We start from the raw sequence: 56,690 nt of genomic DNA on the forward strand, positions 1-56,690 counted from the left end.
ACGAGAATCGCGTCACGGCCGTGGGAGCACGTGAGCGCGGCAGCCATCGTCAGCGCGGGCGCGGTATCGCGGCGCGCCGGTTCGACGATGAGCTGCGGGGTGACGCCGCTCTCGCGCAATTGCTCGTCGATGATGAAGCAGTGTTCGCCGCCACAGACCACGATGGGCGATTCGGCTAGTTCCCATTCCTCCGGAAAACCGTCGAGCCGGCGTACCGTCGACTGCAACAGCGTATCGGCACCGACGACGTCGATCAGTTGCTTCGGATAGTGCTCGCGCGACATCGGCCACAATCGCGTGCCCGAGCCACCGGCCAGCACCACGGGGACGATCCGCCGGCACGGCGTGCTTTCGCGCGCGAGCTGGGCGCCGAGCGCGGCAATCGGTCCACGAGCGGACAACCCGGCAACCCCACCGCCATATCGTTGTTCGGGAGTTCTCATGCCATGCTCCCGTTAACCGCCCACGTCGCGGCGGCTTTGCATGCGGAACTCGGTCGGCGAAATCATCATGCGCTTGCGGAAGATCTTCGCGAGCCGATCGCCGTTGCCCATGCCGCTGCGGCGGGCGATCTTGTCGACAGGCAGCTCGGAGTCGATCAGCAAGCTGCAGGTGATCGCCAGACGCGCCTGCAGCAGATAGTCGGACGGCGTCATGCCCAGCTCGAGCTTGAAGCGGCGCAAAAAGTTGCGCTCGCTCATGGCGGCAACCTGCGCGGCATCCGCGATCGAAATCGGCCGTTCGCAGTTGTCCTGGAGCCAACGCGCCGCCGCACGAATCTTGTCGCCCGCACTCGCTGCGCCGGCGTCGCCCAGAATCGGTACGAAGCGGGCGCTGGAGCCCGGCATCAGCCGCTCGGCGACGCTGCGCGCGATGTCGAGGCCCAGGTCGCGCTTGACCATCGTAAGCGCGCCTTTCATCGGCGCGAGCCGGTCGCCTGTGTCCGCGATGGGGGCGTCGCGGCCGGCCTGCTTCAGATAGGAGTTGAACTGATACTCGCTGTCGCGATTGCCGATCCCGGCCGCTTCGAGCAGCAAGTGTCCTTCGTCGATGGAGCGCACATTGGCGGTCTTGACCTGCACGCGGCGCAGCCAACCGATCAGCCGCTCGTCATGCGCCGCGGCCGTCGCACCCCTGCCGCCCGCGACAAAGAGCGCATCGAAGCCGCTGAAGTGACGCGCGTCGAGCCCATCGGTCCACACGCGAACCGACGACGAGCACGTCACGTTGCCGCCGCCCGCGGAGAGGAAGGTCACGTCGTAGACCCACTCGTCGCTGGAGCGTGTACTGACGATCTCATTGGCCATATGGAAGACTTCGGCAACGAGGCCTGTGCCGAGGAGCGAAAAGCCGTCGAACAGAACGATCGCGATACGGCGCGTGGCGGTGTGCGCGGCGCTCGTTTGCGACGCACGCAACCAACCCATCACAGCGGGTTCGATACTCGCGTAAGGCATGGTATTTCCCTCAATATTCGTTGCCTGCATAACGGCGGCCCCTTTTCGGCAATTCGCAGTGCATCATAGACAGCAGGTATCCATTTGGCGGATTACGTGACGTAATCGAACGGCATCTTGGCGGCATTGATGCCGTCCGGTGTCTTCGAAAACCTCTGCCATCTCTGCCATTGCCGAAATACACTCCTACCGTAACCAGACAAATCCGATTAATTTCCGAATCCTCTGCACATCATTTAGCTAAAGAACGCCTGCGCGCCGGCGCAACGCCGCCGACGCCCAAGCCCGCTCCTCGTCGAGCGAACCCGGTCTCCTTATGTGGCTGAATGAACTGCTGGATTCGGCCTCGTTCGAGCCGATGGAACCGCGCGCGGCGACGGTCACGCCTTCGCGGCAATCAGGACTTGCCGGATCTGCTCCGCAATTAGCGAACCAGACCTCGAAGACACTTCCGAACAAACGCACGATAGGAAGATAGTCGGAGTCGCGCCGGGCATCTGTGGCGCAAGCCACATTGGCGCATAACGCCTAATGGCGGAAACGGTCGATTTGGGACGCCACGGTTCTGGTTTTCCTATTTTGTAATACGAAACGATAGGAGTGCTACCGCTTTCATGTTTCATTTATGATTCATTTAATGGCGGCCCGAATATACAACTATTTCAGACATTGACCGCTTTCATTGAGATGTCATAACTTCACTAATTAATCTGCTCAGTAAAGCCGATTGCAGCCGCTTGGCGGAAGGCGACGCGGCTTCCCCCGGGCTTGGCCGCTCGCAGTCGCCCATCGGTCGGGCTTTGCGCGCAGCGCGTTGCGCCGGGGCACGAAAGATGCGAACGGCCCACGCGCGACCGGCAAACCTTGCGCCGTGTGCTGGCAGCCGCAACGAATCGATTCATCTTTGCAACGTCTGCGCACTGTCCGAGACCGCGACCCGACGTTGCCGCAGACGCCAGGCCAAGCACGAATCCGCCACTTGGCGTTGCGCAAATAAGCTAGATGTTTCACTCCCGATAATTACCGAATCGGGGTAGTCTTTCGTCCACCGAATCGCCGGCCAATACGGTTTCGTCAGACGCAAACGTTTGCACATCGCCGTCGCGCCCGATTCTTCATCGCCTGGCGTCACGAGCCGTTCCGGCAAGGCCGCTCTTGCGGTCGAGGGCCCCGCCTAAGCGGGTCGCGCCTCTTCGTGCCGAATCGACACACCGCGTCATTCCCTTGGTTGCGCCGCCTTCTGGCGGCCCCCGTTCATCGCTCTTGCGATGCGGGATGCCTGCGCTCGTCACTTTTTACGGCGCGGCTTTTTTCATACCTTACGAATGAAGACGAAAACAACTGCGCTGTCAAAGCGTGCCCCCCGCCTCCTTCCGTCCCTGCTCACCGAGCGTTCCAGTTTTCCCCCTCCCTACGTCGCCTTGCCGGCCACACTCGCGTGCGCGGTTCTCGCGCTCGCCGCGTGCGGCGGAGGGGGTGGCGGCGGCGCCGGCTCGGGCTCCGCGGGTGCCAATCAAGCGAACACCGCCGCGCCCATCGTCGCGGCGGGCGCTCAGGCGCTGACCTGCGGATCGGTGTCGAGCCCGACCAGCGCGGCGTCCTCGAGCGGCGACGCAATCGAAGCCGACACGCCCGGCAGCGACGGCTCGCGCATGTTCGCAACGGGCAGCCACTTCAAGCTCGCCTTCACCACACGCGCGGCGCAAGCCGATACGCTGAGCTGGCAGATTCGCGACGACTGGAACGTCGTACGCGCGAGCGGCAGCTTTCCCGTGCAAAGCGGCGCGAATACCGTGAACCTCGATTGCTCCTCGACGCTCGCCGGCTATTTCGCCGTCACGGCATCGCTGACGTCGAACGGGGCGCAGTTGCAATCGCGCGGCACACGTCCGGCCGGTATCGCGACGTTCGGTGTGCTGCCCGACTTGTCGGCCACGCTACCCGCCCCCGTCTACGCGCGCGAAGACCAGCACCGGTTCGGCGGCCAGGGCGCGAACTACCTCGTGGCGGGCACCACCTGCTGCAGCGGCGACGGCTATCGGCCGCTCTACACCGACCTCGGTCTCGCGTGGGTCAACGACAATCGCAACTGGTACATGGAAGAACCGAACGGTCCCAACACATTCACGCCGGGTACGGGAACACTCGCACCGTACTTCCGCGGGGGCGACATCATGCGGCTGATCCAGCTCGACGGCATTCCCGCGTGGGCGAGTCCGACAGGCGGGCAGACCGAAGGTTATGCGCCCTCCTCGGAGGCAGCGTTTCAGGATTACGCGAGCCGGGTAGGCACCGATTCCGCGATGATCCACGCGGCCTACTTCCCGAAAGCGGCGAACAACTACTACCAGATCACGTGGGAGCCCGACGGCGGCGGACCGACGCACTGGTCCGACACGGATGCCAACATGATCTCGATGTACCGTGCCGCTTACACGGGCCTGCATTCGACCGATCCGAACGCGATGGTCATGGGCGTCACGGCCGCGCTCGTGCGCACGAACTCGGAATGGCTCGCACGTCTCGCGCCGCTGGGCCTCGCCCAGTATCTCGACGGATTGACGATTCACGGCTACTACGACGTGGGGAATTCGCCGTCGCATCCGCCCGAGCGGCATGCAACCGACCCGAATCCGGCGGATGCGGCCAACGCGCTGCCCGCTTCGATGCGTGAGTTGCGTCACGCGATGGCCCAGTATATGAAGCCCGGCGCCAAACTGTTTTCGACGGAAGCGGGCATCAGCTACGACATGGGGACGTCGTACGGCGCCAACTACCCCACGCAGAATGTGCTCTTCGCTCACGGTGCCGTCGTCGCGCGCACGCACTTGATTCTGCTCGGCGAGGGTGCGGACATGACCTATGTCTTCTATTCGTCCGATACGCCCGATGGGCCCGGCTACGGACTCTTCTTCGATTTGTCCAATGCCAACGGCAGCTACGGCTCGAACGACATCAGCCCCAAGCCGGCCGCGATGGCTGTCGCCGCCATGACGCGCATCGTCGATGGCACCACGACGCTCGGCTATCTCAACGATGTCCCCACCGGCGTCTACGGCTATGCGTTCCAACGTTTGAACGGCGGCAAGATCGTCACCGCCTTGTGGACGCACAACAATGACGTGTGGAGCGCAACGGCGGGCTTCAGTGCCACCTACACCGTGCCCTTCTCGCTGAAGGTCGACGACGACGGCACGTCGGGCAATGTCACCGTGCTCGACGTCATGGGCAACGCCACGTCCATGGCCTATAGCAACGGCCGCATTACGCTGCCGCTCGGCGAGTCGCCCATCTACGTCGTCTCGTCGAACCGCAACGCCATGATGTCCCACGTCACGGTTCCCGCCGGCTACGTGGCGCAGTGACGCGGCGGGCCGCTCCGACGGGAGCGCGGATCGTTCACACGAAATGTTCGCCAGGGCACGGTCCCTGCGCGAACACTGTGCTGAACTCGAGAATCCGCCTTCCAGGAGCGCCTTCGTTTCATGCCCGCAGCCCTCCTCGACCGCGCGGCGCATCGGCGCCCGCGCCTGAGCCGGCTCGCATCGTTCGCGACGCCGGTCCTCCTCTCGCTGGCATGCGCGCTCGCGGCCTGCGAACGCGGCCGCACCGACGCTGCGCAAGCGCAGCCGACGCGCGCCGCGGCCGCCCCGGCCGCCACCGCCAAGGCGATGCCGTTCAGCGTGAGCGGATCGATCGCCTGCGAGCCCGGCGCGAGCACACACGCGGCGCGCGAAAAAGGCGACGCACTCGAAGCCGATACGCCGGGCAGCAACGGCACGCGCACGTTCACCGTGGAGCGGGACTTTACGATTGCGTTCACGACGCACATCGAACACGACGACACCGTCGTCTGGCAAATACACGACGCGCGCAATGCCGTGCGCGCGAGCGGCCGTCTGCACGTAAGCGCCGGTGCGCGCACGACCACGCTGCGCTGCCGTTCGCCGCTGGCCGGCTATTTCGCGGTCTCGGCGCGGCTCGCGGACGCAGGGGCTGCATTGCCGGCCCGTGGCACCCGCCCCGCGGGCATCGCCACATTCGGCGTGCTGCCCGATGTGGCCCGCGTGCTGCCGGCGCCGACCTATTCGCACGAAGATCAGCATCGTTTCGGCGGACAAGGGACCAACTACCTCGCGCCCGGCGAAACCTGCTGCGATGGAGACGGCTATCGGCCGCTCTACCCGACGCTCGGCTTCTCGTGGGCCAACGACAATCGCAACTGGTACATGAAAGAGGAGGAAAAGGCCGATACGTTCAAGCCCGGTACCGAGACGCTCGCGCGCTACTTCAGACAGGGCGACATCATGCGGCTCATCCAGCTCGATGGCATTCCGGGCTGGGCGAGTCCCACCGGCCAGCGCACGCACAGCTATGCGCCGTCGTCCGAGGCCGCCTATCGCAGCTACATGCGCCGGGTCGGCGAGGACTCCGCGGCCATTCGAGCGCGCTACTTTCCGAATCAATCGAATAATTATTATCAAACGACCTGGGAGCCCGACTACGACGGCGGACTGCCCTGGCGCGATACCGATGCGCACTTCGTCGCGCTTTATCGCGCGACCTACGAGTCGATTCATGCGACCGATCCGCACGCCGTCGTCATGGGCACCGCCAACGCATCGGTACGCGAAAACACGCGCTGGCTCAAGCGCCTCGCGCCGTTGGGTCTCGCGCACTACCTCGACGGCCTGGCGATTCACGGTTATTACGATGTCGGCTGCTCGCCGTCGCACCCGCCCGAACGGCTCGCAACCAGTGGGGAGGCCGCCCGCGCGGCGAATGCGCTGCCCGCTTCGATGCGCGAGCTGCGTCGCGCGATGGTTCAGTATCTGAAACCCGGGGCCAAACTTTTCGCGACCGAAACCGGTATCAGTTATGACATCGGTACCGCCTACGGCGCCAACTACCCCACGCAGAACGTGCTCTTCGCCCAGGGCGCCGTCGTCGCGCGCTCGCTCTTGATTCTGCTCGGCGAGGGTGCGGATATGACCTACGTGTTCTATTCGTCGGACACGCCCGACTCGCCGCCCGGCTACGGGCTGTTCTTCGATTTGTCCAACCCGAAAGGCAGCTACGGCTCCAACGACATCAGCCCGAAACCCGCCGCCATGGCCGTCGCGGCCATGACGCGCATCATCGACGGCACGACTACGCTCGGCTATCTCAAGGACGTCCCCTCGGGCGTCTACGGCTATGCGTTCCAACGCTTGAACGGCGGCAAGATCGTCACCGCCTTGTGGACGCACAACAATGCCGTGTGGAGCGCCGCGACCGGCTTCAGTGCGACCTACACCGTGCCGTACTCGCTGAAGGTCGACGATGACGGCACCTCCGGCAATGTCACCGTGCTCGATGTCATGGGCAACGCCGCATCCATGCCCTACAGCAACGGCCGCATCGTGCTGCCACTCAGCGAATCGCCGATCTACGTCGTCTCGTCGAACCGCAACGCCATGATGTCCCACGTCACCGTTCCCGCGGGCTACACCGGGCAATGACCTGGGGCGGCGCGCACCGACGTGCGAACGCGCACCGGCTCGCATATCGCGGCCGGAGCTTCGCCGTGCAGCGCGAAAGTATCGAGGCCATCTGACAACATCTCGCGCTTTTCCGACGCTGCGCGAGGCGCGCCGCGCCGCGCCGCATATGATGCGACGCAGCCAGTCCATTAGCTTTCACCCCGTGCACGATTCTTTTTCCGCGTCGAACCAGGGCGCCGGGAATCCGGGCTGGCTGCCACGAACGCTGCAAGGCGAATGTCCGCGAGCGGCGCCGATGTCGTCGCGACGATATTGCTCTCATGACCAAACGCATCGCTATTCTGATCTTCGACGCGTTTTCACTCGTCGAAGTGAGTTCGGTCGCCGAGGTGTTCCGGCTCGCCGACGAGATCGAACTCGAACGCGAAGTCGCAGCGCAGGAGCACTCAGGCGCGCCGACGGGCCCCGGCACAGGCTCGGCCCCCGGTGCGGGCGCGACGCATGCAGGGCAGCCTCCGCCGCCATCGTCGCGCACCAGTCCGGCACCGCGCGCCGAGCCGCGGGTCCAGGCTCACGTCGAGCCGCAAGGCATGCCCGAAGCACATGAGCCGCCCGAACCCTACGAACTCGTCGTCGTGTCGGACGTCGGCGGCAGTATTGCGAGCAGCGGCGCCATGCGCGTCTGGTCGGAGCGGCTCGAAGACGACGGCGCGCGCGGTTTCGATGTGCTCTTCATCGCCGGCGGCCCGGGCGCCGCTCTCGCGAAAAGCGACGAAGCCTTTCTGCGCCATCTACGTGCGGTGCTCGAGAAGACCCGCATCGTGAAGGCGATCGGCGAAGGATTCGCCATCCTGGCCGCCGCCCATGCCGTGAACGAACATCCGGAAGCGGGATCGCCCGTGCCCAGCGTGCCGCTCGCGATCGGCGCCGCTGCGGGAAGTCCACCGCTGATCGAGCAGCCCGTCGCGCTCGACGATCCCCTCGGCCCGATCGCTGCCGCGCTGTCGATCGTCAAACGCGATCGCGGCGCCGATGCCGCGCGCGAGATCTCCGAACGCTCGGTGCCGGGCGCGTGGCGGCGTCTCGGTGCCGTGCTCGGCGAGCTCGATGAAGGCGGCGCGCGCGAGAAGATCAACGCCGCGGCACGATGGATGCGCGAAAACTACGGCCGCCCCATTTCGGTCGCCAAGGCCGCGCAGGTCGCCGCGATGAGCGAGCGCAGCTTCTTGCGCCGCTTCAAATCGCAAATGGGTCTCACACCGTCGGAATATCTGCTGCGTGCCCGGCTCGACGCCAGTTGTCTGCTGCTGGTTGCAACCGATCTGCCGGTGGACAAGATCGCCCGCCGTTGCGGGGTGAGCAGCGGCGACGGGCTCGCGAAGATTTTCCGCAAGCGGCTCGCGATCTCACCGACCGAATACCGGATCGCCGAGCGCCGGCGCACCAGTCAGCGCAGCTAGGGCCTGTTCACGCTAATTGCAGGCTTGCGCTGGCCACCAGAAGGGCCGAGCGCAAGGAATGGGACGAAGGGAATACTCGACGTATTCACAAGGAGCATGACGCGGCGATCGGCCCTACGAGGCGATCCCGTTCGGCAACTCGCCGAGGCGCCGCACTTCGGGCGACTCGAGCCAGCCCGGCGAGCGCGCGCAATACAGCAACATCGGCAACGCATCTTCGCCCCAAAAGAGCTGGCGATTGAGCCGGAACGTCGGCACGCCGAATACGTCGAGCGCGATCGCATCGTCGAGATTGCGCTGCAGCCGCGACTTCGTCTCCTCGTGTTCGACGAGCCGCTCGCCATGCGGCATGCCGACCGCGCTGCAAAGATCCGCGAAACCGTCGGGCGTCGACGGATCGCGGCCATCGCGCCAAATAAAACGAAACATCGTGCAAACGGTGGGGAGATCGGCACCGATGGCAGCCGCGAGCAGCAGCGCCTTCGTCGAATCGAACGGATGCACCGGCGGCATCTTGAACGGAATGCCGAGCTGTTCGGCACGAAACAGAGCGTGACGATAGGTGAACGCCCGTTTGGGCGGCACTTCGCTCGCCGGTCGCTGCCCCCAGTGGCGATAGAGCGCATGGACCGAAACGGGCACGAGGGCGAACGGCAGGCTGGGCCATTTGTCGTGCTGCTCGAGCAGGAGATACGAGAACGGCGACACGAAGTCGTAGAACCACAGCGGCATGGCCGCATCGATACCGTGCTTCATTGTTGTCTCCCGTTGCACCCTGGACCGCCTCGAGCCGTGCGACGCCGCCGGACTACCCGGCCACGCCGCGCGTACCTTGAATCTTACGCGCGCTGCCTTGCGACGTGCGCGCCCCCTCAGCTCTTTTTCGCGAGCCGCTCCCGGACAAACCCGATGTGCTCTCGCAGCACGTAAAACTGGTCCGCGTAGGCAAGCGGCATCTTGAGCCGGTTGACCGATGCCTCGATTTCGTCGAGGCGGTCGACGAGCGCCGAACGCTCGCTTTCGGACGTGTCGCTGAGCGAAGCGCGCTCGAGCGCGATCAGCGAACCATACCAGCGATAAATGCGCGACTTCACACGCCACGCATAAAGCGACGGCACGAGACGCAGCCCCGGAATCAGCACGACGACGATCGGCACGATCAGCACGATGAGCCGGTCGGCGAGGCTCGCCAACCAGAACGGCATCAGCCGATAGAGAAAACTCTTGCCGGACTTGTAGTAGCGCGCGGCGTCATCGCTGATGGGAAAATCGTGCGCGATCGGCGCCGGAAACTCGCCCGCGCGCTGAAGCAGGTTCGGCCGGCCGTTGACCGCACGCGCAGCCTCGATCAGGAGATCCGATAGCGCCGGGTGCAGCGAATCGCGAGCGATCAGCTCGACCGTTGGCGCGAGCGTGTGGACCGTGCGCGGAGGCTCGTTCTTGCCGAGATCGAACGCGCCCATCGGCAAGACGACATCGGTCAGATAGGGAAAGCGCCGCGTGTACGCATCCGCCTGGGAAAACGAGAAGAGCCGCACGCCTCGCGTGCGCGTGAGCCGGGCCATCACAGGGACTTGCGCCGAATCGCCGGAAAAGAACGCGGCATCGATGCTTCCTTGCGTCAACGCATCGGCCGCTTGTTCGCCGGTAAATGGCAGCAACGTGGTACTGCCGCCCGGCTCGATCCCGTTGGCCTTCAACAGCGTGAGCGCCAAGGCGCGTGCGCCGCTGCCTTCGGGCCCGATCGCCAGGCGCTTGCCGGCGAACGCGGACAGCCTCGTGTACCGGGCGTGTCCGTTGTAGAACACGGCGAGCGGCACGTAGGCGACGCTGCCGAGCGACACGAGCCCTTTCGGCACTGGCCGCGGTACCGCGCCGCCGTCGGGCGCCGAGGCGGCGTCCGATGCAGCCGACGGCGGCGTACCATCCGATGCGGCCAGCGCCAGCGCCAACGTGGAGGCGGATGGCGATACCCCGGGAGCCGGCGCGGCGGACGCAGAGGCCGCGACCGGCTGGGAGGCCGATGAACCCGACGACGCCGACGAAGGCGCCGACGCGCTCGCCGCCGACAGCTCAGGCGGCGGCGCCACGAGTCCGCTTTGCACGAAACCGACATCGACACCCGAGTGCGCGTTGGAAAGCCGCTCCAGGTTCTCCTGCGACCCTTCCGAACTCAGCACGATCAGCTTGATGCCGTTGCGCGCCAGAATGCGCCGATAGCCGATGGCGGCGTTCCAGAACGAGCTGCCCGGCGGGCCCGCGGTGATGGTGAGCGTGGTCGGCGGCGCAGGCTGAATGAGGCGGATGGCACCCCAGATTGCGGCCGCCGACACGAGCAGGATCGGGCCGAACGAGACCGCGAGATCGCGCCAGGAAATGGCTACGAAACGCGCGACGAGGCGCGGCGCGCGGCGTGGGCGGTCGGAAGTCGGTTTCATCGATAGTGGGATCGGACACGTCGGAACAGTGAACTCGCGCCGCCGTGTCTTGGACCGCGGCGCCCGCCGATGGTACAGGATTCGCGCCGTCGCGCATCCCGTTCGCCGCCAGGCCGGGTCCTTTGCTGCAGTGCAACGAAACCGGTTCCATGAGACAATCCCAGCTTTGCGGCGAGCCCCATGGGGAACGACGCCCGGTTCACGGGCGCGCCCCGGCAGCGGCTGTGCCGCATATCCTTGGTTTCCGGTTTTACGTCTTGCCCAGTCCCGCCGCCGAGCCCATGTCCGCCGAGTCCGCCTCCGCATCTGAACCCGCGTTGTCCGATCGCACGGCAACCGCGCGTATCGTCAGCGTCGTTTGTTTCACATTCATCTGCTATTTGACGATCGGGATCCCGCTGCCCGTCTTGCCGGGCTTCGTCAACGGCGACCTCGGCTTCGGCTCGGTCCTGGCCGGCGTGGCCGTCAGCGTCCAATACGCGGCGACACTCGCTTCGCGGCCGCACGCAGGCCGCAGCGCGGACGCACGGGGTGCCCGGCGCACCGTGCTCACCGGCCTTGCCGCGTGCGGTGCGAGCGGCGCGCTGCTGCTCATCGCCAGCATGTTGACCGAGTGGCGTATCGCAAGCCTCGGCGTCCTCTTGCTCTCGCGGCTCGTTCTCGGCTTCGGCGAAAGCTTCGTCGGCACGGGCGCGATTCTCTGGGGCATCGGACGCGTCGGCGCGCATCACAGCGCACGCGTGATTTCGTGGAACGGCGTCGCCACCTACGGCGCCATTGCCGTCGGCGCGCCGGCCGGCGCCGCGCTGGCCCATGCGCTCGGCGGCCCGTGGGCGCTAGGCGCCGTCACCGTCGTCCTCGCGGCGCTCGGCTACGCGTTCGCGCGCCGGGTCGCGCCGGTCCCGCCTGTCCATGGCGAACGGATGTCGTATGCAAGCGTCTTCATGCGCGTCCTGCCCCATGGCCTTGGCCTCGCGCTCGGCACCGCGGGCTTCGGCGCCATCGCGACATTCATCGCGCTCTACTATGCCGCGCGCGGCTGGCAACACCCGGCTCTCGCGCTCAGCGTATTCGGCATGCTGTTCGTCGGCGCCCGCCTCGCATTCGCCAATGCCATCAAAACATATGGCGGGTTGCGCATCGCCATCGCGTCGTTCTCGTTGGAATGCGCCGGCCTGATCCTGCTGTGGCTGGCCGGCACCCCGCATGCCGCGCTGGCCGGTGCGGCGCTGACCGGCTTCGGCTTCGCGCTCGTATTCCCCGCACTCGGCGTCGAGGCCGTGGGGCTCGTGCCACCCGCGAGCCGCGGTGCGGCGCTGTCGGCGTACTCGGTGTTCTTCGACCTCTCGCTCGGCATCATGGGGCCCCTGGCGGGCTATGTCGCAGGCGTTTTCGGGTATGGCTCGGTGTTCCTCATGGCTGCGCTGGCCGCCGCCGCAGCCGCAGTGCTGAGCGCGAGCCTCTACGTACGTTACGTGCGCAACGGCGCCGCCCCGGCGTTTTAGGCCGCGTCGTTCGAATCCGGCGGTTAGCCGCCCCATGTCCGCTCATTGCGCACGTATGTCATACGATGACTGATGACACGTGCCGCGGCTCCGCTCGCCCGCAATCGCACTAGCTCCGCGGGTTTACGAGATTTCTCAGCCGGAACGGTTCGGAACTACACTGCTCGACGTAGTACGACAACATAAGACTCAGCGCGGGCCGCGCGTCCCTTGCCGCTCGCCGACCCTATCCAGGAGGCGTTCCAAATGACAGCAAAAAGCCGTCGTCGTGCATCATCGATTTCCGCCATATCGAACGTCCGCCTCACGCGCCGCGCATTCGTCGGCCTCGGCGGTGCGGCGCTCGCCAGCACGCTCGGACCGCTGAACGCCGTGCGCGCGTTCGCCGCGGCGCCCGGCATTCCCCAGGTCGATCTCATTTGGGGCGAACACGGCGCGGCCGCGAGGATCGCGGCGATGGTGGCGCATGTTTCGAACACGCTCTTTCGTCCGCGCGATTACGACGTGACGGCTTACGGCGCACAGTCCGTGAGCGTCGTGGCGGCCAACTCGCCCTACACGAACGTGGCCAAGTCGCCTGTCAGCCCAGGCTCCGAGAAAACGCCCGCCCCCAATGCGTTCGACTCGCGCCCGGCATTCCTGGCCGCGATCGACGCCTGCCACCGCGAAGGCGGCGGTCGTGTCGTCGTTCCGCCCGGCAATTGGTACTGCGCTGGGCCGATCGTCCTGCAAAGCAACGTCCGCTTTCACCTGAGCGCGAACTGCACGATCTATTTCAGCCCGAACCCTGCCGACTACGCGAAGGACGGTCCCGTGGATTGCGGCGCCAACGGCCGGCTCTACTACAGCCGCTGGCAGGCCGACGACTGCCTGAACTTCGGCGCTCCGGTCTATGCGCGCAATGCGATCAACATCGCGCTGACGGGCGAAGGTCCGAGTTCGGTGCTCAACGGGCAAGCCATGACGCCGTTCTCCGGCAGCGGCAACAACAGCGTCTGCTGGTGGACTTACAAGGGCTCGTCCGGCGCCTACGGAGCAGGCGCATCGGTGCCCAGCCAGGCGTATGCCAACCCGAACAACGCCGATTTGCGTCTCGTCGCGCCCGGCATCTCCGACGCGCTCTATGCGCTGCTGACCTCGCCCAGCACCCCGTGGCAGCAGGACCAGAACTACTTGCCGGCGCTTTCCGAAGCCGGCGTGCCCGTCGAAAAACGCATCTTCGGGCTCGGCCATTATCTGCGTCCGTGCCTGGTGGAATTCATCGACTGCAAGAACGTGCTGATGGAAAACTACCAGACGCAAAACACGCCGTTCTGGCAGCACCATCCCACGGCCTGCATGAACGTCGTATTTCGCGGCGTGACGACCGACAGCATCGGTCCCAACAACGACGGGTTCGATCCCGAGGCCTGCACCAACGTCCTCGTGGAAAACTGTACGTTCAACACCGGCGACGATTGCATCGCCATCAAATCGGGCAAGAATCTCGACACCGAATACGGGCCGGCCAAACGCCATTTGATTCGCGATTGCACGATGAACAGCGGCCATGGCGGCATTACGCTAGGCAGCGAGATGGGCGGCGGCGTCGAGCAGATCTTCGCGACGAACCTGTCGATGCTCAACGCAAACTGGCAAACCAATCCGCTCAATATCGCCATTCGCGTGAAAACGAACATGAATCGCGGCGGCTACGTGAAGGACTTCCACGTCAAAGGCGTGACGCTACCGAACGGCGTCAGTCTCAAAGGCGGTGGCTACGGCAGCGCGTTTCTCGCCGGCAGTCCGATCAATGCGAGCGTGCCGCTGGGCGTCGTCACGCCGGCGGCAGGCAATCCAGCAGCGGCTCAAGGCGGAATCGTCACGTTCGATTGCGACTACCAGCCCGCTAACGATGCCGTCAGAACGCGGCCGCCCGTCGTGCAAAACATCACGATATCGGACGTCAAGGCGAGCAACGTGACGTTGAACGGCGTAACCGCCTCCTGTTTTCAGGCGATCGTCGCGCAAGGTCCCGTCGCATCCGACTACAACGGACCCACACCCGCGCCGGCCGTCGTGCCGATCTCGGGCGTCTCGATCAGCAACTGCGACTTCGGCACCCCGGTCGCGGCGGGTCCTGCCACGGTCACCTCGCCCGGGCCGATTTATGCCTACAACGTGAACGCGATCGCGCTCTCGAATACGGTCATCGCGGGCCAGATCGTCAACACGACGATCGTCGACAAGCGCTAAGCCCTCGGGGCGGGATGGAATGGAGATTGCTCGCTACGGACCTGCGTAGCGCTGTTTCTCCGGAGCATCCCGCCATGAGCAAGGCAAACAAGAGTCCGTCATATCCGTTCGCGTCCGGCGGTTGGGGATCGCTGAAAGCGGTAACGAACATCCTCGCGCAGGAAAAGGTCACACTGAAAGACAGTGCGGTTCTGCTCAAGCAGAACAAGCCCGACGGATTCATGTGCGTCAGTTGTTCGTGGGCAAAGCCGGCCGATCCTCACACGTTCGAGTTCTGCGAAAGCGGAGCAAAAGCGACCGCGTGGGACCTCACTGCGAAGCGCATGACACCCGAGTTCTTCGAACTCAATACGGTGAGTTCGCTGCTGAACTGGCCCGACCATGACCTCGAGGAGGCCGGAAGACTCACCGCGCCGATGAAGTACGACGCTGCTACCGATCGATACGTCGAAGTCAGCTGGGAGGACGCCTTTCGCGAGATCGGCCGGGAACTGGCCGCGCTCGATCCCAAGAGCGTCGTTTTCTACACGTCGGGGCGAGCATCCCTCGAAACGTCATACATGTATCAGCTTTTCGTGCGGATGTATGGCTGCAACAATCTTCCCGACAGCTCGAACATGTGCCACGAGAGCACCAGCGTCGGACTGAAGGAAGCCATCGGAGTCGGGGTCGGCACGATCACGCTCGACGATTTCGAAAAGACCGACCTGATGTTTTTCTTCGGACAGAACGTCGGCACCAACAGTCCTCGAATGCTCCACCAGTTGCAGGAAGCACGCAAACGCGGCGTTCCCATCATCACGTTCAATCCGCTGGTCGAGCCGGGCCTCGTTTCGTTCGCGAACCCGCAGTCGCCCGTGCAGATGTTGACACCCGCGCAGACACCGATCAGCACGCAGTACCACCAGGTGAAGACGGGCGGCGATACGGCGGCGATCCTCGGCATCTGCAAGGCGGTCATCGAAGCGGACGATCGAGCCACAGCGCAGGGCTTGCCTCGCGTCCTCGATGTCGCCTTTATCGATGAACACACGATCGGCTTCGAGGAGTTCGCTGCCTATGCGCGGGCAACCGACTGGAGCGAGATCGAACGTGTGAGCGGCCTCACGCGCGCTGCGCTGCTCGATGCGGCCGACGAATACATGCGGGCCAACGCGGTAATGGCGCACTTTGGGATGGGTTTGACGCAGCATCGGCTCGGCGTGCAGAACGTCCGCATGCTCACCAACCTTTTGCTGTTGCGCGGGAACATCGGCAAGCCGGGCGCCGGCCCCTCGCCGGTGCGCGGACACTCCAACGTGCAGGGCCAGCGCACGGTGGGCATCACCGAGAAGCCGGAACTGGCGCCGCTCGATCAGCTCGCGACGCAGTTCTCGTTCGAGCCTCCGAGGAGCAAAGGGCTGAACACCGTTGAAGCGTTCGAAGCAATGCTGAATGGCGAGGTGAAAGCCGTCGTCAATCTGGGCGGCAATCTCGTACGCTCGGTCCCGGATCGGCTGCGCACGGAACCGGCATGGGCAGGTCTGCGCTTGACCGTCAATGTGGCGACGAAGCTCAACCGCAGCCACCTCGTTCACGGCGAAGTCTCGTACGTCCTCCCGTGCCTGAGCCGAATCGAAATTCACCGTACGCCACTAGGCGAACAAGCCGTTTCGATGGAAGACAGCACGGGGTGCATGCATGGCTCGAAAGGCGTCACGGAACCCGCCAGCGAAAAAGCCCGGCCGGAACAATACATCGTGGCGGGCATCGCCAAAGCAACGCTGGGCGAGCGTTCCACCGTCGACTGGGACGCCTGGCGCGACGACTATTCGCTCGTGCGCGAGGAAATCGCCAAGACCTATCCCGACATCTTCCACGACTTCAACGCGCGCATGTGGCAGCCGGGCGGCTTCCACCGGCCGCTTGCCGCACGTCATCGCCAGTGGAAAACCCAATCGGGCAAGGCCGAGTTCCTCACGCCCCACTCGCTGGGCGAAGACCCCGACATGCCGGAGAAAGTGCCTGAAGCGCTGCGTCTGATGACATTGCGCAGCGACAGCCAGTTCAATACGACGATCTACAACACCGGAGACCGTTTTCGCGGCGTGAAGAATACGCGCATGGTCATTCTGATGAATAAAGCGGATATCGAAAAACGTCACTTGCATGAAGGCCAGAAAGTGACGCTGCAAACGATCGCCGACGACGGCATCGACCGGCGCCTCGAAGGGCTCGAGATCAAGGCGTATGCGATACCCGAGGGTTGTATCGGCGGCTACTACCCGGAATGCAACGTATTGCTGCCGCTTTGGCACTACGCGAAGGAAAGCAAGGTACCGGGGGCGAAATCGATCCCGGTGCGGATCGTCTAGAGCCTGTTCACGTCCGACTGCTTTGCGGTGCGGGTGCCGCGCGGGAACGCAGCATGCTCACCGGAACGCGCACGGTCCCTTACCGTGTCCCACCATCAGAGGTCGATACCATGCCCTACGTGCCCACCATCACGACGATGATTCGTCTCGATCACTCCCACGCCGTATCTGCATTTCATCGCTACGGTAGCGAAACCGCATGGTGGCGCAAACGTGCGATCGTCACCTCCGTCTGCAGAGCGCTTGAAATACATGCACAGCTCGAAGAAGAATTCTTCTACCCTGCCCTTGCGCGCATCGCACCGACTGACGAAATTCTGAAGAAGAGCCAGTCCGAGCATGACCAACTGCGCGAAATCATCGCGAAGCTGCGTGGCATGGGCCCGGAGAACGCCGCCTACGATTCGCTGTTCATGGAGTTGATGCGCGATACCCTGCACCATGTCGCCGATGAGGAAACGAAGCTGCTACCCCTCGCGGAGCGCGCGCTCGGTCCCGAATTGCGCACGCTGGGCGCGCAAATGATGCGCCGGCGAATGCAGTTGCTGGGAGAACATCCCGTCGAGATGGCAGTCAATACGGCCGGTACATTCCCTGTTGCCACAGCCGTCGTGGCGACCGTGCTCGCCTGCGGCGTGGCGCGGCTAGTCAGGGGCAATCGACACGCGCGCGCGGCATGAACCGCCGCGCATTGTCCGACACGGGCGCCCGCTCATGCCCTTCCCCTCTGATCGCGACGAGTTTCCGCCCGAGCGCTTCGTGTATCGCGGCTACAGCGTGACCGTGCACACGCAGCGCAACGAGCGCAACAGCTGGCTCGCCGTCATCGATGTCGAACGCGACGGACAACCCGTGCAACTGGAGGGACCCGAGACCGTCGTACCGGTTTGGGGCACGCGGGAGGAAGCGCAACGGGCGGGCATCGAACGCGTGCGCTACCTATTGGATCAGCGCGACGGAGTGCTCGCCCTTCGCAATCCGGCGCGGCCGAGATGAGGGCCCCGCCTGAACGGGTCTTACCTTATTCCAAACGATTCCTTGATTTTCCATACGACGGCCACCTACGATAGTGAGCCTCCCCCCTCTCTTGGAGAGGCTCATGCCGTCCTGGAAACCCGATCCGACGTTCTACCCGTCTGCCCGGCTCGCCGCAGACGCTCCCCCGGAAACGCTGGCCTACGTGGCGAGCTTCGATCCGAAGCGCGCCACGCCCGATGAAATCGCCGTCGTCGATCTCGATGCGGATTCGCCGAGCTACGGCACCATCGTTCACCGCGTCGCCATGCCCAATACCGGTGACGAGCTGCATCACTTCGGCTGGAACGCCTGCAGCTCGTGCCTGTGTCCGAACGCGCCCCACCCGCACTCCGAGCGCCGCTATCTCGTCGTGCCGGGGCTGCGCTCGTCGCGCATCCACATCCTCGATACGAAGCCCGACCCACGCCGCCCGGCCATCGTACGCGTGATCGAGCCCGAGGAGCTCAAACGCAAAGCGGGCTATACGCGCCCGCATACCGTCCATTGCGGCCCGCAGGGAATCTACGTGACCGCGCTCGCGAACGCCGAGGGCGAAGCGCCCGGCGGTGTCATGCTGATCGATCACGAGACGTTCGATGTCCGCGGCCGCTGGGAAATCGAGCGCGGACCGCAAGAGCTCGCCTACGATGCCTGGTGGCATCTCGGCTTCGACACGCTCGTGTCCAGCGAATGGGGGCTGCCGGCCACGTTCGAAAACGGCCTCGTGCCCGAGGTACTGCTCGGCGGGCAGTATGGCCATCGGCTGCACTTCTGGGATCTCAACACGCGCAAACACCAGCAAACCCTCGATTTTGGCGCCGAACATCAACTCGTCTTCGAGCTGCGGCCGGCGCACGATCCGACCAAGGCCTACGGTTTCGTCAATTCGGTCATCAGTTTGAAGGACCTGTCGGCATCGATCTGGACCTGGTATCGAGACGGCAACCGCTGGGCCGCGCGCAAAATCATCGAAATCCCGGCCGAACCGGCGGACCCGGCGATCCTGCCGCCGATGCTCAAGGGGTTTTCCGCCGTCCCGCCGCTCGTTACCGATATCGCGCTTTCCCTCGACGACAAGTCGCTGTTCGTCGCCTGCTGGGGCACCGGCGACATGCACCGCTACGACGTTTCCGATCCGTTTCACCCGGAGTTGACGGGCACGGTGCGCGTGGGCGGCATCGCCTCGCGCGCCACGCATCCCTGCGCCGACGGCCGTCCGCTCAACGGGGGACCGCAAATGGTCGAAGTCAGCCGTGACGGCGAACGCGTCTACTTCACGAACTCGCTTTACGGAGCGATCGACGAACAGTTCTATCCCGACGGCATCGCCGGCTGGATGGTCAAGCTCGATGCGCCAGCCGGCGGCGGGCTCGAGTTCGACCGGGAGTTCTATCTGCCGTGGCATGACACCCATCGGCCCCATCAGATCCGGCTCGAAGGCGGCGACGCGTCGTCGGATTCCTACTGCTATCCGTGAGACGCCGCGGGAGGCGTGGGATCCGTATGAGTGCGACACTGAGCGCGGCAAGCGCCGCCACCGTCGCGACGAGCTGGGTAGCCATCGTCGGCAGCGGCGTCTTTCACGGCGTCAATCCGGCCATGGGATGGCTGTTCGCGACTGCCCTCGGGCTGCAGCGCGGCAGCCGCCAGGCGCTTTGGGCCGCGCTGCCGCCGCTGGCGCTCGGACACGCCGTGTCGGTATTCGCCGTGACGAGCTCGGCGCTCGCGTTCGGCGTGCTCGTGCGTACGCTGCATATGCAGCTCGCACTCGGGGCGATGCTGATCGCATGGGGCATCTATCACCATCTCTACGGGCATCGGCACCGCATCGCAGTGGGCATGACGGCTGGATTCGCGGGGCTGGCCTTGTGGTCCGCCGCGACGGCGACGCTGCATGGCGCCGGGCTCATGCTCGTTCCCGCGCTGATGCCGCTTTGCACGAGCGGCGCGTTCGGACCGCCGGGCGGGCCGCTCGGTCCCGCCGCCGCGGCCACGCTGCTGCATACGGCCGTTGCAACCGCGACCAGCGCGATCCTCGCGTTCGTTGCCTATCAGTATGTGGGGCTCGGCGTCTTGCGGCGCGGCTGGATCAACTTCGACTGGCTCTGGTCGGCCGCTCTCGTCGCGGCCGGCACGTTCCTGCTGGCGTTCGGCTGAAACCCGGTCCTGCGCGCGCCGCGACCGCCGTGCCCGGGCGTCTGGAAGCCGATCCGATGTCTTCCTCGAACGATCGTCAGCGGCGGGCAGCGTCGAAGCATTTGCGCAGCCCCTGCCAACACTCGAAGTAGCGCGCCTGCAACTGAGCGCTTTCGAGCGCAAAACGCGTCGGCCGCAACAACGTGCGCGTCTCGAACATGAAAGCGAGCGTGTCGGCTACCTTTTGCGGCTTGGTCGTATCCATCGTCGACGCCTTTTCGAACGTGGCCGCATCGGGGCCGTGTCCGGCCATGCAGTTGTGCAGGCTCGCACCGCCCGGCATGAAGCCCTCCTCTTTTGCATCGTAGACGCCGTGGACCAGCCCCATGAACTCGCTGGCGACATTGCGATGAAACCAGGGCGGTCGGAAGGTATCTTCGCCCACGAGCCAACGCGGCGGGAAAATCACGAAGTCGAGCGAATCGACACCCGGCGTGTCGCTTGGGGATTGCAGCACGAGGAAGATCGACGGATCGGGATGATCGAAGCCGATCGAGCCGATCGCGTTGAAGCGGCGCAAATCGTACTTATAAGGCGCGTAATTGCCGTGCCACGCCACGACGTCGAGCGGCGAGTGTCCGATATCGGCGCGCCAGAGCAAGCCGTCGAGCTTTGCCACCAGCTCGAAGGCGCCCTCCCGGTCTTCGTATGCGGCCTGCGGCGTCAGGAAGTCGCGCGGATTCGCGAGCCCGTTCGAGCCGATCGGTCCGAGATCGGGCAGGCGCAACAGTGCACCGAAATTCTCGCAGACGTAACCGCGCGCGCTTGCGTCCGGCAGCGCCACCGAAAATCGCACGCCGCGCGGAATGACGGCGATCTCCGACGGTTCGACGTCGATCCGTCCCATCTCCGTGGCGATCGCCAGCCGCCCTGCTTGCGGCACGATCAGCAGTTCGCCGTCCGCGCTATAGAAGAAGCGGTCATGCATCGAGCGATTGGCCGCATAGAGATGGATCGCACAACCCGACATCGCCGCGGCACTGCCGTTGCCGGCCATCGTAACGAGCCCTTCGACGAAATCGGTCGGCGTATCGGGCAGCGGCAGCGGGTCCCATCGGAGCTGGTTCGGCGGAGTCGGCGGAACTTGAGCAAAGTTCGCGACGAGTCGCGGCGATGGCCCGCCAGCATCGTCCGCCGGCATGCGCTCGAAAGGCTGGTGGACCGCCGCCGGGCGGATTCGGTAAAGCCACGAGCGGCGGTTATGCGCGCGCGGTGCCGTGAATGCGGTCCCCGACAGTTGCTCGGCGTACAGGCCGTACGGTGCGCGCTGCGGGGAATTACGGCCGACGGGCAGCGCGCCGGGTAGCGCTTCGGTGGCGAACTCGTTGGCAAAACCCGACTGATAGCCGTCAGGTCCGCTGTGGCTGGAGGCTGGGTGCATGAATCCTATCTCCGTGGTGCTTCTGGATTTACGCATGGTAAAACCAATTACTCATTGTTGATTCAACGTAAACCCTGATGGAGCACTACCGGACAATATCGATATAAGTAACGACGAAGTACCGATGCTGCCGGCCAGGGTGCTGCTACCATCGACACAGCGCCCCTCCCACGCCTGCCCATGATCCCCCCGACCATTCCCGCGCTCCTCGAACACGCCGCCGCTCATCCTTTCTTGCGCGAGCACTTGTCGTCCGGCGGCGACACGCCGCCGGGCTTTGCCTATGCGCACCTGGACGGCTTGCGCCTCGAAAGCGGCTATCAGCCCATCTTCGACGTGAGCATGAACGGCATACAAACGCTCTGGTCCGCGCCCGACAGCGCAGACCGCTTCGGCGACGAGCTGGGCTTTCAGGCACTGACGCTCGCGCCCGGCGGCACGCCGTTCGATCCTTGCGAACGCGTCGAGGACGACCAGGAACTCGTCGCGCGCGATCGCCTCGCGCGCACGCTGCATGCAATCAACTTTTTCGGCTCGCAACAGCACGGGCTGCTTTTTCTGCGCGTGCACGAGCGTCTGCTCAAGAGCGTCAAGTACGATCACGGCCAGCACTTTTCCACGGTGCTCGTCTCGCTCGGCCTCAACCCCGCGCGTATCGTGATCGAACTGCCCGGTATCGCGGTCGCCCATCGCACGTTTCTCGGCTATCTCACGAAGAGTTACCAGCGCTTCGGGTTCAAAGTGGCGGGTAATCTGCCGAATGCCGGACACATCATGTCGGTATCGGACATGGCGCGGCTCGACTTTCTGAAGATCGACGGTGCAGCTGTCTTGAGAGATGCCATGACCAAGCCGCTCATCGCGTACGCCAACCGACTGCACATTCCGCTGATTTTCGATCGGGTGGCGACGGAAGCGCAATTCGATGCGCTCCAGCAGTTCGGTGCGCGCTTCGTGCAAGGGCCGCTGTTCGAGCCGCACGCGCGGATCCGCTAACGCGGGGCATCCCGCTCCAGCGCTTCGCGCGGCGGTGCGATGCTTTCGCGACAACAGACCTGAAAGGAGATCACGATGGCCGAGCCTGCCCGGTTTCACTGGGACGATCCGCTGCTGCTCAACGAGCAGTTGACCCAAGAGGAACGCATGGTGCGCGACGCGGCGCACGCCTATGCGCAAGACAAACTGCTGCCGCGCGTCACCGAAGCGTTTCGTCACGAGCGCACCGATATCGAGGTCTTCCGCGAAATGGGCGCCATCGGTCTGCTCGGTCCGACCATTCCGGACGAGTACGGCGGGCCGGGGCTCAATTTCGTCAGCTACGGCCTGATCGCACGTGAAGTCGAGCGGGTCGACTCGGGCTACCGCTCGATGATGTCGGTGCAGTCGTCGCTCGTGATGGTGCCGATCTACGAGTTCGGCTCCGATGCGCAGAAGGCCCGCTATCTGCCGAAACTCGCCACCGGCGAATGGATTGGCTGCTTCGGGCTCACGGAACCCGATCACGGCTCCGATCCGGGCAGCATGGTCACGCGCGCACGCAAGGTCGAAGACGGCTATGTGCTGACCGGCGCCAAGATGTGGATCACCAATTCGCCGATCGCCGATGTGTTCGTCGTGTGGGCCAAGCTCGACGAAGACGGCAAGGACACCATCCGCGGCTTCATCCTCGAAAAAGGCATGAAAGGCCTCAGTGCGCCGGCCATCCACGGCAAGGTCGGACTGCGCGCATCGATCACCGGCGAAATCGTACTCGACGATGTCCTGGTGCCGCGCGAGAACATGCTGCCCGATGTAAGCGGCTTGCGCGGACCGTTTACCTGCTTGAATTCCGCGCGCTACGGCATTGCCTGGGGCGCGCTCGGGGCGGCGGAATCATGCTGGCATACGGCGCGTCAGTACGTGCTCGAACGCAAGCAGTTCGGCCGCCCGCTCGCGGCCAATCAGCTCGTGCAAAAGAAGCTCGCCGACATGCAAACCGAAATCACGCTCGGCTTGCAAGGCGTGCTGCGCCTCGGCCGCATGAAGGATGAAGGCATCGCGGCGTCCGAAATCACGTCGATCATGAAGCGCAACTCCTGCGGCAAGGCATTGGACATTGCCCGTCTAGCGCGCGATATGCTCGGCGGCAACGGCATCTCGGACGAATTCGGCGTTGCGCGCCATCTCGTCAATCTCGAAGTCGTCAATACCTACGAAGGCACACACGACATCCACGCGCTCATCCTCGGACGCGCCCAAACAGGCATTCAAGCATTCTTCTGAGCGCGTGGCACCCGGCCGTATATCGGCCGGTGCCTGTGTAAATTCGGCGTCGCGCCGACGAAACTTCTTCAAGCCGCGCGCAGTCTGCGATAAAGCCGTCCGGTGAGGCGCATCGGTTATGCGAATCGGGCCGGGAATGGATTCTGCATGTGCATCGGGTGTGGCATATGCCCGCCGGCTGTCCTATCTTTGGTACGATGCACGCGTGGATGGAAACTAGGGGATTCGAATGGCTGAAGTTAACAAGGAGAGATTGATGTCCGATATCAGAACCGTCCTCGCGGATGCCGAGGACCTCTTGAAGCAAGCCGCGAATGCCACAGGCGAACGCGCCTCGGAATTGCGCGAAACCGCGCTCTCCCGGCTCAAGCAAGCCAAGGAAAAAGCGGCCGACGTCCAGGTCGTCGTCGTGGAAAAAGGCAAAAAGGCTGCGCGCGCAACGGACGACTACGTGCATGAACACCCGTGGACGGCTATCGGCGTTGCAGCGGGGATCGGCATGGTGCTCGGCCTTCTCATCAACCGCAAGTAATCCGGGTGCGCCGGCCGGCGCGCCGGTGCCCGTCAGGCTGCCGCCGAGCTGGCCCGGTCGGCCGTGAGCCTGTACGGCAAATTGCTGGCGCCGTCTGCCCGCGCGGGGTTATGCGCTAATCCGTCCGAACTTCATGCCAAACGACGACAACCCATCGCCGCATTCATCCGCCAACCAGCACGGACCGCTGCGACGGATGCTGAGTTCGCTCTACGCGCTGTTGCAAACGCGGCTCGAGCTCATCGGCATCGAGCTCGCGGAAGAGCGCGAGCGCATTCTGGCCGTACTGTTTCTCGGCCTCATCGCCGTCATGTTCGCGATGATGGCGCTCATCAGCCTGACAGCCCTGATTGCCGTGGCATTCTGGGACACCTATCGATGGCAGGTTCTTGCAGGCATTACCGGCGTCTATGGAATCGGCGCGCTTTTGTGCGCGCTCAAGGCACGCAGCGGTTTGCACGACGCGCCGATCGTTTTTCAAGCGACGCTCAACGAGTTCGAGAAAGACCGCGAGATGTTCCGTCAGCCTTAGTTTTGGGTGATCCTTGCCGTTGATTACCGTTGATTACCGTTGAGCGCCCCAATCGAACCGAGATTCACTGCCCGCCATGAGCCAGACTAACGAGCATCACGCACGTGCCCGCGCGCACGGTCCCGTCAAGGACCTGAGTTCTCCGCAATTGCGCACGGTCCGCAAGGAGTTGCTGCTGTTGCGCGCCGAGGTCGAGCGTTCCGAGTTCGTGCACGCGCGTATGGAGCTTCATCACAGTCTGTCGAGCTTCGGCTGGCTGAAGCTGTTCGTCCCGGGCTTTTCCAGCCATCGGTCCAGGGCGGGCGGCAAGAGCATCAACGCCTCGCTGACCGATTGGTTCACCGGCCACCCGCTGGTGAGCTCGCTCGCGTCGTTGATACTGGCCAAGCCGCTGCGCGCGACGCTGGCCGCCGGCACCAAGCCGCTCATCAAGTGGGGATCGCTCGGCGCGGCCGCATGGGCGGGGTATCGCTTTCTCGCGCAAGCGATTCACCGCGAGCACGCGCGGTCGGCCACGCAGACCGGCGATGCGCCGTAACGCGCTTGCAGCGGTGCGCCGCTGAGCGCTCTTATCTCCGCGAGCTGAGCCGAGCCGGTTCGATTTCCGCGGCTCATGTCCGCGGTTGCCGCTACCGGCGGGCCAGCCAGCAGCCGGGGTCCATGGTGCCGCGCGAGCCAGCTCTCCGGTTCATACGCTCGCCGAGCACATCCAGAATGAATGTCCCGCATGCATCGCCGGCCATCGGGCCGGCATCGACAGGCCGCGCCTCCAGCGCGTAGTATCCGCTCGCGCGGTCGCCATCGACCACATGGAGCCGATAGACCGGCGCGCCGACAGGCGGCGCCTGGTCGAGTCCAGCCGGCAAGACGACCGCCCCGCCCGCATGCGCGTCCGTGCCCGCTTCCAGATACTGCGCCGCGCGGTAGAGCGCCATCGCAGCATCGGCGCGATGGGCGCGCGCCACATGCTCGCGGTAACTCGGCAGCGCGTAAGCGGCCAACGCAGCGACGATCGCCAGCGCCACCACCAACTCCATCAGAGAGAATGCCGCGGCCCAGCGAGCCGGCGTGCGCGTAGCGTCCCTGGCGTTCAATTACCGTCTCCTCACGATGCGGCGCCAGTGGCGCGATTCCTTACCCGCTTCGCGAACCACGAAGACCTGTGCCCACGCTTGCGCATCCACGCTTGCGCCAAAGCCTCTCGCCGTGACGACATATCCCCGCGCGTGCGGCCGCTCCGCAATGCGCAGCCCTTCGATCAGACACTGAGGCGGCCTGCGACCACCGGGCCAGTTCGGTAGCGGCGAAAATGCAGCGGCATCGGCGAACGGATCGCGCTCTTGCCAACGCATCGCCTCCGCGCGGCTCGGCAGCAGCAGCGGCGCGCGGCCGGCCTCGTGCTCCCGGAGGCAAAGCTCGAGCGCGACATTGGCCGCCTGCATGCTATGCAGCGCATCCTCGAAGTTCGATGCGCGCCGCACACCCATGATGGTCGCGTCGAACGAGGCGATGGCCGCCGCCGATACCATCGACGTCAGCATGAGCGCAACCGGCAACGCCGCCCCGGATGCGTGCCCGGCAAGACGGCAGGCTCGATGGGTCCGTGGCACCAGACCGTATGCCGACGCATTGCTCATCGGCCCGCCTGCTCATGATTCCGTATCGCAACGCGGCGCCGGAATACCTGCCGAGCGAGGCCGTCGAAATAGCGCGTCGCCATCGGGTCGCAATCGACAGGCTGACCGCGTGCGGCCGTCCGCCTCCCGCGGACACGCACACAGATATCCACGGCAGTGACATGCTGCCAATCGTTTGGCGCGACGGCGTCGGCACGAACGGCTCGGGCGGCCCCGCGTATCCAATACCTGAAAGCCAGCCGTTCGACACCCGCAACAGCCGGTTGCCGGGCAAGACCGCCGTTGCCTTCGCAATAAAGCTCGGGGGTGCCGCCATCCCGCGATGTCCCCACGAAAAAGCGATTGGAGACGACGACCGGCTCTCCGGCTCGCCCGATACCCTGCCCCAGGCAATCCGTCGTTTGCCCCGCCTCGGTGGGCCACGTCGCCACGGCATCGTCGACATAGCGGATAACGATGCCGTCGGAGCCGCTCGCATCGCGCTCGCAACGAAGCCCGCCCGCCGTTTCGACCGGATGTCCCGACGTACAGCCGAATAGTCCCGGCGCGATATCTCCCGACAGCGCCGGCAACCCTGGCGGCACAAACCCCGCCATCTGGATCTGCTCGCTCATCAGCAACAGGGATGTCATACCGGCCTCGCGCATCAGCGCCGTATCGGCAGACGCGGCATAAAACTGACGCACCGTATGGTAGAGCGATGCGATCATCGCCACGACGAAGAGCCCCAATGCCGTTGCAACCATCAACTCGATGAGCGTATGCCCGCGGCTGCGCCCTCCCACTGAGCCGCGCCTCATCGATTTCGCCCCGCGCGAAGCGCCCGGCCTCATGGCGTCGCCCCCAGAAACAGAGGCGCTACGCTGCAAGAAAGCTCGGGGGCGGCGAACTCCGGCGGACATCCATCGAAACGTGTCGGGCGCGCTCGCCCAAGCGCGTGCCCACCCGCATGCGAACTCGCCCAGCGCACCGCGACGAATGCGGCACCGCTACCTGCATCGCGTACGACGATGTCTCCACGCGGCAATGCCTGCATGGCCTGGGCACGCCAGTACTCCATCCCACCCGCCGCCGCGGATCGTTCGCGCAGCGCATCGGCGGCAGAAGCCGCAATCAGCGATGCCACCTCGCGCTGCGCCGAACTCTTTTCGGTACGCACGGCCACGAGCTGGCTCGAGATCGTGCCAACAAGAGACAACGCGGCGATGCCCAGTGCGATCGCAACTTCAAGCAGCGAGCCTCCAGTTTGCCTGCCCGGGATTCGCGGCGAGGCATTCATGCGTGCCGCCCGCACTCGGCGCTCACCCTCGCCCTGCCGCCGGCAGCGATCGAAACGCAGCGCCTCGCGGCTTGCGCAGACGTACCATGACGAGCGCCTGTCGGCGCGATCTCGAAGCTGCGAAACCCGCCGATCACCTGCCCGGCTGGCGGGCGAAACCGGATCGCATGCGCGGCGCCGCGGATCCGCACGCCGGGCGCCGGAACATGCGTGCGCAATACCCGCTGTCCGTAACCGGTTTCAAGCGCGACGACCCAACCCGTCGCCCAATCGACGGGGACACGGTCCCGGCCGAAGTCATATCCGCCGTTATGGACGCATCGTCCATCACCATCAGTGCGGCAAATCACGACCGGCAAACCGATACGAACCGCTTCGCTGCGCGCGTACGACATGCTCGCCAGCAGCATGCGCATGCTCGCTTCGACGCGCTGGCGTTGCTGCCAGGTGGCAAACGACGGTATCGCCAGCGTCGCGAGCAACAGCATCACGGCGCAGACGATCAGCGTTTCGACGAATGTGAACCCGCGCGCGTGCCGCGCACGTCGGCGCTCAATGCCTGTCCCGCTTGCACCGAACCGCATTCCCAGCTCCGTTGTCCGTTGTTCGATTCGATCAATCTAGCGGACGTACACGTACAGCACCATCGTCCGTTCGGCCGAGTGGCGAGCAGGTATCGACGCGCCGACAATGGCGCGTCACGTCAATATGCAAGGGAAGGAAAACGATGAAACGACGAGACCGATCAACGCTTGCGCGACGGTTTGGCGGGAGCGGCGCGACGAAACTCTTCGATGACGTCCTCGAATTCGGATACATCCTCGAAGCGCCGGTAGACCGATGCAAAGCGAACGTAAGCGATGGTATCGAGCTGACGCAGCTCGTTCATCACGAGCTCGCCAAGGCGCTCGCTGCGCACTTCGCGTTCGCCGCTGCCCAGCAATTGATACTCGATGCGGGCAACCGCCGCGTCGATCGCGTCCGCCGCAACGGGGCGCTTTCTAAGCGCCAGTTGCATGCTCGCGACGATCTTGCGGCGATCGAATTCGGTGCGGCTGCCATTCTTTTTCACCACCGCCGGCAACATGAGCTCGACTCGCTCGTACGTCGTGAAACGCTTGTCGCAGGCCGGACACCGGCGGCGGCGCCGAATCGCGGCGCCGTCCTCGGATACGCGCGAATCGACGACCTGGGTATCCTCGTGCCGGCAAAAGGGGCAGCGCATGGTGGCTCAGCGATAAACCGGGAAGCGCTTGGTGAGTTCGGCAACCTGCGCGCGCACGCGCTCGATCGTCCCCGCGTCTTCCGGGTTCTCGAGCACGTCGGCAATCAGATTCCCCACTTGCTCCGCTTCTTGCGCACCGAAGCCACGCGTCGTCATGGCGGGCGAACCGAGGCGGATCCCGCTCGTGACGAACGGCTTTTCCGGATCGTTCGGAATCGCGTTCTTGTTGACGGTGATATGCGCCGCGCCCAGCGCGGCTTCGGCCGCCTTGCCGGTGATGTTCTTCGCGCGCAGGTCGACCAGCATCACGTGGCTTTCCGTACGGCCCGACACGATGCGCAAGCCGCGCTTGACGAGCGTCTCGGCCAGCACGCGCGCATTATCGACCACGCGCTGCTGGTAGGCCTTGAACTCTGGCGAGAGCGCCTCCTTGAATGCGACAGCCTTCGCGGCGATCACATGCATGAGGGGGCCGCCCTGAATGCCGGGGAAGATGGCCGAATTGATCTGCTTCTCGTATTCGGCCTTCATCAGGATCACGCCGCCGCGCGGGCCGCGCAGGCTCTTGTGGGTCGTCGTCGTGACGAAATCGGCATGGGGAACCGGATTGGGATACACACCGGCGGCGATGAGCCCCGCATAGTGCGCCATATCCACCATCAAATACGCGCCGACCGATTTCGCGATCTTCGCGAGGCGCTCGAAGTCGATCTTCAGCGCGAACGCCGATGCGCCCGCAACGATCAGCTTCGGCTTGTGCTCCTCGGCAAGCTTGGCCGCGGCGTCGTAGTCGATGTCTTCCGCCTCGTTCAAGCCGTAGCTGACCACATTGAACCATTTGCCGGACATGTTGACCGGCGAGCCATGCGTCAGGTGACCGCCTTCGGCGAGGCTCATGCCCATGATCGTATCGCCCGGCTTGAGCATCGCGAAAAAGACACCCTGATTCGCCTGCGAGCCGGAGTTCGGCTGCACGTTCGCGGCCTCGGCGCCGAAGATCGCCTTCACGCGCTCGATGGCCAGCCGCTCGACGATGTCGACGTATTCGCAGCCACCGTAATAGCGCTTGCCCGGATAGCCCTCGGCGTATTTGTTGGTGAGCTGCGAGCCCTGGGCGGCCATCACGGCCGGGCTCGTGTAGTTTTCCGATGCGATCAGTTCGATGTGTTCTTCCTGACGGCGGTTTTCCTGTTCGATCGCTTGCCAGATCTCGGGATCGATGGCGGCAATGGTGCTTTGGGCTCTGTCAAACATACGGATTCCGTTGAAGGTTTACAGGTTGGCCGAAATGCGCGGAATGCATACGAACGTACGCTTGCACTGGATGGCGGAGGGGCCGGCACTGGCGTGGCGGAAAATTCGAATGGTCGAAGCTCCGTTGCACCCGCGGGGCAACCGCCGCTGCGCAAGCGAACGCGCGCGGTTTTCGGCTGCCCAGGCGAACGGCAAAACGGCACCTTGCGCTTCACGGTGGGTCGCTCCACCTTGACCCCGGAGGGTGTTATCGCCAGTTACGCAAGGGCTGAGCGCGTTAGTGTACTGGCAGCGCAACCAATAGGCAATTGGCCGGCCACAGTGCCAGCACGGCCGCATCGCGGCGGGCTTGCGCGTACCGCTTACCGCGCCAACCCGCCCGCGAAAGGTACCCGGAGCCCTCGGCGCGCGCCCGCCACTCCACCGAAAGCATTTCGAAAGAATTGGAAGCCTTCATACCGCGACCGGGATACGGCGGGTATCATCGGCCCGTTCCGTTTTTCGCCTTCGGTAGTTCTTGCTTATGCCGGCAAGGCCATGAGGCCTGCCGGGTTCGACCAGCCAGGAGCAGCAATGATCGTTTTAGTCACGGGCGCATCCGCCGGCTTCGGCGCCGCCATCGCTCGCAGTTTCGTCAATGGCGGCCACCGCGTGATCGCCACCGCTCGCCGCCTCGATCGCCTGGAGGCGCTCGCCGAGGAGCTTGGACCGGCACTTTTGCCGCTCGAGCTCGACGTGTGCGACCGCGCCGCCGTACAAGCGTTGCCGGGGCGGCTGCCCGAGGCGTTCGCGTCCGTGGACGTGCTCGTCAACAATGCGGGGCTCGCCCTTGGACTGGAACCCGCACAGCGGGCCGATCTCGACGATTGGTCCCGGATGATCGAGACGAACTGCACCGGCCTCGCCGCCGTCACGCATGCTCTGCTGCCAGGAATGGTCGAGCGCAATCGCGGCCATATATTCAACCTCGGCTCGACGGCGGGCAGCTACCCGTATTCGGGCGGCAACGTCTACGGGGCAACGAAGGCTTTCGTGCATCAGTTCAGCCTGAATCTGCGCGCCGACCTCTCGGGTACGGCCGTACGCGTCACCTGCGTGGAGCCGGGGCTCTGCGGCGGCACGGAGTTTTCGAACGTGCGTTTCAAGGGAGACGACACCAAGGCAGCCGGCCTCTACCGCGGTGTAACGCCGCTTTCGCCGCAAGACATCGCCGATTCGATCTACTGGATCGCCACGCTGCCCGCCCACATGAACGTCAATACGATCGAGCTGATGCCGGTGGCGCAATCGTTCGCGGGCTTGTCGATCCATCGTGGCTGAAACCGCTCGGCAACGCCCGCGCTCCGAGCGCGTAGGCATGGCCGGACGACCGTATCCGGTGCCCTGCGTCCCGCGCTCGACATGTAATTTCGAGATGGTCGTACGGGTTCCGGTAAAATGCGCCCATGAATATGCCTAGCAGTCGCCCAGCAACGGGCCGCGGCTTTTTATGGCCGCTGCGCGTGTATTACGAAGATACGGATGCGGGCGGCATCGTCTTTTACGCGAACTACCTTAAGTTCTTCGAGCGCGCGAGAACCGAATGGCTCCGCGCGTGCGGCATCGAACAAGGCCGCCTCGACCGGGAGATCGGGATCGTCTTCGTCGTACGCGGCACGGCGCTCGACTATCGAGCGCCCGCGCGTCTGGACGATCTGCTGACGATCGAGAGCCACATCGAGCGGCTTGGTCGCGCGAGTGTCGATTTCGTGCAACACGCGTGGTGCGACGATCGCCTGCTTGCCACCGGCGAGATTCGCGTCGCCTGCGTCGAGCGCGCCACGTTCAAACCCGCGCCCATTCCACCCGACGTGCTCGCCGCGCTGCGGCGAGGCCCCGGCGTCGTGCACGCCGGAATGTCAACGGCCGATGCATGAACACCGTTGAGAGTTCGTCAGTGGCCTTGTATTGTCCGCATCGTTACCCATTGGAGCCCGGCTGCGCGTGCCGCCGAGCTTTCAGGTTGCCGACTGGGACCGCTTCGGCGGCTTACCGCCCGTGACGGCCGCCCTTCGGATGCAAAAGCAAAATATCTATGAACAACGCACAAGATCTGTCGATTATTTCTCTTGTCCTCAACGCGAGCGTCCTCGCGCAGGCCGTCATGGGGCTCTTGCTGCTGCTGTCCCTGATGTCCTGGACGTTTATCTTCCGCAAGTGGTTTGCCATTCGGCGCGCCCGCGCGCAAACTGAACAGTTCGAACGCGACTTCTGGTCGGGCGGCGATCTGCAAGCGCTCTATCAGAGCGCGGCAAACAACCGCCATACGATCGGCGCGCTCGAGAGAATTTTCGAATCGGGCATGCGTGAATTCTTGAAAGGCAAGGAAAAGCGCCTGAACGATCCCGGCGCAATCCTGGATGGCGCGAGGCGTGCCATGCGCGCAGCGTTTCAGCGTGAAATGGACGCACTCGAAGCCAATCTCGCGTTCTTGGCATCGGTCGGCTCGGTGAGCCCATATATCGGCTTGTTCGGTACCGTATGGGGGATCATGAACGCCTTCCGCGGTCTCGCGAACGTGCAACAGGCAACGCTCGCAAACGTCGCGCCGGGGATCGCCGAGGCGCTGACGGCGACGGCGATCGGCCTTTTCGCCGCTATCCCGGCCGTGGTGGCATACAACCGTTACGCGCACGACATCGATCGCCTCGCGATCCGCTTCGAAACGTTCATCGAAGAATTCTCGAATATCTTGCAGCGCCAGGCGCATTAAGGAGCACGCGATGGCCGGCTCGACCAATCGTTCGTCCATGCGCGGCAGCCGCTCCCGCCGCGCGATGTCTGACATCAACGTCGTCCCTTACATCGACGTGATGCTCGTGCTGCTCGTGATCTTCATGGTCACGGCGCCGCTCGTCGCACCGTCGATCGTCAATCTGCCCACGGTGGGCGGTGCCGCACCGCAACAACAAACACCGCCCGTCGTGGTGAATATCGGCGCGGACGGCAAGATGAGCGTTCGTTACAAGGACGACGCGGGCGCGACGCAACAGGAACAGATGACCCGTGCGGAGCTGACCGGCTTCGTGACCGAGCGCGAAACCTCGCACCCCGATCAGCCGGTGGTCATTGCCGCTGACAAGACGGTCAAGTACGAAGCCGTGATGCAGGTCATGTCGGATTTGAAGGCGCGCGGCGTCAAGCGCGTTGGGCTGCTCGTTAAATCGCAATGAAACCCGGCAAGTCGGATTCTTTCCCCCCGCAACCGCCCCGCGAACGCGGGACGACGCGCGCATTCACGCTCGCGCTCTTGATGCACGTGTTGCTCGGGTTGTTCCTCTATCACGGCATTCATTGGCAAAACAGCACGCCTGCGGGGGCTGAAGCCGAGTTGTGGACCGATATTCCGCAGCAGCAGACGCCGCCCCCGCCGGCCCCGCCCGTGCGTGTAGCGCCGCCTGCTCCGCCGGTCCCGGACGAGCAGGCCGACATCGCGCTGCAGCAGAAAAAACGCCAGCAGCAGGAAGCCGCCGCGCGAGCGGCGTTGCTCGAGCAGCAGGAACGTCAGCGGCAACTCGCCGAGCAAGAGGCACAGGCGAAACGGCAGCGCGAGCTCCAGCAGCAGGCCGAGCTGGCCGCGCAAAAGGCCGCGGCCGACAAACTCAAAAAGCAGCAGGCGGAGAAGCTTCGCCAGCAGCAATTGGCCGAGCAGCAAAAGCAGGAGCAACAAAAGCAACAGAAGGAAGAGGAACTCAAGCAGCAGCAGCTCGACGCGCAAAAGAAGGCGGAGGCCGAGAAAGCGGCGAAGGCCAAGGCCCTGGCGCAGCAGCAGGCGAAACAAAAACAGCAGCTCGACCAGGAGCGCCGCGCGCGGCTCGCGCAGTTGCAAGGCCTCGCCGGTGAAAGCTCGAGCGGCAACGGGCTCGCCAAGGGCGGCACCGGAACGGGCTCGGGCGGCACGGCCGCCTCGCCCGGATACGCGGACAAAGTGCGCAGGCGCGTGGCGCCGAACGTTCATTGGCCGCCGGACAACTCGCTCGAAACGCTGATCGCCGTGCGTTGCGCGCCGACGGGCACCCTGCTGTCGGCAACGATCCAGCACAGCAGCGGCAACCCGGCATTCGACGACGCCGCACTGCGTGCGGTACGGGAGTCCGATCCAATGCCGCTCGATACCAATGGGCAGGCGCCGGCGAGCTTTTCCATCAAGGTAAGGCCACCGCAATAACGAACGCCGCGGGGTGGCAAAGTCGGTGCGATGGACCGGAAGCGGGAACGAAAGATGCACTCGACGGTCTCTTTGCAGTTGTGACAACTTGTTTTTTGGGATTTCTCGCATGAGTTTGATGACGAAGCTAGGCTTGAAGACATGGGTGGCGTCGTGCCTGATCGCTGCATGTGGTGCCGCGAACGCGGAGCTGACCGTCGTCGTGACGGGCACCGGTTCGGCGCAACTTCCGATCGCAACGGCGAATTTCGCGAATGAAACCAGCGCACCGCAGCAGATCAGCGCGATCGTGCGCGAGGATCTGAAACGCAGCGGCAAGTTCACGAATATCGATGCGGGCAGCGCCCCCGTCTCCGAGACCGATTCGGTCGATCTTGGCGGTTGGAAGGCAAAAGGCGCCGATGCGTTCGTCGCGGGCAGCGTGACGCGCGCCGCGAACGGCACGTATGAAGTGCGTTTCAAGCTGTACGACACGGCCAAGCAGCAAAACCTCGGCGGCCTGTCGCTGACCACCCCGGAAAGCGGTCTGCGCATGACTGCGCACAAGATCGCCGATTACATCTATCAGAAGCTGCTCGGCACGCGCGGCGTCTTTGCGACGCGGCTTTCCTATGTCGTCAAGAGCGGCAACCGCTACTTGTTGCAGGTCTCGGATTCCGACGGTCAAGACGTGCATGTCGCGCTGTCGAGCCCTGAACCGATCATCTCGCCGGCGTGGTCGCCTGACGGCACGAAGGTGGCCTACGTATCGTTCGAAAAGCGCAAGCCGATCGTGTATGTCCACGATTTGCCGACGGGCAGGCGCGTCATCATCTCGGACCAGAAGGGCAACAACAGTGCGCCCGCGTGGTCGCCGGACGGCCGCACGCTGGCGGTCGCGCTCTCGCGAACCGGCAACACGCAGATCTTCGCAGTCAACGCGGACGGCAGCGGCTTGCGGCGCCTTTCGCAGAGCGGCTCGATCGATACCGAACCGGCCTACTCGCCCGATGGGCAATGGATCTACTTCACGAGCGACCGAGGCGGCCAGCCGCAGATCTACCGGATGCCCGCGCAAGGCGAGCAAGCGGGCGCGGCGCAGCGCGTGACTTTTACGGGTAGTTACAACACAAGCCCGCGTGTGAGTCCGGACGGCAAGCAACTCGCGTATATTTCGCGCGTCGGCGGTGCATTCAAGCTCTACGTGCAGGATTTGCAAAGCGGCGTGGCAACGGCGCTTACCGATACGACACATGACGAATCGCCGAGCTTCGCGGCGAACGGTCAGTACATCCTTTACGCCACTCAGGTGAACGGCCGTGGCGTGCTGGCCGCAGTTTCGACGGACGGTCGGACGCGGCAAATCCTGTCCGTTCCGGGCGGCAGCGTACGCGAGCCGTCCTGGGGTCCGTTTATGCAATGACACACAAGGAGAGTAAGAAATGATGTCGAAACTTCGTATGGTGTTTGCAGCGTTGCTCGTGGGCGCGTTGGCAGCCTGCCATTCGGGTGTGAAGCTCAATGACAAGGGAGCCAATGGCACGGTCGGTCAACAGCCGAATCCGAACGCAGTGGCGCCCGTCACCGTCGACGAGCTCAACAATCCGAACAGCCCGCTCGCCAAACGTAGCGTGTACTTCGACTTCGACAGCTATTCGGTCAAGGACGAATATCAATCGCTGCTGCAGGCCCATGCGCAATACATGAAGAGCCACCCGGACCGCCACATTCTGATTCAGGGCAACACTGACGAGCGCGGCACGAGCGAATACAACCTCGCGCTGGGTCAAAAGCGTGCCGAAGCCGTGCGCAGCGCGCTGCGCACGCTCGGCGTGCCCGATTCGCAAATGGAAGCCGTGAGCCTGGGCAAGGAAAAGCCCTTGGCTAGCGGTCATGACGAGGCGTCGTGGGCGCAAAACCGCCGCGCGGACATCCTCTATCAATAACCGTAACAGGCGACGTATATGAAGCACCGTTTTTCCTGGCTGCGCGGCGTCGCAGCCGTCGGCATGGCTGCCTCGGCGCTTGTCGCGCTGCCTGCTCACGCCGGCATATTCGACGACGACCAGGCTCGTCAGGCGATTCTCGACTTGCGCAGCAAGACCGATAATCTCTCGAGCCAGTTGTCGGCGGCCCAGCGGGCGCTCCTCGACCAGTCCAATCGCATCGATCAGCTCAATCAGCAGGTCGCGACGTTGCGCGGGCAAAACGAGGACATGGCCAACCAGCTGACCACCCTGCAAAAGCAGCAAAAGGATTACTACACCGATCTCGACGGTCGGCTCAAGAAGTTCGAGCCGCAGCAGCAGACTGTCGATGGTGTGCAGGGCACGGTGGAGCCGGGCGAAACGGATGCTTTCAACAAGGCGTCGCAAGAATTCCGGGCGGGCGACTTCAAGACGGCCGCGGCATCGTTTCGCGATTTCATCGCGAAGTACCCGCAAAGCCCCTATCAGCCGACGGCGCAGTACTGGCTCGGCAATGCGCTTTATGCGCAGCGGGACTACAAAGGTTCGACCGCGGTCTGGCAAAACATCGTCAAGAACTACCCGCAGCATCCGCGCGCGCCCGAGGCGTTGCTGGCAATCGCGAACAATCAGCTGGAACAAGGTCAGAAGGCGCAGGCCCGAAAGACGTTGCAGCAGATCGTGTCGCAGTATGCCGGCTCGGAAGTCGCGCAATCGGCGCAGACCAAGCTGGGGCAGATCAAGTAAGGAGGCGGGTCGGGCGGCACGGCAAGACGGCGCGAGCCCAAGCTTGACGATCCTCCCTCCCCCCTCTATAATTTTTCGTCTTTCGGGTCGTTAGCTCAGCTGGTAGAGCAGCGGACTTTTAATCCGTTGGTCACTGGTTCGAATCCAGTACGGCCTACCAAGAAAATCAAAGGGCTGCGCGTTGCGCGGCCCTTTCCGCATCTGAGCCATCGGCAACCGCCAAACGTCCGGCCCCGGCTACTGACTCGAACGGCGAGCGATTCGCCACACGACCGAGCCTCCCCATACGATCAACGCGGCGACAACGAAGCTGGCAACCAACAAAACGCCAGCAACGACATCCTCGTGGCCCTCGACTCCCACCGCGCCGAACATGCGAAACAGCGGATCGAGTACAGCGTAGCCCCGTTCACTGTATAGCCACCCGGGGATAGCATCGATTCGCGTTAGAGCGAGAAACACCGGCAGCGTTAGCACGACGGCCAGCAGCGCGCTCAGCAATCGCCTCATCGCACCTCCACCGTTCCTTAGTACTTGATGTTCGTGCCCGGAATCACGTTCGTCTCTTGCGCCAGGAGGAATTGGCGCAGCTTGCGTTAAGCGCAAAAACGCAACTGGCTGGCATGACGCGGCCCTCTTTTGTCTTATGAATTTGCGCCATTATAGAGGACGGCGCCGACTGCGCTCCGAGTCCGACCCAGTCTGTCGTCAGGGACGGCGAGTAAGCACGGCAGCCTCCCACCAGCGTTTTCGCAGCGGCTGCCCCTGCTTCGCAGCTGCGGGGTAAGGGAATCACGAAGAATGTGACGATGCGCCTACCGAAACATCAGCGAGGGTATCGATCATGTCCATGTCCACTCCTCCGGTTGGAGGTCCGCCGCCCGCCAGCGACAACGGCAATGTCGACAACGCGGAGCAGACCAGCGACGCCAAGGAAGGCGAACCTACTGCAGCCCCAGAAGCATCCGGCACGGTAGGCGGTCTTCCCAAGCGCAGCCCGTTCGCCTCGGGCGCCCAGCATGCACACACGCGCCAATTCAATTCCACGGCTCCAAGTTTGGAACCCACCTCGACGGCCGTACCGCGCACAGATCGCCCGCCACTGAGCCGGCCAGCACCGCGAGATCTACGCGCGGCCTTCGGGCGCAAACCACCGGAATCACCGGCCGACGAGGCGACGACACCCGACCCGACGGAAACGTAGGCACCGAAGCAAACAGATGCGGTAACAACGAACCGCAGCGTTGGCATACAGGCCCCGCTCCCGTTAGCGCCCAATTCAACCGGGGCCAAACCGCGCCTACCGCCTACCGCCGTCGGCCCGCAGCCATGAGCTGCTTGCCCATCATCCCCTGCGAATCGTCGGAAACGACAAACACCGCAACGCCACGGATATCGTCAGGCCGGCCGGTACGTCCCAGCGGCGTCCGGCTGGCCGCGTGAGCCTCCCTATCCGATCGACGACACCCGCTCCGGGTGCCTTCGTCACGACAACGCCCGAAAGAGCCGAATTGGCCAGCACGCAAAATTGCGGATCGACCATTCGAAGCTGCATGTTTAAAAAAATTCATCGACAACGAAAGTGTTTGATTTTCGCTTCATTGCATTCCGCCATTGATAGCATTGTCGTCTGAGTTGCCGGACCACTCGGACAAGTCCGCGAACTGGCTTTTGCGATCCGAACAGAGGCCAGCGTCAGAAACTCCTTTCCATAAGCGTTGAAACGCGCGCGCACGCCCCCGCGACGGTTCGTCACGCATGTGGCGTTCGACGGCATCAGCGCTCGCCTATTTCTCGAAAACTGCCACCATGAAAATCGATACCTGGATTACCTGTTTTCTCGCCTCCTGGATCTTCTCGCTATCCCCGGGTTCGGGTTCCGTGTTTTCAATGACCAACGGACTGAATTATGGATTCAAGCGTGGATACTTCGGCGTCGTCGGTCTGGTACTCGGCCTCTGGTCGGTATTTTTCGCGGTAGTGGTTGGACTCGGTGCGGTGATTCAGGCCTCGCCGATAACGTTTAATATCATCAAGTGGGCTGGCGTAGCCTACCTCTTTCACCTCGGATTCGGCCAGTGGCGCGCCAAGGGCGCGCCGATCCATGTTTCGCGCTCCGACACGGCCAAGATCGGCGTCCTCAAGCTCATCGGCAAAGGCATCGCACTGAACTCGGTGAACCCGAAGGGTTACCTCTTCATGCTGGCGGTCATTCCGCAGTTCATCGACTCGAACGCCCCGCTGACATCGCAGTACATCGCTATCGCCCTGACCTTCGCGTTCACCGACCTCGTGGTGATGGCCGGCTATACGGGCCTTGCCTCGAAAGCACTCGTCTATCTGAAAACAGAGAAGCACATCGCAATGCTGAACAAGACCTTCGGTTCGTTGTTCATGCTGGCGGCGATCGTGCTGGCGACGTTCCAGCGCGTCGTCCACTGAGCCATGAACCAGTCCATGAACCGTGATCCCGGTCAGCATACGTCCGACCTGTCAGGAGGGCCTGCGGTGCACGAACTGGTACGCCGGAGCTGCGCACGATACGCCGATCGGGTCGCCATCGAGGAACTCGGGCAGGCCGTCCGTTACGCCGAGCTGGCGCAACGGATCGAAGCGATGCGCTTGCGCTTGGCTCAGATCGTCGCGCCCGGCAGCGTCGTCGCCGTCGTGGGTCATCGGAGCGTCGAGACCATCGTGGCGGCTTTAGCCGTCTGGTCGCTTGGCTGCGTGCTGATGAACGTGGACGACGGCTTGCCGGAGGAACGCCAACACCTGATGTTCCGCAGCGTCCCGCCTGCCGCAACGCTGCGCTGCGGCGCGACGACGCAAGTCGAACTGGCCCAGGCGTCACCGGCCCGCTTCGCGCCCGTCGACATCGACCACGCCTACATCGCGTTCACCTCGGGATCGACCGGGCGCCCCAAGGCGATCCTGGGCAGTCACCAGGGTATGTCTCACTTCGTGCAGTGGCAAAGCCGCGAGTTCGGCATCGGCCCGCACGACCGCTTCGCACATCTGACCAACCTGTCATTCGATGTCTGGCTACGAGACGCCTTTACGCCGCTAGCCAGCGGCGCAACTTTATGCGTTCCCGACTATCGCCATCTCGGCGCGCGCGATCTCTTCGATTTTCTCGAGGCGCACGCCATCACCGCCATGCACGTCGTACCATCGGTCGCCAATCACTGGATCAACAGCGCGCCCGCGCGCCCGGCCATCGCCACGATGCGGCTGGCGTTCTTTGCCGGCGAACCGCTGGAGGGCGTACTCGCGCGGCGATGGCAAGCGCGCTTTCCATCGTGCGAAGTGATCAACCTCTACGGCCCCACGGAAACCACGCTCGCAAAGCATTTCAAACGCGTGCCTTCACAACCGCTCGATGGCGTTCAGCCCGTGGGCCATCCGATTCCCGGATCGACAACGCATATCCTCGATGAGCAGTTGCGCCCCTGCGCCGAGGGCGTCGTGGGCGAAATCTGCATCGAGACGCGCTGGCGTTCGCACGGGTATCTAGATGAGGCGGGCCTGCGCGCGCCGTTCGTGGCCTTTCAGCCACCGGATGGCCCGACCCGCAGCGTCTATCGCACTGGCGATCTCGGCCTGCGCAGCGCCAGTGGTGAAATCGAAATCCGCGGCCGTCTCGACGATCAAGTCAAGATCAATGGCGTGCGCATCGAACTGCTGGAAGTGAAGTCCGCAATCGCCTCGTTTGCGGGCGTTCGCGACGTCTTTGTCTGCGCGACGGGGGCAGGCTACCAACGTAGCCTCGTGGCTGTCATCGAGGCTGCGCGGGACATCGGCGCGCCGCTGTCGGTGCATATTCGCCGACTCCTGCCAGCCGCGATGGTGCCCTCGCGGATCCTGACGCTCCCCGCGTTGCCCCGATTGCCCAACGGCAAACTCGACAGAACCGAGTTGTCCCGTCTCGCCGCGGCAAGCCCTCCGGCGACCCTGCCGACGGCGGCGTCGCTTCGCTTGGGCGGCGCGACGGCGACGGAGCGGCTCGAGTCGCTATGGAGAGCCGTGCTGCGATCCGACTCGGTCGATCCGCATCGCAACTTCTTCGAGTCGGGCGGCACATCGTTGACGATCGTCGAATTGCACGCCCGCATCGAGGAGACGTTCCGGATTCGGCTTCCGATCGTGCGGCTCTTCGAGCACGTCACACTCGCCTCGCAAGCCGCGATGCTGGCTGGCGACGCGGGCTCCGGTACGGCCGCGGCGCCACGAGCGCCCACCGCATCGCACGGCGTGCGCACGCGCATCCTGGACGCGCGACGTCGCAGCCACCGACCAACGCAATCTCACTGGAGCGAGCGTCAGAACCCGGACGCTCAGGCTTGAACCATGACCCTCACTGACTGCGAATATGACGACAACGCCATCGCCATCGTAGCGATGGAATGCCGTGTTCCCGGTGCCGACAATGTCGACAAGCTCTGGGAACTCCTGCTGGAAAATCACTGCACGATTCAGGATCTGAGCGACGATCAACTCGCCGACGCCGGCGTGCCGCCAGCGTTGCGATCGCACCCAGACTACGTCAAGCGCGCCGCAATTTTGGAGAACGTCGACAAGTTCGATGCCGCCTACTTCGACATGAGCGCTCGCGAGGCCGACGTGGTCGATGTGCAGCAACGGATGATGCTGGAAGCCGCGGTGACGCTGCTCAACCGCGGCAACATCGATCCCGCCCGTGGCGGACGGCGCATTGGCGTATTTGCGGGCTCGAGCTTCAGTTCTTACCTGTTCGGCGTGCTGGAGCAGCCGGAACTCGTCGACGCGCTGGGCGAAATGCTGGTCCGCCACGGCAACGACAAGGATTTTCTGGCAAATCGGATCTCATACCAGCTGAATCTGCAAGGCCCGAGCGTCAACGTCCAGACCTCCTGCTCGACCGGCCTGGTGGCGGTCCACAGCGCTGTGCAGAGCCTCTTGCTGGGCGAATGCGACCTGGCGATCGCGGGCGCGGTCCACATCCGCCTGCCTCAGCAGGCCGGCTACAAGTACCAGGCCGACGGCGTGCTTTCGCCCGATGGCGTTTGCCGTCCATTCGATGCCGACGCTCGCGGCACCGTCTTTACCAATGGCCTCGGCCTCATTTTGTTGAAGCGCGTGCGCGACGCCGTCGAAGACGGCGACGACATCGTGGCCGTAATCGCCGGATCGGCTATCAATAACGACGGGTCGAAAAAGGTGGGATTCACTGCGCCCAGCGTGAGCGGCCAGAGCGAAGTGCTAGCCGAAGCACTGGCGGTGGCGGGCGTATCGCCGGGCGACATGCAGTTCATCGAGGCGCACGGCACTGGGACTTTGCTAGGCGACCCCATCGAACTCGAGGCTGTTCGCCAAGCTTACGGGACCGAGGGCAAACCATGCGCGATCGGCTCGCTGAAAGGCCATTTTGGCCATTTCAACATTGCGGCAGGAATTATCGGTCTCATCAAGACTGCCCTCGTGCTCAAGAACGGCATCGTGCCCGCGACTCTGAATCTGCAGCGCGTGAATCCGCAACTGGGACTGGACGGATCGCGCTTTTTTATTGCGGACCGTCAGATCGAACTCGACATGAGCCGGCCCCGCTACGCGGCGGTGAGCGCCTTCGGCATGGGCGGAACCAACTCCCACCTCGTGCTGCGCAGCGCGCCCAATGTGCCACGCATTGCGCCGACTACCGCCGCCCGTGCGCAGTTGTTGACGTTCTCCGCCCGATCGGACGAGGCACTCGAGCGTATGGCCTCGCTCCTTGCCGATCAGTTCGAGGCAGCGCCCGAGACACCGCTGGCAGACGCGGCGTATACGCTCCGGCTGGCTCGCACGCAACTGCCCGTGCGAGCTGCCGTGGTCGCTCGACACGCGCCGGAGGCGGCCGCGCGATTGCGCTCGCACGACTTCCCGCGTAGCCGCCATTCCAGGCCGCCTTCGTTGGCGTTCGTGTTCGGAGGACAGGGTACGCAACGGCTCGGCATGGGCAGGGGCCTGGCTGCGGAGTGGCCCGCGTATCGGGAGCATCTGGAGCACGCCGTGCATGCGCTCGATCCGGCCGGCGAAACGTGCCTGCGAGCCTGCCTGTGGCAGGCCACGTCCGACGCTGACCTGCTGCCTACCGACGTGGCCCAGCCGCTCATCTTTGCTGTCGAGTACGCACTCGCGCAAACCTTGATCGATAGCGGTGTGCGGCCCGGCTACCTCATGGGGCACAGTCTGGGCGAAGTGGTCGCCGCCTCGGTCAGCGGCGTCTTCGATCTGGAAACAGCCGGCGCCATCGTAGCGACGCGCGCGCGCCTCATGGCAGCTTGCCACGCTGGCGCGATGCTCAGCGTCGAACACCCGGAACCGTTCCAGTCGATGCTCGATGCTGGTCTACTCGCGCTGGCGGCGCACAATTCGCCGCGACAATACGTGCTGTCGGGGTCGATCGAGACCGTCGAGGAGGCCGAGGCGACGGCGCAGGCATGTGGTCTCGCCTATCAGCGGCTCAAAACGTCGCATGCATTTCACTCGCCCATGATGGCACCCGCTGCGCGGATGTTCCGCGATCATCTGCGCGACGTGGACTTCGGCACGGCGCGCACGCCCATCGTCTCCAACGTTACCGGCCGACTGCTGACCGAATACGAGTACCGCAACCCCTCGTATTGGTCCGACCATCTAGTTCGCACGGTTCAGTTCGCAGCGTCGGTCGGTACGCTCGCCGATCTCGGCGTGCGTCATTTCATCGAAATCGGCCACGGCCATGCGATGGGCAATCTGCTTCGCGGCAACCTGCGAGAAAGCGCGGCCCAAGAAGCCGTGATCGTGCCCGCGATGGCCAGCGTGGATCATGAATACACGCATTTCCTGGAGGCGGTCGCGCTAGGCTGGACGCTCGCGCCGGAAGTCGACATCGACGCCCATATCGATGGCCGGCGCAAGATCTCCCTGCCGGTCTATCCGTTTGCACGCGACACCCATTGGGTGCCCCCCGTGATCGGTTTCCAGCCACGCCGCCCAGCCCCGTCGATCGAACCGGAGCCGGTCAGCCGGTCTTGCGCCCTGGCCTCCGAGGCGAGTTCCGCCACAACCGTTGGCGCCGATGCAAACGGCGAGCCGTCTGCCAATCAAATGGTCGACGCCGGTGAGTCCAACCCCGTGGAAGGACCGGTCGCCGACATCTATCGGACGTTCCTCGGCGGCACGGAACTCAGTACGGCACCGAGCTTCTTCGAGCTCGGCGGCAACTCCTTGTTGGCTATCCAACTGGTCAATCGGCTCCGGGAAACGTTCCAAGTGGAAATTCCCTTGCGACGCTTCTATGAGCACAGCTCTATCGCCGCTATCTCGCGCGAGATAGCCCGCCAATTGCTCGAGGAGCCGGCCAGTGTCTGAATCCGCTTCGCTGTCCCGCGATCAAGTGGCTCGCCTGACCGCCAGGCTCGAGCGCGTGGGGGCCGTTTCGGCCAGCGGCGAGATCGAGGCCCCCGCGCACGCAGCCCTGCCCGAGCTCGGCATTATTTTCTTTTCCGGACTCACGCGCGGACTCGAGCCTTACGAGCTGCTACTGGATGTGGCCCGCTACGCGGACGAAGCGGGCTTCCATGCGATCTGGACCCCGGAGCGGCATTTCACCGAGGTCGGCGGGGCCTATCCGAATCCCGCGCTGCTCGCGGCGGCACTGGCTACGGTGACACATCGCGTGCGCCTGCGCGCCGGCAGCATCAACCTGCCGCTGCATGATCCGCTACGCGTGGCAGAGGAGTGGGCTGTCGTCGACCAGCTGTCGAACGGGCGCGTCGACATCGCAATCGCGCCCGGTTGGCACGTGCGAGATTTCGTGCTCAAGCCTGAAAACTTCCAAAACAAATTCGATATCCTGAACGACTATCGAGAGCTGCTACGCACGGCATGGCGAGGTCAATCCATCGAGCGCCTCGATGCATTCGGCCAGTCTCATGCGATAGTCACTTATCCACGGCCGATCCAGCCGGAGTTGCCGATTTGGCTCACCACATCGCAGCGAGAGCAAGCGTGGGAGTTCGCTGGCCGCAGCGGCTTCAACGTGCTGACTGCGCTGATCAATTTCGGCCCCAAAGATCTGGAGCGCCGCATCGGCATCTATCGTGCGGCCCGTCGCGCCGCGGGATGGGACCCGGACGCGGGCATCGTTTCGTTGATGCTGCACACCTACGTCGATACGGATGCGCCTCGCGCCATCGAGCGAGTCCGCCCCGCGTTGACCGAGTACCTGAAGTCGTTCGTTTCGCAGCATCAGAGCGCCGATCAGGCCGATGCCAGCGAGAAGGTGCGCACGCTTCGGAGCCTGGGCAACGATCGCGACGACTTCATCGAGATGGTCTTCTCGCGTTACGTCGACACGAGTTCATTGATCGGCGATCTGCAAGAAGTGCAAACACGGCTCGAAGCCTTCCGCCGTATTGGCGTCGACGAGGTGGCGTGCCTCGTCGACTTCGGCCTGGACAAAACCCAAGTGCTCGACAGCCTGCGCCTGCTGTCCCGACTGCTCGAACATCGAAAGAAATGAAGCTCTTTGCATTTCAGGGGCTGCGGCCTCAAATCCATCCCGATGCCTATGTGTTCGAAGACGCTATCATCATCGGCGATGTCCACATCGGTCCAGGTGCGAGCATCTGGCCGGGCGTCACTATCCGTGGCGACAAGGCCCGCATCGCCATCGGCGCGAACAGCAATATCCAGGAGCATGCGATGCTCCATGCCGACCCGGGCTATGCGCTCACCCTCGAAGAAAACGTGACGATCGGACATGGCGTGATGCTGCACGGCTGCCACGTCGGAGCACACTCAGTGATTGGCATCGGTGCGATTTTGCTGAACGGGTCGCAGGTCGGTTCATGCAGTCTCGTCACCGCGGGTTCGCAACTGGGCGCCGGTCCCCGGTTTGCGGACAACAGCCTGATTTCGGGGAATCCGGCTCGCGTACTGATGACGCTCGGTGCCAGTGAGATCGAAGGGCTGCGCGAGACCGCGAGAGAATATAAGGCACTGGCCGACGCTTACCGCAGCGAGCTGCATCGCTTGCAGCCCGACGAGATCGCTGCCGGCTTGGGCGCGCCGGCGCTATGGGCCGACGCAAGTGCATAACGGCATGCGGGATCGCCCACTCGTGCGTGTGAGCGCGAATGCACACGATAGCGGACGATCACGCCTCCTTGTCTGCTTCCATCACGCCGGCGCCGGCGCATCGACCTTCGCGGGTTGGCCGGTCGAAGCCGAACTTCACGCGGATTTCGCCCGCGTGCAGTTGAAGGGACGGGAAGACCGCTATGCGGAGCCGCTCGACGATTCCTTGCCGGCTCTCTCGGAGGAAATCGCGTCCGCCCTCGATCGCACCGGACATCGGGATCTTATTCTCTTCGGGCATAGCATGGGCGGCACCGTCGCGTGGTGGGTGGCGGCCGCGCTCTGGCGGCGCCACGGCCGACGTTGCCGGTTGATCGTTTCCGCTCAAGCGCCCGGCCTGCCGGCGGCGATCCCGACCTGGCGTCGGGGCGACCTTTGCGCCTGGTATGCGGAGCTCGGCGAGCCGTTGCCAGCCACATTGGACGATCCGGAGATGCAGGCCATCCTGAGTGCGACATTGGACGCCGACATCGCATGGATGCGGCGCGAATTCGCGCACCCGCTTCCGGGACCGCTACCTCTGACGGTGGACGGCCTCGTTTGGGAATCGGACAAGCTGGTGCGCGCGCAGGACATGCTGCGCTGGCAGGCAGCGATCACGGGACAATTCACGCTTCACCGGCTCCCCGGCGGGCACCTTGAACTGTGCGCGCGGCCAGCGGCCGCCCTCGCCTTGCTACGCCGACTTCTCGACGAGGAATGACGATATGTGCTCCCTCCCAACGCTGGAGCGCTTGCGCCTGCGCGGCGAGATCCGCATCGGCTTTCAGCGGCATACCCCGCCGTTTTCGTATGCGACTCCGCAGCAATGGCCGATCGGTTATTCCGTGGCACTGGCCACCGAGGTGACCGGCGCGCTTGCCGCCCGGTTGGGCACAACGTTGCGCATGCTGCCCGTCGAGGTCACGTCGGCTACGCGGACTGATCGCCTGATCAGCGGAGATATCGACATCGAGTGCGGCTCCACCACGATTACCGAAGAGCGCCAACGCCACGTCGCGTTCAGCCGTCCCATCTTCCATACCGCGCACCGCATCGCGCTGAAGGCCGAGCGTTCGGTCTCGAGCCAGCGCACGATTCGTATCACGGGTATCACCGGTTCGACCAGCCATCGCGCATTGCTCGATGCAAGCGTAGCCGGATGCACGCCGCACTTCGTTGGCCACCCGAGCATCGGCGAAGCATTCTCCGCGTTTCTGGAAGACGGCGAGATCGACGGTATCGTGGCGGACGAGGTCATCCTGGCCGGTCTCGTTCTGCGCTCTCCTCAGGGCGGACTCACGTTCACCGAGGCGCGCCTCGGCAGCGAGCACTACGGCTTCATGATGCGGCACGCCGATCGCGCGTTCCATGAGGCAGTGAACCATGCACTGGGCGCCGTGCTGCAAGCGCCGGACTTCGTCAGTCGCCACGCTCGCTGGTTCGATCGTCCACTGCCGGGTCTCGGATTCAGCCTGGGCCTCGACTTCGAGCATCAACTGGCTCGCCTGACCCGCGCGGGTCCGGAATCGGCCGCCGGACAGCAACGGATACCTCCCAACCGTCATCCTCGAGGAAGTACATGAAAGTAGGCATTCTCGGCTTCGGCAATGTTGCGGCCGCCACCATTGAAAGCTTCCTGGCCAACCAGGATCTCATTCTTGCCAAGGCGCGCGTGCCCATCGAGCTCGTCCGTATCGCCACCCGCACGCCATCGCGGGCGCACGGCCGCGCACCGGTGGGCTGTCAGATCGGCAACGATCCGCACGCTCTCGTCGACGACCCGCAACTGGACGTGGTGATCGAATTGACCGGCAACGTGCCCCTCGGACGTGAGCTGGTGTTGCGCGCGCTCGAGCAGGGCAAACATGTCATCACTGCCAACAAGGCGCTGCTGGCCCGCGACGGCGCTCAGATCATGGCCTGCGCCGCGCGCGCCGGGCGACGGGTACTGTTTGAAGGCGCTGTAGCGGTTTCGATACCCATCATCAAGACGCTTCGCGAGGCGGCGGCGGCAAACCGAATTGCGTCCGTGGTAGGCATCCTCAACGGCACGTCCAATTACGTGCTCTCGCAAATGAGCGAACACGGTGCCGATTTCTCCACGGCACTAGCCGAAGCGCAACGCCGAGGTTATGCGGAAGCCGATCCCACGCTCGACATCAACGGAGAAGATGCGGCGCACAAGATCACGCTGCTTGCGTCCCTGGCGTTTGGCGTACCCATCGACTTCGAGCAGGTCCGTTTCAAGGGAATCTCGGACATCGAGCGCGAAGACATCGAATTCGCGAAGCGACTGGGGCATCAAGTGAAGCTCATCGCACAGGCAAAGCGTGTCGGCGGCGGCCTGGTAATCGGCGTGCAGCCTACTCTGGTGCCGAACCGCTCGATGCTGGCCATGGTGGGTAGCTCGATGAATGGCATCGCGTTACAGGGCGACCTGCTCGGGTCGGCCTTCCTGTATGGATCGGGCGCAGGCGGCAAAGAGACGTCGAGCGCCGTGCTCGCCGATCTGCTGGAGTTGGCCAATGGCAGCGAGTCCAACTCCGCCACCGGGGCCTACAACATGGGCTTTCGCGATGCCGCGCCTACGGACGCGATAGCCGAGGGTAGGCCGGAATCCATGGATGCGTTTTACATTCGGCTGCGCCTCGACGACCGCGCGGGTACGCTAGCCGAAGTGAGCCGCGTGCTGGCAACGGCGGGCATCTCGGCGCATTCGCTGCTTCAAGACGCTGCGCAAGGCTCGCTGACGGATCTGGTCGTCATCACCCACCCCGTCTCCGAGGAACGGCTGCGCCATACCCTGCCTCAACTCCGGCACGCCGCCGGCCGCGATCACTCCGTGGTTGTGCTTCCCGTCTTGGAGGACTGCGGATGTTGACCGAAGGATTCTGCAGCCCCCAAAGGGCTGTTGCGAGACTGCGACGGGCTCGACCTGGATCATGATTCTCCTCGTTTGCGGCAGCCCGCGCCCGCAAGGGCAGACGAGTCAAGCGTTGCGTCTGCTCGAAGCGCGATTCCAGCAGTCCGGTCACTTGACACAGCGCGTGTGCGTCGGCACGTTCGATCTGCCGATTTATGGACTCGGCAACGGCGGGGCTGCCGGTGTGCGCGCATGGCGCCAAGCGGTCGACTCCGCCAGCGCGCTGGCAATCGGAAGCCCCGAATATCACGGCAGTTTCAGTGCAGGGCTGAAGAATCTTCTCGATCACCTCGATAGCGCTCTCGTCGCAGGTAAGCCGGCCGCACTGGTTGCGGCCTCGGGCAGCCCCCGCGGCGGCATGGCCACCCTGGCCGCCATGCGCCATGTGCTGCGCTCGCTACACGTACCGGCCATCGTGGAGCAGTTGGCCGTCTGCCCTCAGGACAGGGATGCGAGCAGCGGCCGCTGGTCGAACGAGTTGCTCATGCAAGCGGATTGTGTCGCTGCCGGTCTGCTGCGGCAGGCCGGACACGCGTGATAGTATTGCGCCGCCAGTCATCCGAAGCGAGGAAGTTCAGGTGAGCCCAGAGCGTAATCTCGCGGTCCTGCTGCGCGACATGGCCCCCATGCTGACGTCGCCGCATTATGTCTTTTGCGCTTTCCAGGATCATCGCCTGCCCGATGGAGTCGAGGCGATCTGTCAGTTCCGCGAGGCCGAAGGCCTCACCGCGATCGTCGAAAAGACGTTAGCCGAATCGCTCGGTTTGTCCTGGTCCTTCGAATCGCGATTGATCACGCTTGAGATCCACTCGGATCTCGCCGCCGTGGGCTTTCTCGCCGCGATTTGCACAGCGCTGGCACGCGCCGGAATACCCTGCAATGCCGTATCGGCCTACTATCACGATCATCTCTTCGTTCCGGTGGATCGGGCTGTAAAAGCGCTGGAAGTGCTGCGTTCCCTGAACACCCCTCCTTCATTTCCCCCCAGCCTTGCGGCCGACGACTGACGCGTAGGGCCGCCCCCTTGCCGAGCGTTGTCGGCATGGCGCGACGGCTGGCCGCGATCAGCCAGACTGTCGGCCCGCGAAAATTTCTAAACCAGGGTTTGCGCCAGGAACGCCCAGATAGAATGCCGCGCTGCAGGTCATGCCGGCACGACTCGATCGCGCCGCGGCCTTCGATGCATTCTTTCTGCTCAACGGCGTTGCGATGACTTCTCAGACGGTAGGCCCGGCTTTCGTATCGGCGGATGTCACGCTGGTTCACAAAGAGTTCGCGGAACGCGACTTGAACGCGATGGCTCGGGGCGATATCGACCCGGCGCGGCCTGCGTTCGACATCGCATTCGACTGGGCACTGATTCTCCTCGCGACGTCAGCCCTTTTCCGCTTCGGCGCGGCCGTAGCGTTGCCCGCGTTCCTGGTGATTGCGAACCGACAACGCGCGCTCGGTAATCTGCTACATGAAGGGGGGCATCGAAATCTCTATCGCGCGCCCCGATGCAACGACTTCGTGGCCAGGGTCTTCCTTGCGCCGGCGTTGTTGATCGACCTGGAACGCTACCGCGCTACGCATGCCCGTCACCACGCGATGCTGGGCATGCCAGCGTACGATCCCGATTACATTGGGCCCGGCATGGAGCGCTTTCCCGATTGGTGGGGAACCTACTGCCGGCTGCTCTTTTCCTGGAGAAGCTGGCTCGCCTCCTTATTCGGTCACGTGATCGATCACCATGTCAGCGTAATGCGGCGCCTCATGTTGTTGGCATGGTGGATAGCGGTATGGGGCTCGCTCGCGTCGATCGCCGGAGCGCGGTACGCCGAGGTATTCGTCGTGTCATGGTATCTAGCCAAAGCGACGGGCTTTCACGCCATCACGGTGCTGCGCGAAATGTGCGATCACTATGGCCTGCATCCGGGGGGTATCTACTCGTTTACGCGGGACATCGTTGTTCGTCGCCGCTGGCGCTGGCTCGTTCACCCGCACAACAACGGTTATCATCTCACGCACCATCTGATGCCCTCAGTGCCGTATTACCGGCTGCCCGCTGCGTGGAAGGCCGTTTCGCAGTTGCCGAGCTACCGTTCGCGAAGCATCGTATGCACGGCGTATTTGTGGGGACGCGGCGCCGTTGTGCGCCGCTTGAACAATGCGGGGCCAGACAATGCGCGATGAACGTCTGGGGCCGCTGCAAGTTGCGGCATTGCTGGTTTCGGCGAGCTATGGCATCGGCTTCCTGTTCGGCTCGGGCGAGCTCGCGGTGTCGTATGGCATGGCAGGCTGCCTCTATCCATGGCTCACCGCACTAGGCATGCTGCTTCTCGCGGTGCTGGCCGGCCGCGTCTGGCAGTTGGGCATGCCGCTATGGGATGTCTTCGGACGATCCTATGGCCCCGCCGTCAAGCGGTATGTCGCCTTGCTCTCGATGATCTGGATGACGGGCGTCCTCGCCGCGCAAATCCAGGGTGCCGCAACGACGCTCGCGCTGGCGGGCGTCTCCCGCCCACTGTCCTTGCCAATCGTGCTGACGCTAATCGTCATCGCGGCGCACCTGCGCCTCGGATTGGCATCGAAGGTATTTTCGTTGTGCCTGCTGGCGAGCAGCATCGTGCTGCTCGTGGCCGTCATCGACCTGCGCGGAATCGACACATATCTGCATGCGCTCCCGCGCTTCGCCGTCGACTTACCTCGAGTCGGCAGCGCACAGGTCGCAACCATGACGATCGCGGTCGTCTTTCTCGTCCTGACGGGCGCCGACTACCAGCAATTCATCATCGCGGCATCTCATCGCGCCGGTGCGCGGCTCGGGTGTGCGCTCGCCGCCGTCGTGCTAATGATCGTAGGTGCGTTGCCCGCGGCTGCGGTCCTTTCCGCCGTGCACGCAGGTCTCATCGCGCACGCGGACAACGCGAAAGAAGCGATTCCGCTGCTTCTCGCCCATATGTCGGATCGCCTGGGACACGGCGCAGGCGCAGCGATGCTGATGACGCTGCTCGCCGCGGCCCTTGGCTCCGGTGCCGCGATCGTTCGCGCCATGACCGACGCCGTCCTCGCGCTTTCGGCCGCTCCACGTTCGCATGCCAGGCTTCGAGTATCGATCGCCGTCGTGCTGCTAGGGGGTGTGATAGCGACGCGGGGACAAGCGATCGTCGAAACAATGGTCGACTTGAACATCGTATACATCGCCAGCATTGCGCCGCTATTCGCATACCAGTTGCTGAAGATCGAAGTGTCGGGATTCGCCGCTCAGCGGTCTCTGCTTGCGGGCTTCGCGGTCTCGAGCGCGCTTTATGCCACGAAGTGGATAGGCATTGTCAGCGGGCATGTCGAAATGTTATTCCTGAGTGCGGGAATACTCGCGTCGGTCCTCGCACTAGAGGTCGATCGGCGACGCGAGCTGCGCAACGCCTAGATCGTCACGGCGCCGACTTCCTTCGCATCGCCGGCGGCCGCGCATTGCCGCCCCGTCTGACCGAGCTCTGCGCGCGCGAATTCCACCACGAACTCCGTTACTTGCCGCGCCAGAGGCGGCTCTTGCTGCCAGTGATGCCAAAAGAGCGGAATGCAAAGTCCTTCCTGCGGCGCGAGATCGACGAGTTGGCCCGAGGCAAACAGTTCTTCCGCCTGCTGGGCCGGAACGAGGCCATATCCATTGCCGCTCCGGATTGCATTCAACAGCGCGGAAGGCGATGGGAAATAGTGGCGAGGAAACTGTTTCAGCTCGACACCGAACATCGATTTCAGGAACGTGTCGTGAAGCGAATCCTTGCGATTGAAGAGCACTGCCGGCGCCGATTTAGCGTCATGTGAGGTCAACCCGCGTGGAAAATACCGTTGCGCGAACGCTGGCGTGGCAGCGCACCGGTACATCATCGAGCCCAGTGAAATCGCGTTGAAACCTTGCGAAGGCCGGCTTTCAGTGGAAATGCAACCCGTGACATCCCCTCGCGTCAGCATATGCCGCGTGTGATCCTGATCGTCGACGTTGATTTCGAGCGCCACGGGCAGTTGTTGAAGCAACGCTTCAGAGCATCTGTCGAACCACGTTGCGAGGGAATCCGAATTAACGGCAATCGCGATCGGCGTGCGTTCGTGACCTGAAGTGCGGAGTTTGAGGCTGACGTATACATCATGCTCGAGCAGGCGCAATGCCTTCACGTGCCGCAGCACGACTTCGCCCGCGGCGGTGGGTAGTGCGGGCCGCTCGCGCACCAGCAGCACGGTGGAGAGCGCTTCCTCCAGCGCCTTGATACGCTGCGATACGGCGCCGCGGGTAATGTGAAGCGCATTGGCCGCCTGCTCGAAACTGCCGTATTCCGCTACCGTCGCAAAGGCCTCCAGTTGAAACCGATCAAGCATAGTGCACCCTCGTAAGCATTTTTACGGCTAAATTTTTTTAGCGGTGCACTATATTCCATCCTAATTCGGCATTTCAGCCCACAAAATTAATTTGATGCGCGCATTAAAAAATCTTTTACTGCGGCAAATGCGCGCAGCGCTTCTACCGCAAACCGCCAGCAGCCACGAGCTGCTCGCCCGTCATCCAGCGCGAATCGTCGGACGCGAGAAACACCGCGACAGCGCCGATATCGTCAGGCTGCCCCGTGCGTCCAAGCGGAGTCTGGCTGATCGCCTGAGCTTCCATGTCGGAGCCGATGACACCCGCACTGTGCGTGCCTTCCGTCGCGACGACACCCGGATTGATCGAATTGACGCGAATGTTCCGCGGCCCCAGTTCGCGCGCGAGTACACCGGTGATCGCATCGACCGCCCCCTTCGTTCCGCTGTAGACCGCAGTGGCCGGCGGAACGATGCGCGTGACGACGGAACTGACATTGATGATACTGCCGCCCTCGCCGAGATGCTTGGCCGCGGCTTGTGTCGTCAGCAGAAGTCCAAGCACGTTGACGTTGAATTGCTTATGGAAATGCTCTTCGGTGATAGCCTCGAGCGGAGCGAATTCATAGATACCGGAATTATTGACGAGAATATCGAGGCGGCCGAATTGCGAGATCGCCGCATCGACGATGGCCTGTGCCTCGGCAGCCTTGGATACATCCGCGCCCACCGCGACGGCTTTGCCGCCCTTCGATACGATCGCATCGACGACAGCTTCTGCGCCGGCGCGGCTGCTTGCGTAATTGACGACAACGGCGGCGCCTTCGGAAGCGAGCGCCTTGGCAATACCCGCGCCAATGCCTTTCGATGCGCCGGTGACGATCGCTACTTTGCCCGACAGCTTGCTCATGGTGCTTTCCTTTACGGTTCGTAATCGATGAAGGATGTCCGACGCCGAGTCCCTGGTTCGACACTGCGATACGGACAGAAAACACCGTCAAGTTAAGCCCGCCCCCTGATCCGATAAAGCGGGCGGCGGCGAATTAACCGCTCGCCAAACTCGAACAATCGCCCACCGCCAAACCGGGCGTGCGCCGGGCGGCTCGCTCACGCCTCGCTGAAGGCCGCCCTGCCGGCTTTGACATCCTCATCGATGCCATCCAACTCCTGCAGGACCTCCAGAAACCGCCGAGCCCCAACGGTTTGGGCCTTGGCGCGCCACATCGCGTGAATCTCGACCGCAAGCGGCAGCCATTCGATCGATTTGAAAACGACGCCCGGCGGGTTCATCCGCCGCATGCTCGCCTGCATGATCGCCGCGCCAAGCCCCGCACTGACGAGCCCGAGCGTCGTGGAGACATGGGCCACCTCGAATTGGATGTCGGGCTGGAAGCCGCTCGCTGCGCATGCCGCAAGGAACCGCTCGCGCGCCGCGGGGTTCAGCGCCTTGGGAAGCGCGATCCACGGCATGCCGTCCAGGTCGGCCGGCAGCAACTCTGGCCGCGCAGCCAACGGATGATCGTCTGCCAAAGCCAACACGAAAGGCTCGCGCGAAAGCAGCCGGGTGCCGAACGCGGCCGCCTGCGCGGGCACGTTATAGGCAAGCGCGATATCGATCGAGGCGCGCTCGAGTGCCTCCGCCTGCTCGGCCGAGCGCATCGCGGCAAGTTTGAGACCGACGCCCGGATACTGCGCGCGAAAGCGCCGCAACGCCGCGGGCAATCGCCCGTTGTGCACGATGCCTTCGCAATAGCCGATCGACAGGGAACACATTTCGCCCTTGCCCACCTGCCGGGCGCGTTCCTCCAGCCGGCTCGCCTGCGCGAGCAGATCGCGCGCCTCGTCGAGAAACGCGCGGCCCGCCGGCGTCAATCGAACGCGTTGCTTGATCCGCTCGAACAGCTGCAAACCCAAGTCCTCCTCGAGCTGTCGGATCTGCCGGCTCAACGGCGATTGCGAAATATGCAACCGCTCCGCGGCCCGCGCGACATGCTCGGTCTCGGCGACGGCCACGAAATAGCGTAGCTGCTGCAGTTCCATCTCGAACCTCACTTAAGACTGTAATGGCATCAACTGTGACGAATTAAGTCTTGGACGGCATTATATCCGCCGCTCTAAGCTTTCGTCTCGATAACCTGTCGTTGCTCGGTGCGCTCATCGGTCCAATCCGGCCGCGCAAGCGCAGCGGCCACCTGATGACGTACCTTCATCGAGAGTGACTTCCATGGAACGCCCAAGACCCGCCATCGCATCCGGCGTACTGCTCACGACACTCGTCCTGCTCAGCGCCAGCGGCCTCATCGCCTCCGACATCAATCTACCGGGCATGCCGCTCGCCGCCCATGAATTCGGCACGCCCATCGCAGCACTGCAGCACACGTTCAGCATCTATGTCATCGGCCTTGCCATCGCACAGGCCGTGTATGGGCCGCTCTCGGACGCATTCGGACGCCGCCGTCTCGTCATGGGCGGTATGTTGCTCTACACGGTTGCATCGATCGCCTGCGCATTGGCGCCCGATGTCGCGACCTTCGGTGTCGCGCGCATCGCACAGGCGCTCGGAGCCGGCGCGGGCATGGTCATCGGCCGTGCCATCGTCAGCGACATCTTCGATGCGAAGACCGCCGCGCACACCTTCACCACGATCATGCCGATCGTGGGCGCTTCGCCGGCCCTCTCCCCGCTGGTCGGCGGCTATCTGACGACGTATATCTCGTGGCGAGCGCCGTTTTTCTTCACGGCGGCGCTCGGCCTCGCGGCGCTTGCACTGCTCGCGATGTACATCCCCGAGACTGTGCCGAAGTCGAGCCGCCAACGCTCGGTATGGCGCACGTTCGAAAGCTACCCGATGCTGCTCGCCCAACCGCGCTTCTGGTCCTATACCGTGAATCTTTGCGTGGGCTACGCCGGCTACCTGGGCTACCTGGCTGCTTCGCCCGTCCTGCTCGAGTCCATGGGACTCGACGCCAAGGCCATCAGCCATTGCTACATCAGCCTTTCGCTCACCTATATCGCAGGCAACCTCGTTTCGCGGCATTTCGCCAGGCGCTATGCGCTGAACCGGCTCCTCGGCGTCGGCTATCTGCTGTTCGCGCTGGGCGCGCTCGCACTCATCGGTCTCGGTGTGGATGGCGTGAGCACGCCGTTGCCGATGATTCTCGC

General features: G+C 63.9%; 53 protein-coding genes, 1 tRNA gene and 1 riboswitch (1 of these 55 running past the window's edge). Of the genes, 37 read left to right on the forward strand and 17 right to left on the reverse strand.

The window, feature by feature from the left end; translation table 11 throughout:
• Together VGL01_RS05650 and VGL01_RS05655 are read right to left on the reverse strand one after the other, a co-directional pair.
• Window positions 1-443: sugar phosphate nucleotidyltransferase (locus VGL01_RS05650; RefSeq protein ID WP_331567871.1), on the reverse strand; the 443-nt coding region annotated here is incomplete at its 3' end.
• Window positions 444-455: 12 nt separating this feature from the next.
• Window positions 456-1,457: a GlxA family transcriptional regulator gene (locus VGL01_RS05655; RefSeq protein WP_331567872.1), complete on the reverse strand. Its 1,002-nt coding sequence runs from the start codon at window positions 1,455-1,457 to the stop codon at window positions 456-458.
• Between the two features lie 1,325 nt (window positions 1,458-2,782).
• Between VGL01_RS05655 and VGL01_RS05660 the strand changes: the two genes are divergently transcribed.
• The 3 genes from VGL01_RS05660 to VGL01_RS05670 all read left to right on the forward strand — a co-directional run bounded on the left by VGL01_RS05660 (window position 2,783) and on the right by VGL01_RS05670 (window position 8,400).
• Window positions 2,783-4,822, forward strand: coding sequence for a hypothetical protein (locus VGL01_RS05660; protein ID WP_331567873.1), 2,040 nt, complete (start codon window positions 2,783-2,785; stop codon window positions 4,820-4,822).
• A 120-nt stretch (window positions 4,823-4,942) separates the two neighbouring features.
• The gene (locus VGL01_RS05665) at window positions 4,943-6,958 is read left to right on the forward strand and encodes a hypothetical protein (protein ID WP_331567874.1); all 2,016 of its coding nucleotides are present in this window, start codon (window positions 4,943-4,945) and stop codon (window positions 6,956-6,958) included.
• Window positions 6,959-7,260: 302 nt separating this feature from the next.
• The gene (locus VGL01_RS05670; RefSeq protein ID WP_331567875.1) at window positions 7,261-8,400 is read left to right on the forward strand and encodes a helix-turn-helix domain-containing protein; all 1,140 of its coding nucleotides are present in this window, start codon (window positions 7,261-7,263) and stop codon (window positions 8,398-8,400) included.
• Between the two features lie 114 nt (window positions 8,401-8,514).
• Here VGL01_RS05670 and VGL01_RS05675 read toward each other — a convergent pair whose 3' ends face one another.
• A complete protein-coding gene (locus tag VGL01_RS05675) occupies window positions 8,515-9,156 on the reverse strand; it encodes a DsbA family protein (protein WP_331567876.1) in 642 nt (213 codons plus the stop codon).
• 116 nt (window positions 9,157-9,272) lie between these two features.
• Window positions 9,273-10,838 (reverse strand): TAXI family TRAP transporter solute-binding subunit, encoded by a 1,566-nt coding sequence (locus VGL01_RS05680; RefSeq protein ID WP_331567877.1) that lies wholly within the window; start codon window positions 10,836-10,838, stop codon window positions 9,273-9,275.
• Window positions 10,839-11,119: 281 nt separating this feature from the next.
• Between VGL01_RS05680 and VGL01_RS05685 the strand changes: the two genes are divergently transcribed.
• The 7 genes from VGL01_RS05685 to VGL01_RS05715 all read left to right on the forward strand — a co-directional run bounded on the left by VGL01_RS05685 (window position 11,120) and on the right by VGL01_RS05715 (window position 20,106).
• Window positions 11,120-12,343, forward strand: a complete 1,224-nt coding sequence (locus VGL01_RS05685; RefSeq protein WP_331567996.1) for an MFS transporter — start codon at window positions 11,120-11,122, stop codon at window positions 12,341-12,343.
• Window positions 12,344-12,589: 246 nt separating this feature from the next.
• A complete protein-coding gene (locus tag VGL01_RS05690; RefSeq protein WP_331567878.1) occupies window positions 12,590-14,578 on the forward strand; it encodes a glycoside hydrolase family 28 protein in 1,989 nt (662 codons plus the stop codon).
• Between the two features lie 74 nt (window positions 14,579-14,652).
• Window positions 14,653-16,932 carry an FdhF/YdeP family oxidoreductase gene (locus tag VGL01_RS05695; RefSeq protein ID WP_331567879.1) on the forward strand — a complete coding sequence of 760 codons (2,280 nt, stop codon included), beginning with the start codon at window positions 14,653-14,655 and terminating at the stop codon, window positions 16,930-16,932.
• Window positions 16,933-17,042: 110 nt separating this feature from the next.
• Window positions 17,043-17,612, forward strand: coding sequence for a hemerythrin domain-containing protein (locus VGL01_RS05700; protein WP_331567997.1), 570 nt, complete (start codon window positions 17,043-17,045; stop codon window positions 17,610-17,612).
• Window positions 17,613-17,646: 34 nt separating this feature from the next.
• Entirely contained in the window at window positions 17,647-17,928 is a 282-nt protein-coding gene (locus tag VGL01_RS05705) for a DUF6566 family protein (RefSeq protein ID WP_331567880.1), read from the forward strand.
• 103 nt (window positions 17,929-18,031) lie between these two features.
• A complete protein-coding gene (locus VGL01_RS05710) occupies window positions 18,032-19,426 on the forward strand; it encodes a selenium-binding family protein (RefSeq protein WP_331567881.1) in 1,395 nt (464 codons plus the stop codon).
• A gap of 26 nt (window positions 19,427-19,452) precedes the next feature.
• A complete protein-coding gene (locus VGL01_RS05715; protein ID WP_331567882.1) occupies window positions 19,453-20,106 on the forward strand; it encodes a hypothetical protein in 654 nt (217 codons plus the stop codon).
• A 76-nt stretch (window positions 20,107-20,182) separates the two neighbouring features.
• On the opposite strand, the gene hmgA is transcribed toward VGL01_RS05715, so the two are convergent.
• Window positions 20,183-21,526, reverse strand: a complete 1,344-nt coding sequence (gene hmgA / locus VGL01_RS05720; protein WP_331567883.1) for a homogentisate 1,2-dioxygenase — start codon at window positions 21,524-21,526, stop codon at window positions 20,183-20,185.
• Between the two features lie 180 nt (window positions 21,527-21,706).
• Between hmgA and VGL01_RS05725 the strand changes: the two genes are divergently transcribed.
• The 5 genes from VGL01_RS05725 to VGL01_RS05745 all read left to right on the forward strand — a co-directional run bounded on the left by VGL01_RS05725 (window position 21,707) and on the right by VGL01_RS05745 (window position 25,390).
• Complete coding sequence (locus tag VGL01_RS05725) at window positions 21,707-22,522, forward strand: EAL domain-containing protein (protein WP_331567884.1); 816 nt, start codon at window positions 21,707-21,709, stop codon at window positions 22,520-22,522.
• A gap of 75 nt (window positions 22,523-22,597) precedes the next feature.
• Window positions 22,598-23,788, forward strand: a complete 1,191-nt coding sequence (locus VGL01_RS05730) for an acyl-CoA dehydrogenase (RefSeq protein ID WP_331567885.1) — start codon at window positions 22,598-22,600, stop codon at window positions 23,786-23,788.
• A 229-nt stretch (window positions 23,789-24,017) separates the two neighbouring features.
• Window positions 24,018-24,320 carry a DUF883 family protein gene (locus tag VGL01_RS05735; protein WP_331567886.1) on the forward strand — a complete coding sequence of 101 codons (303 nt, stop codon included), beginning with the start codon at window positions 24,018-24,020 and terminating at the stop codon, window positions 24,318-24,320.
• 133 nt (window positions 24,321-24,453) lie between these two features.
• Window positions 24,454-24,852, forward strand: a complete 399-nt coding sequence (locus tag VGL01_RS05740) for a phage holin family protein (protein ID WP_331567887.1) — start codon at window positions 24,454-24,456, stop codon at window positions 24,850-24,852.
• 76 nt (window positions 24,853-24,928) lie between these two features.
• Window positions 24,929-25,390 (forward strand): hypothetical protein, encoded by a 462-nt coding sequence (locus tag VGL01_RS05745; protein WP_331567888.1) that lies wholly within the window; start codon window positions 24,929-24,931, stop codon window positions 25,388-25,390.
• A 91-nt stretch (window positions 25,391-25,481) separates the two neighbouring features.
• Here the strand turns inward: VGL01_RS05745 and VGL01_RS05750 are convergent, their stop codons facing one another.
• From VGL01_RS05750 to glyA, 7 genes are all read right to left on the reverse strand, one after another.
• Window positions 25,482-25,946 (reverse strand): type IV pilin protein, encoded by a 465-nt coding sequence (locus VGL01_RS05750; protein WP_349257076.1) that lies wholly within the window; start codon window positions 25,944-25,946, stop codon window positions 25,482-25,484.
• Entirely contained in the window at window positions 25,947-26,489 is a 543-nt protein-coding gene (locus VGL01_RS05755) for a hypothetical protein (RefSeq protein WP_331567889.1), read from the reverse strand.
• Window positions 26,486-27,289 (reverse strand): PilW family protein, encoded by an 804-nt coding sequence (locus VGL01_RS05760; protein WP_331567890.1) that lies wholly within the window; start codon window positions 27,287-27,289, stop codon window positions 26,486-26,488. The genes VGL01_RS05755 and VGL01_RS05760 overlap by 4 nt, the downstream gene beginning before the upstream one ends.
• 29 nt (window positions 27,290-27,318) lie before the next feature.
• Window positions 27,319-27,768 carry a hypothetical protein gene (locus VGL01_RS05765; protein ID WP_331567891.1) on the reverse strand — a complete coding sequence of 150 codons (450 nt, stop codon included), beginning with the start codon at window positions 27,766-27,768 and terminating at the stop codon, window positions 27,319-27,321.
• On the reverse strand, window positions 27,765-28,352 hold the full coding sequence (locus VGL01_RS05770; protein WP_331567892.1) for a GspH/FimT family pseudopilin: 588 nt from the start codon (window positions 28,350-28,352) through the stop codon (window positions 27,765-27,767). The genes VGL01_RS05765 and VGL01_RS05770 overlap by 4 nt, the downstream gene beginning before the upstream one ends.
• Window positions 28,353-28,513: 161 nt before the next feature.
• A complete protein-coding gene (nrdR, locus tag VGL01_RS05775; protein WP_331567893.1) occupies window positions 28,514-28,993 on the reverse strand; it encodes a transcriptional regulator NrdR in 480 nt (159 codons plus the stop codon).
• Between the two features lie 6 nt (window positions 28,994-28,999).
• Window positions 29,000-30,247 carry a serine hydroxymethyltransferase gene (gene glyA / locus VGL01_RS05780; RefSeq protein WP_331567894.1) on the reverse strand — a complete coding sequence of 416 codons (1,248 nt, stop codon included), beginning with the start codon at window positions 30,245-30,247 and terminating at the stop codon, window positions 29,000-29,002.
• A gap of 171 nt (window positions 30,248-30,418) precedes the next feature.
• Window positions 30,419-30,518, reverse strand: a riboswitch (ZMP/ZTP riboswitch).
• A gap of 302 nt (window positions 30,519-30,820) precedes the next feature.
• Here glyA and VGL01_RS05785 point away from each other — a divergent pair.
• From VGL01_RS05785 to VGL01_RS05825, 9 genes are all read left to right on the forward strand, one after another.
• Complete coding sequence (locus VGL01_RS05785; RefSeq protein ID WP_331567895.1) at window positions 30,821-31,567, forward strand: SDR family NAD(P)-dependent oxidoreductase; 747 nt, start codon at window positions 30,821-30,823, stop codon at window positions 31,565-31,567.
• A 125-nt stretch (window positions 31,568-31,692) separates the two neighbouring features.
• Entirely contained in the window at window positions 31,693-32,163 is a 471-nt protein-coding gene (gene ybgC / locus VGL01_RS05790) for a tol-pal system-associated acyl-CoA thioesterase (RefSeq protein ID WP_331567896.1), read from the forward strand.
• A 158-nt stretch (window positions 32,164-32,321) separates the two neighbouring features.
• The gene (tolQ, locus tag VGL01_RS05795) at window positions 32,322-32,999 is read left to right on the forward strand and encodes a protein TolQ (RefSeq protein WP_173256280.1); all 678 of its coding nucleotides are present in this window, start codon (window positions 32,322-32,324) and stop codon (window positions 32,997-32,999) included.
• 10 nt (window positions 33,000-33,009) lie between these two features.
• The gene (gene tolR / locus VGL01_RS05800) at window positions 33,010-33,459 is read left to right on the forward strand and encodes a protein TolR (protein ID WP_331567897.1); all 450 of its coding nucleotides are present in this window, start codon (window positions 33,010-33,012) and stop codon (window positions 33,457-33,459) included.
• Window positions 33,456-34,454 (forward strand): cell envelope integrity protein TolA, encoded by a 999-nt coding sequence (tolA, locus tag VGL01_RS05805; protein ID WP_331567898.1) that lies wholly within the window; start codon window positions 33,456-33,458, stop codon window positions 34,452-34,454. The genes tolR and tolA overlap by 4 nt, the downstream gene beginning before the upstream one ends.
• 109 nt (window positions 34,455-34,563) lie before the next feature.
• The gene (gene tolB / locus VGL01_RS05810; RefSeq protein ID WP_331567899.1) at window positions 34,564-35,856 is read left to right on the forward strand and encodes a Tol-Pal system beta propeller repeat protein TolB; all 1,293 of its coding nucleotides are present in this window, start codon (window positions 34,564-34,566) and stop codon (window positions 35,854-35,856) included.
• Window positions 35,857-35,875: 19 nt separating this feature from the next.
• Window positions 35,876-36,379: a peptidoglycan-associated lipoprotein Pal gene (pal, locus tag VGL01_RS05815; RefSeq protein WP_331567900.1), complete on the forward strand. Its 504-nt coding sequence runs from the start codon at window positions 35,876-35,878 to the stop codon at window positions 36,377-36,379.
• A gap of 18 nt (window positions 36,380-36,397) precedes the next feature.
• Window positions 36,398-37,147, forward strand: coding sequence for a tol-pal system protein YbgF (ybgF, locus tag VGL01_RS05820; protein WP_331567901.1), 750 nt, complete (start codon window positions 36,398-36,400; stop codon window positions 37,145-37,147).
• 84 nt (window positions 37,148-37,231) lie between these two features.
• A tRNA-Lys gene (locus VGL01_RS05825) sits at window positions 37,232-37,307 on the forward strand.
• A 77-nt stretch (window positions 37,308-37,384) separates the two neighbouring features.
• Here the strand turns inward: VGL01_RS05825 and VGL01_RS05830 are convergent.
• Together VGL01_RS05830 and VGL01_RS26130 are read right to left on the reverse strand one after the other, a co-directional pair.
• Complete coding sequence (locus VGL01_RS05830) at window positions 37,385-37,657, reverse strand: hypothetical protein (RefSeq protein WP_331567902.1); 273 nt, start codon at window positions 37,655-37,657, stop codon at window positions 37,385-37,387.
• Window positions 37,658-38,454: 797 nt separating this feature from the next.
• Window positions 38,455-38,718: an SDR family oxidoreductase gene (locus tag VGL01_RS26130; RefSeq protein ID WP_414720182.1), complete on the reverse strand. Its 264-nt coding sequence runs from the start codon at window positions 38,716-38,718 to the stop codon at window positions 38,455-38,457.
• Window positions 38,719-38,956: 238 nt separating this feature from the next.
• On the opposite strand from VGL01_RS26130, the gene VGL01_RS05835 reads away from it, so the two are divergent.
• From VGL01_RS05835 to VGL01_RS05890, 12 genes are all read left to right on the forward strand, one after another.
• The gene (locus VGL01_RS05835; RefSeq protein WP_331567903.1) at window positions 38,957-39,589 is read left to right on the forward strand and encodes a LysE family transporter; all 633 of its coding nucleotides are present in this window, start codon (window positions 38,957-38,959) and stop codon (window positions 39,587-39,589) included.
• A 15-nt stretch (window positions 39,590-39,604) separates the two neighbouring features.
• Window positions 39,605-41,491 carry a non-ribosomal peptide synthetase gene (locus VGL01_RS05840; protein WP_331567904.1) on the forward strand — a complete coding sequence of 629 codons (1,887 nt, stop codon included), beginning with the start codon at window positions 39,605-39,607 and terminating at the stop codon, window positions 41,489-41,491.
• Between the two features lie 3 nt (window positions 41,492-41,494).
• Window positions 41,495-44,515 carry a beta-ketoacyl synthase N-terminal-like domain-containing protein gene (locus VGL01_RS05845; RefSeq protein ID WP_331567905.1) on the forward strand — a complete coding sequence of 1,007 codons (3,021 nt, stop codon included), beginning with the start codon at window positions 41,495-41,497 and terminating at the stop codon, window positions 44,513-44,515.
• Window positions 44,508-45,668 (forward strand): MupA/Atu3671 family FMN-dependent luciferase-like monooxygenase, encoded by a 1,161-nt coding sequence (locus tag VGL01_RS05850; RefSeq protein WP_331567906.1) that lies wholly within the window; start codon window positions 44,508-44,510, stop codon window positions 45,666-45,668. The genes VGL01_RS05845 and VGL01_RS05850 overlap by 8 nt, the downstream gene beginning before the upstream one ends.
• Window positions 45,665-46,246: a gamma carbonic anhydrase family protein gene (locus VGL01_RS05855; RefSeq protein WP_331567907.1), complete on the forward strand. Its 582-nt coding sequence runs from the start codon at window positions 45,665-45,667 to the stop codon at window positions 46,244-46,246. Before VGL01_RS05850 ends, VGL01_RS05855 begins: the two co-directional genes overlap by 4 nt.
• Before the next feature lie 4 nt (window positions 46,247-46,250).
• Entirely contained in the window at window positions 46,251-46,988 is a 738-nt protein-coding gene (locus tag VGL01_RS05860; RefSeq protein ID WP_331567908.1) for a thioesterase II family protein, read from the forward strand.
• Between the two features lie 4 nt (window positions 46,989-46,992).
• A complete protein-coding gene (locus VGL01_RS05865) occupies window positions 46,993-47,850 on the forward strand; it encodes a transporter substrate-binding domain-containing protein (protein ID WP_331567909.1) in 858 nt (285 codons plus the stop codon).
• On the forward strand, window positions 47,847-49,148 hold the full coding sequence (locus VGL01_RS05870; protein ID WP_331567910.1) for a homoserine dehydrogenase: 1,302 nt from the start codon (window positions 47,847-47,849) through the stop codon (window positions 49,146-49,148). The genes VGL01_RS05865 and VGL01_RS05870 overlap by 4 nt, the downstream gene beginning before the upstream one ends.
• 61 nt (window positions 49,149-49,209) lie before the next feature.
• Window positions 49,210-49,728: an NAD(P)H-dependent oxidoreductase gene (locus VGL01_RS05875; protein WP_331567911.1), complete on the forward strand. Its 519-nt coding sequence runs from the start codon at window positions 49,210-49,212 to the stop codon at window positions 49,726-49,728.
• A gap of 40 nt (window positions 49,729-49,768) precedes the next feature.
• The gene (locus VGL01_RS05880; protein ID WP_331567999.1) at window positions 49,769-50,197 is read left to right on the forward strand and encodes an ACT domain-containing protein; all 429 of its coding nucleotides are present in this window, start codon (window positions 49,769-49,771) and stop codon (window positions 50,195-50,197) included.
• 139 nt (window positions 50,198-50,336) lie between these two features.
• Window positions 50,337-51,365: a fatty acid desaturase family protein gene (locus VGL01_RS05885; protein WP_331567912.1), complete on the forward strand. Its 1,029-nt coding sequence runs from the start codon at window positions 50,337-50,339 to the stop codon at window positions 51,363-51,365.
• Window positions 51,355-52,602 (forward strand): hypothetical protein, encoded by a 1,248-nt coding sequence (locus VGL01_RS05890; RefSeq protein WP_331567913.1) that lies wholly within the window; start codon window positions 51,355-51,357, stop codon window positions 52,600-52,602. Before VGL01_RS05885 ends, VGL01_RS05890 begins: the two co-directional genes overlap by 11 nt.
• Here VGL01_RS05890 and VGL01_RS05895 read toward each other — a convergent pair.
• The 3 genes from VGL01_RS05895 to VGL01_RS05905 all read right to left on the reverse strand — a co-directional run bounded on the left by VGL01_RS05895 (window position 52,599) and on the right by VGL01_RS05905 (window position 55,568).
• A complete protein-coding gene (locus VGL01_RS05895) occupies window positions 52,599-53,549 on the reverse strand; it encodes an HTH-type transcriptional regulator ArgP (protein ID WP_331567914.1) in 951 nt (316 codons plus the stop codon). The genes VGL01_RS05890 and VGL01_RS05895 overlap by 4 nt on opposite strands.
• Window positions 53,550-53,691: 142 nt before the next feature.
• Window positions 53,692-54,438, reverse strand: a complete 747-nt coding sequence (locus VGL01_RS05900; RefSeq protein ID WP_331567915.1) for a glucose 1-dehydrogenase — start codon at window positions 54,436-54,438, stop codon at window positions 53,692-53,694.
• 197 nt (window positions 54,439-54,635) lie between these two features.
• Entirely contained in the window at window positions 54,636-55,568 is a 933-nt protein-coding gene (locus tag VGL01_RS05905) for a LysR substrate-binding domain-containing protein (protein ID WP_331567916.1), read from the reverse strand.
• Between the two features lie 184 nt (window positions 55,569-55,752).
• Here VGL01_RS05905 and VGL01_RS05910 point away from each other — a divergent pair, with 184 nt between their 5' ends.
• Window positions 55,753-56,690, forward strand: the 5' portion of a protein-coding gene (locus VGL01_RS05910; protein WP_331567917.1) for a multidrug effflux MFS transporter. The gene runs 292 nt beyond the window's last position; the window shows 938 of its 1,230 coding nt (coding positions 1-938); it begins with the start codon at window positions 55,753-55,755; the stop codon falls past the right edge of the window.

This window comes from Trinickia sp. (assembly GCF_036503415.1).
Lineage (GTDB): Bacteria > Pseudomonadota > Gammaproteobacteria > Burkholderiales > Burkholderiaceae > Trinickia.

What these genes read in the sequence shown, in the direction of transcription:
- VGL01_RS05655 (WP_331567872.1), bottom strand. Translation starts at nt 1,457, where the DNA reads ATGCCTTACGCGAGTATCGAACCCGCTGTGATGGGTTGGTTGCGTGCG.
- VGL01_RS05660 (WP_331567873.1), top strand. Translation starts at nt 2,783, where the DNA reads ATGAAGACGAAAACAACTGCGCTGTCAAAGCGTGCCCCCCGCCTCCTT.
- VGL01_RS05665 (WP_331567874.1), top strand. Translation starts at nt 4,943, where the DNA reads ATGCCCGCAGCCCTCCTCGACCGCGCGGCGCATCGGCGCCCGCGCCTG.
- VGL01_RS05670 (WP_331567875.1), top strand. Translation starts at nt 7,261, where the DNA reads ATGACCAAACGCATCGCTATTCTGATCTTCGACGCGTTTTCACTCGTC.
- VGL01_RS05675 (WP_331567876.1), bottom strand. Translation starts at nt 9,156, where the DNA reads ATGAAGCACGGTATCGATGCGGCCATGCCGCTGTGGTTCTACGACTTC.
- VGL01_RS05680 (WP_331567877.1), bottom strand. Translation starts at nt 10,838, where the DNA reads ATGAAACCGACTTCCGACCGCCCACGCCGCGCGCCGCGCCTCGTCGCG.
- VGL01_RS05685 (WP_331567996.1), top strand. Translation starts at nt 11,120, where the DNA reads ATGTCCGCCGAGTCCGCCTCCGCATCTGAACCCGCGTTGTCCGATCGC.
- VGL01_RS05690 (WP_331567878.1), top strand. Translation starts at nt 12,590, where the DNA reads ATGACAGCAAAAAGCCGTCGTCGTGCATCATCGATTTCCGCCATATCG.
- VGL01_RS05695 (WP_331567879.1), top strand. Translation starts at nt 14,653, where the DNA reads ATGAGCAAGGCAAACAAGAGTCCGTCATATCCGTTCGCGTCCGGCGGT.
- VGL01_RS05700 (WP_331567997.1), top strand. Translation starts at nt 17,043, where the DNA reads ATGCCCTACGTGCCCACCATCACGACGATGATTCGTCTCGATCACTCC.
- VGL01_RS05705 (WP_331567880.1), top strand. Translation starts at nt 17,647, where the DNA reads ATGCCCTTCCCCTCTGATCGCGACGAGTTTCCGCCCGAGCGCTTCGTG.
- VGL01_RS05710 (WP_331567881.1), top strand. Translation starts at nt 18,032, where the DNA reads ATGCCGTCCTGGAAACCCGATCCGACGTTCTACCCGTCTGCCCGGCTC.
- VGL01_RS05715 (WP_331567882.1), top strand. Translation starts at nt 19,453, where the DNA reads ATGAGTGCGACACTGAGCGCGGCAAGCGCCGCCACCGTCGCGACGAGC.
- hmgA (WP_331567883.1), bottom strand. Translation starts at nt 21,526, where the DNA reads ATGCACCCAGCCTCCAGCCACAGCGGACCTGACGGCTATCAGTCGGGT.
- VGL01_RS05725 (WP_331567884.1), top strand. Translation starts at nt 21,707, where the DNA reads ATGATCCCCCCGACCATTCCCGCGCTCCTCGAACACGCCGCCGCTCAT.
- VGL01_RS05730 (WP_331567885.1), top strand. Translation starts at nt 22,598, where the DNA reads ATGGCCGAGCCTGCCCGGTTTCACTGGGACGATCCGCTGCTGCTCAAC.
- VGL01_RS05735 (WP_331567886.1), top strand. Translation starts at nt 24,018, where the DNA reads ATGGCTGAAGTTAACAAGGAGAGATTGATGTCCGATATCAGAACCGTC.
- VGL01_RS05740 (WP_331567887.1), top strand. Translation starts at nt 24,454, where the DNA reads ATGCCAAACGACGACAACCCATCGCCGCATTCATCCGCCAACCAGCAC.
- VGL01_RS05745 (WP_331567888.1), top strand. Translation starts at nt 24,929, where the DNA reads ATGAGCCAGACTAACGAGCATCACGCACGTGCCCGCGCGCACGGTCCC.
- VGL01_RS05755 (WP_331567889.1), bottom strand. Translation starts at nt 26,489, where the DNA reads ATGAGCAATGCGTCGGCATACGGTCTGGTGCCACGGACCCATCGAGCC.
- VGL01_RS05760 (WP_331567890.1), bottom strand. Translation starts at nt 27,289, where the DNA reads ATGAGGCGCGGCTCAGTGGGAGGGCGCAGCCGCGGGCATACGCTCATC.
- VGL01_RS05765 (WP_331567891.1), bottom strand. Translation starts at nt 27,768, where the DNA reads ATGAATGCCTCGCCGCGAATCCCGGGCAGGCAAACTGGAGGCTCGCTG.
- VGL01_RS05770 (WP_331567892.1), bottom strand. Translation starts at nt 28,352, where the DNA reads ATGCGGTTCGGTGCAAGCGGGACAGGCATTGAGCGCCGACGTGCGCGG.
- nrdR (WP_331567893.1), bottom strand. Translation starts at nt 28,993, where the DNA reads ATGCGCTGCCCCTTTTGCCGGCACGAGGATACCCAGGTCGTCGATTCG.
- glyA (WP_331567894.1), bottom strand. Translation starts at nt 30,247, where the DNA reads ATGTTTGACAGAGCCCAAAGCACCATTGCCGCCATCGATCCCGAGATC.
- VGL01_RS05785 (WP_331567895.1), top strand. Translation starts at nt 30,821, where the DNA reads ATGATCGTTTTAGTCACGGGCGCATCCGCCGGCTTCGGCGCCGCCATC.
- ybgC (WP_331567896.1), top strand. Translation starts at nt 31,693, where the DNA reads ATGAATATGCCTAGCAGTCGCCCAGCAACGGGCCGCGGCTTTTTATGG.
- tolQ (WP_173256280.1), top strand. Translation starts at nt 32,322, where the DNA reads ATGAACAACGCACAAGATCTGTCGATTATTTCTCTTGTCCTCAACGCG.
- tolR (WP_331567897.1), top strand. Translation starts at nt 33,010, where the DNA reads ATGGCCGGCTCGACCAATCGTTCGTCCATGCGCGGCAGCCGCTCCCGC.
- tolA (WP_331567898.1), top strand. Translation starts at nt 33,456, where the DNA reads ATGAAACCCGGCAAGTCGGATTCTTTCCCCCCGCAACCGCCCCGCGAA.
- tolB (WP_331567899.1), top strand. Translation starts at nt 34,564, where the DNA reads ATGAGTTTGATGACGAAGCTAGGCTTGAAGACATGGGTGGCGTCGTGC.
- pal (WP_331567900.1), top strand. Translation starts at nt 35,876, where the DNA reads ATGATGTCGAAACTTCGTATGGTGTTTGCAGCGTTGCTCGTGGGCGCG.
- ybgF (WP_331567901.1), top strand. Translation starts at nt 36,398, where the DNA reads ATGAAGCACCGTTTTTCCTGGCTGCGCGGCGTCGCAGCCGTCGGCATG.
- VGL01_RS05830 (WP_331567902.1), bottom strand. Translation starts at nt 37,657, where the DNA reads ATGAGGCGATTGCTGAGCGCGCTGCTGGCCGTCGTGCTAACGCTGCCG.
- VGL01_RS26130 (WP_414720182.1), bottom strand. Translation starts at nt 38,718, where the DNA reads ATGAATTTTTTTAAACATGCAGCTTCGAATGGTCGATCCGCAATTTTG.
- VGL01_RS05835 (WP_331567903.1), top strand. Translation starts at nt 38,957, where the DNA reads ATGAAAATCGATACCTGGATTACCTGTTTTCTCGCCTCCTGGATCTTC.
- VGL01_RS05840 (WP_331567904.1), top strand. Translation starts at nt 39,605, where the DNA reads ATGAACCGTGATCCCGGTCAGCATACGTCCGACCTGTCAGGAGGGCCT.
- VGL01_RS05845 (WP_331567905.1), top strand. Translation starts at nt 41,495, where the DNA reads ATGACCCTCACTGACTGCGAATATGACGACAACGCCATCGCCATCGTA.
- VGL01_RS05855 (WP_331567907.1), top strand. Translation starts at nt 45,665, where the DNA reads ATGAAGCTCTTTGCATTTCAGGGGCTGCGGCCTCAAATCCATCCCGAT.
- VGL01_RS05860 (WP_331567908.1), top strand. Translation starts at nt 46,251, where the DNA reads ATGCGGGATCGCCCACTCGTGCGTGTGAGCGCGAATGCACACGATAGC.
- VGL01_RS05865 (WP_331567909.1), top strand. Translation starts at nt 46,993, where the DNA reads ATGTGCTCCCTCCCAACGCTGGAGCGCTTGCGCCTGCGCGGCGAGATC.
- VGL01_RS05870 (WP_331567910.1), top strand. Translation starts at nt 47,847, where the DNA reads ATGAAAGTAGGCATTCTCGGCTTCGGCAATGTTGCGGCCGCCACCATT.
- VGL01_RS05875 (WP_331567911.1), top strand. Translation starts at nt 49,210, where the DNA reads ATGATTCTCCTCGTTTGCGGCAGCCCGCGCCCGCAAGGGCAGACGAGT.
- VGL01_RS05885 (WP_331567912.1), top strand. Translation starts at nt 50,337, where the DNA reads ATGCCGGCACGACTCGATCGCGCCGCGGCCTTCGATGCATTCTTTCTG.
- VGL01_RS05890 (WP_331567913.1), top strand. Translation starts at nt 51,355, where the DNA reads ATGCGCGATGAACGTCTGGGGCCGCTGCAAGTTGCGGCATTGCTGGTT.
- VGL01_RS05895 (WP_331567914.1), bottom strand. Translation starts at nt 53,549, where the DNA reads ATGCTTGATCGGTTTCAACTGGAGGCCTTTGCGACGGTAGCGGAATAC.
- VGL01_RS05900 (WP_331567915.1), bottom strand. Translation starts at nt 54,438, where the DNA reads ATGAGCAAGCTGTCGGGCAAAGTAGCGATCGTCACCGGCGCATCGAAA.
- VGL01_RS05905 (WP_331567916.1), bottom strand. Translation starts at nt 55,568, where the DNA reads ATGGAACTGCAGCAGCTACGCTATTTCGTGGCCGTCGCCGAGACCGAG.